We start from the raw sequence: 56,133 nt of genomic DNA on the forward strand, positions 1-56,133 counted from the left end.
GCGTCGATACCCATCATCTGCCCAGCTTAGAGACCCGCATGGACGACGTGCGCGCGGTGATGGACGCCGCCGGAAGCGGCCGCGCGGCGATCCTGGGCGCCTCGGAAGGCGCGCCGATGGCGATGCTGTTCGCCGCCACCTATCCGGAGCGGACGCGCGCGCTTGTCCTCTATGGCGCCTATGCGCATTTCCACAAATGGGTGATGCCGCCGGAACGGCTGGAAGCCTTCATCGAAACGGCGGAGACCTCCTGGGGCACCGGCGCCACCTTGCCCAATTTCGCGCCCGGCCGGGTCGACGATGCGCATTTTGCCCAGTGGTGGGCCCGGTTCGAGCGGCTGTCGGCGAGCCCGACGGCCGCGGCTGCCCTTGCGCGGATGAACGCCGGGATCGACGTGCGCGGCATCTTGGCGATGATCAGCGCGCCGACGCTGCTCATCCATCGCCGCAACGACGTCCGTGTCGATCCCGATGCCAGCCGCTTCCTCGCGAAGAAGATCCCGCATGCCCGGCTGGTCGAGATAGCCGGGCGCGATCATCCGATCTGGACCGGCGATGTCGATCGCGTGGCCGACCTGATCGAGGAATGCCTCACCGGCGAACCCGCGATGGCAGATACCGAGCGCGTGCTGGCGGCGCTGCTGGTGACGCGCATCTACGACACGGCCAAGCTTGGCGATCGCATGTGGGGCGAGCGCAGCCAACGCTTCCAGGAGACCTGGCGGCTTCTGGTCGGCCGTCATGGCGGCCGCACGGCCGGCACGCATGGCGAAATGATGATGTCGCGCTTCGATGGGCCGGCCCGAGCCGTACGCTGCGCCGCGGCATTGCGCGAGGCGGCGCAGCAGATCGGCGTGGCGAGCGCGCAAGGCGCGCATGTCGGCGAGATCGAAATGCGCGGCCAGCCGGTGGGCCTGACGGCGCGGGTGGCGATGCAGCTCGCCGCGCATGCCGGGCGCGGCGACATCCTCGCCTCCCGATTGGTCGCCGATCTCGCGGTCGGTTCCGGCCTGCATTTCGTCGATGCCGGCCGTGTCAGCCTTGATGAGCTGGACGAGCCCATGCCGGCGGTTCTGGCGACGTCGGAGCAGCATCTGGAGCCGGCCTGCCGGCCCAAGGCAAGGCCCGCCGAGCCGGCCGCGCTGACGGCGCGCGAGAGCGAGGTGGTGAGCCTGATCGCCGACGGCAAGAGCAATGCCGCGATCGCAGCCGAACTCGACCTCAGCGAGCACACGGTCAAGCGGCACGTCGCCAATATCCTGCTCAAGCTAGACCTGCCGTCGCGGGCGGCAGCGGCGGCCTTCTCAGCACGGCACGCTGGCCCGGACGGGCCATGAGAGCCATGGCGCTTTCGGGCGAAGCGGCGGAGGCCCTGTAAGCGGTATCAATTCTCCCCATGCAGGCCGGGCGATGTCGCCGGAAGGGCGCTGTGAAATGGAGGATGAAATGCTGAAACTCAGTCGCAAGATCGGATTGCTGGCATTCGCCGCGGGCGCATTGCTGGCCATCACCCCTGCGCATGCCGAAGACGCTTCGGCGACCGCCGCCTACAAGGACATCCAGGCCACCCTCGGCTCGGTGCCCGACATGTTCAAGACTTTGCCCGATGTGGCGGTCGCCGGCGCCTGGGCCGAGATCAAGGGCGTTCAGCTCAACCCCAAGACCGCGCTCGACGGCAAGACCAAGGAACTGTTGGGCCTTGCGGTCGCCGCGCAGATCCCCTGCCAGTACTGCATCTATTTCCACACCGAGGCCGCCAAGCTCAACGGCGCGAGCGACGAGGAGATCAAGGAGGCGGTGGCCATGGCGGCGATCGTGCGCCACTGGTCGACGATGCTCAACGGCAGCCAGGTCGACCTGGCGACCTTCAAGAAACAGACGGACGACGTGTTCGCGGCCGTCAAGGCCAAGTCGCAGTGAGAAATCCCTGCCCGGCAACGAGCCGGGCAGCATTTTCGAATATCAACCGCCCAGGACGATGGGCACATGGAGGATGACATGCTGACCAAGACAAAAACAGTGGACGGCGCCGCGATCAAGAAGGCGATCGAAGGCCGCGACGGCAAGTTGCTGTCGAGCTTCTACAATGACGATGCGGTGGTGCGGGTGATCGACCGCAACAACCCGCCGAGCAAGCCGCGCGAAATCCGCGGCCGCGCGGCGATCAGCACGTTCTGGGACGACATCTGCAGCAGGGCGATGACCCACAAGGTCGACACCACCGTCGCCGAGGGCGACAACCTCGCCTTCATGCAGGCCTGCGCCTATCCGGACGGCACAAAAGTGTACTGCGCGGCGATGCTGGAGCTGAAGAACGGTCGGATCGCAAAGCAGACCGTCGTGCAGGCCTGGGACGAATAGTTCAACCGCCGACAATCAACAGCGGCCCGGGCCGCAATCGTGAGGAGAACCAGCATGTTCAGCGCCAGATGGCAGATCGACGCCAAGTTCGGGCACAAGCAGACCGTGCTCGAGCTGTTGAAGAAGTGGGAACGCGAAATCGGCTCACAGGTTGGCCTCGCCGATCTGCAGTTCCAGATCATGACCGGCTCGATCGGCGCGCGCGAGGCGACGGTCGAGTCTCATCATCAGGTCAAGAGCCTGGCCCAGTTGGAGGAGTTCTTCGCCAAGATCGGCAAGATCGATGCGCATGCCAAATGGGGTAAGGAGATCGAGCCCTATGTGGTGTCGGGCACCAGCCTCTGGCAGATCTACCGTATCGTCGAATAGTTTTGATCGTCGAATAGCCGCGGCTGGGCATTGGCGGAGGCTGGCACGATGGATGGGTGGCCGCGACGGCGGCCGCCTTCCACCATGCCGTAGCCGTCGGACGCGGCTAGTCTCCACGGCAGCTACCGGCTGCGCGACCATGGCTCTCCCGGGCCATACCCCGCTGGTCCTTTCGGGCGAAGCGGCGAGCACCGGATTGGTGCAATGTGATCTTCCTGCACCATCCAACGCATCCGCCCGTCGAGGCGGCATAACAAAGCAACAAATGCGTCGCGCCGACGCCGCATGGCGGTGGGCGCAATCAAGGGAGCAAACCGATGACCGACGAAACCCATGCAAAACTGCGTGAAAGCCTGCGCGGAGAGGTGATCCTGCGTGACGATGCCGGCTATGACGAGGCCCGCAAGGTCTACAATGGCATGATCGAAAAGCGCCCGCTGCTGATTGCACGTTGCGCCGATGTCGCCGACGTGATCACCGCCGTGAAATACGCGCGCGCCAACGACCTGCTGATCGCCGTGCGCGGCGGCGGGCACAACGGCGCCGGGCTGGGGATTTGCGACAACGGCCTCGTCATCGACCTGTCGATGATGAAGGGGGTCCATGTGGATCCGAAAACACGCACCGTGAGGGTCGCGCCCGGCTGCACTTCGGGTGACGTGGACCATGCCACTCATCCTTTCGGGCTCGCTGTTCCGGCCGGCATCGTCTCGACCACGGGCGTTGCCGGTCTTACCCTCGGCGGCGGGACGGGCTATCTCACGCGCAGATACGGTCTCACCATCGACAATCTGGTCGAAGCCGATCTGGTGCTGGCCGACGGCAGCGTGGTGACAGCCAGCAAAGTCGAGAACCCCGACCTGTTCTGGGCGCTGCGGGGCGGCGGCGGCAATTTCGGCGTCGTGACGAGCTTCCTGTTCCAGGCCCATCCTGTAAACATGATCTTCGGCGGCCCGGTGTTCTGGGAGGCCAAGGACGCTCCGGCCGTCATGCGCGCCTATCGCGACTATCTGCCGGCGGCACCGGAAGATCTCGGCGCTTTTGTCGGCCTGAAGTCGGTTCCCTCGACCGACCCCTTCCCGCGCGAATATTGGGGCAAGCGCGCCTGCGCCATCATCTCCTGCTACAACGGCACGGAGGAGGACGGGCGCAAGGCCATGGCGCCGCTGCTCGACAATTTGCCGCCGCCGATCTTCAACTGGATGGGCGTGATGCCATTCCCGGCCTTGCAGGCGCTATTCGATCCGCTGCTTCCGAAGGGCCTGCAATGGTATTGGAAGGGCGATTTCGTCAAGTCGCTTCCCGACGAAGCCATCGCCACCCATGTCGCGCAGGCCGCCGAGGCGCCGAGCGAATTGTCGCTAATGCATCTTTACCCGATCGACGGCGCCGTCCGCCGTGTCGGCAAGAACGAGACGGCATGGAACGCGCGCGACGCGACCTGGTCAATGGTCATCGCCGCCATCGATCCCGATCCAGGCAAGGCCGCCGCCCTCACCAAGTGGGCCAAGGACTACTGGGCGAGCATCCACCCCCACAACGGCGAGGGCGGCTACGTCAATTTCATGATGGACGACGAAGGAGAAGCACGCGTGCGGGCGAGCTACGGCGCAAACTATGAGCGGCTGAGCCAGGTGAAGCGCGCTTACGACCCGTCCAACGTCTTCCGGGTCAACCAGAACATCAAGCCAGCCTTGTCGGCGGTGCAGGGCAGGACGGCGGCGTAGCTCATAGGCTCTGGCCGCCGGTGCGGGGGAGTAGCAGTAAGGCCAATTTCGGCCGTCAGTTGCGGCGGCCGAAATAGCACGTGTTTTCCTGCGCAATTGCGGACGGAAGACGGCGGCAAAGCCGCCGAACTCAACCCGCGCGCACTTTTCCTGGGACTGCTTTACCCGTGCGCCACCATCACGTGGCGAACGGCGGTGTAATCCTCCAGCGCGTAGAGCGACATGTCCTTGCCGTAGCCGGACTGCTTCAACCCGCCATGCGGCATCTCGTTGGTCAGCATGAAGTGGGTGTTGATCCAGGTGCAGCCATATTGCAGGCGCGCGGCCGTCGCCATGGCGCGCGAGACGTCCTTCGTCCACACCGACGAGGCAAGGCCGTAGTCGCTGTCGTTCGCCCAGTTCACCGCTTCGTCGACATCCGAGAAGCGGGTGACCGAGACGACCGGGCCGAACACCTCGCGGCGCACGATCTCGTCTTCCTGCAGCGCGCCCGCGACGACGGTCGGCTGGTAATAGAAGCCGGAGCCCTCGCCCGGCTTGCCGCCGGTGGTGATCTCGATGTGCTTCAGCTCCGATGCGCGCTCGACGAAGCTCGAGACGCGGTCGCGCTGGCGGCGCGAGATCAAGGGTCCGATCTCGTTCTCGGTGTCGTCCGGCTGGTTGTATCTGATGGTCGAGACGGCGGAAGAGAGGTCGGCGACAAGCTTGTCGTAGACCTTCTTGCCGGCATAGATGCGGCAGGCGGCGGTGCAGTCCTGGCCGGCATTGTAATAGCCGAAGGCGCGCAGGCCATTGACCACAGCGCCGAGGTCGGCATCGTCGAAGACGATGACCGGCGCCTTGCCGCCGAGCTCCAGATGCGTGCGCTTGACCGACTTGGCGGCCGCCTGCAGCACCTTCTTGCCGGTGGCGACGTCGCCGGTGATCGAGATCATGTTGACCTTTGGGTGGTTGATCAGCGTGTTGCCGACGCTGTCGCCACGGCCGAGCACGACGTTGACGACGCCCTCGGGCAACACCTCGGCGAGGATCTTCGCCAGCTTCAGGGCGGTGAGCGGCGTCTGTTCCGACGGCTTGAAGACGACCGTGTTGCCGCCGCCGATCGCCGGCGCCAGCTTCCAGGCCATCATCATCAGCGGATAGTTCCACGGCGCGATGGAAGCGACGATGCCGACCGGATCGCGCCGCACCATCGAGGTGTGGCCTGGAATATATTCGCCGGCCACCTGGCCGGGCATCGAACGGACCGCTCCGGCGAAGAAGCGATAGCAGTCGACGATCGCGGGGATCTCGTCATTGAGCACCGCGTTGATCGGCTTGCCGCAATTCAGCGCCTCGAGGGCGGCGAACTCCTTCGCTTCGGCCTGGATGCGATCGGCGATCTTGAGCAGATAGCCGGAGCGCTGTGCGGGCGTCGTGCGCGACCAACCGACGAACGCTTGTTCGGCTGCACTGACTGCAGCCTCGATCTGCGCCGGGCTCGCCTCCGGCAGGTTGAGGATCGTCGCGCCGGTCTTCGGATTGAGGATCGGCTCCTCGGTTTCGGTGCCCTTCTCGAATTTCGAGCCGATGAGCATTTGGGTGTCCATGGGGTTTCTCCTTAAGAGAAGTGAATGGTGAATAGTGAATGGTGAGTAGTCATTAGTGAGTAGTGACGATCTCCATCGCGCATTTTCTATTCACTATTCACTATTCACTATTCACTATTCGCTGCTTTCATTTTCCACTGCCGGCGATCTGGTCGCCGTCGCGGGTCAGGTAATAGGCAAAGAGGATGGGCAGCAGCGTCACCAGCACGACGACCATGGCCACGACATTGGTGACCGGGCGCTGGCGCGGGCGGATCAGCTCCTCCAGCATCCAGATCGGCACGGTCTGCTGCTGGCCGGCGGTGAAGGTGGTGACGATGACCTCGTCGAAGGAGAGCGCGAAGGCGAGCATGCCGCCGGCAAGCAGCGCCGTGGCGATGTTCGGCAGCACGACATGCCTGAACGTCTGGAAACCGTCGGCGCCGAGGTCCATCGAGGCCTCGATCATCGAGCCGGAGGTGCGGCGGAAACGGGCGACGGCGTTGTTGTAGACGACGACCACGCAGAAGGTGGCGTGGCCGAGCACGATCGTCCAGAACGAGAACGGGATGTCGGCAAGCGCGAAGGCCGAGCGCAACGCAATGCCGGTGATGATGCCGGGCAGCGCGATCGGCAGGATGACCAGCAGCGAAATGGTCTCGCGACCGAAGAAGCGCGTCTGCGAGACGGCGGCGGCGCAAAGCGTGCCGAGCACCAGCGCGATCGTCGTCGAGATGGCGGCGACGCGGACCGACAGCGACAGCGCATCCCATACGTCCAGGCGGTTCCAGGTGACGGCGAACCATTGCGTGGTAAGCCCCGGCGGCGGCCACACAAAACTCTTCTCTTCCGTCGTGAAGGCATAGACGAAGATCAGGAGGATCGGCAGATGCAGGAAGAGCAGGCCGCAGGCGGCGGCGATCTTCAGGCCGAGCGGAGCGGATTGGCCGCGGTCAGAGCGCATCGAAAGCCCCCATGCGCTTGGCGCCCCAGAGGTAGAAGCCCATGATGACGATGGGCACCACGGTGAAGGCGGCGGCCAAGGGAATGTTGCCGGCGGTGCCCTGCTGCGAATAGACGGCCTGGCCGATGAAGAGCCGCGAGGTGCCGATGATCTGCGGGATGATGTAGTCGCCCAATGTCAGCGAGAAGGTGAAGATCGAGCCGGCGACGATGCCGGGCAGCGCCAGCGGGAACAGCACGTTGCGAAAAGTCTGGCCGGGCGAGGCGCCGAGATCCGACGAGGCCTCGACCAGATTGCCGGGCACGCGCTCGAGCGCGGCCTGCACCGGCAGGATCATGAAAGGCAGCCAGACATAGACGAAGACGATGAAGGTGCCGGTGAAGGAGACCGACAGCGAGTTGCCGCCGACGATGGGCAGCGAAAGCCAGGCATCGAGCAGCCACAGAAGGTTCAGCTTGGCGAGCAGCCAGGTGAGGATCCCTTCCTTGGCCAGGATCAGCTTCCAGGCGTAGATCTTGACCAGATAGCTCGACCACAGCGGCAGCATGACGCCGAGATAGAACAGCGCCTTCCAGCGGCCACGCGCATAGCGCGCCGCGTAATAGGCGATGGGGAAGGCGACGATCGCGGAGGCCAGCGTGACCAGCGCCGCCATCGTCACCGTGCGCAGGATGATGTCGAGATTGGCGGCCTGGAACAGGTCGCCATAGGTCTTCAGCGTAAACTGGCGATTGATGAGACCGGAGAACTCGTCGATGGAGAAGAAGCTTTGGGCGAGCAGCGCGAACAGCGAGCCGATGTAGACGATGCCCAGCCACAGCACCGGCGGCAGAAGCATCAGGAGCAGCAGAAGCCTGGGCCGGTGCCAGAAGAGGTCGGAGACCGCGCCACGGATGCCGCCGCTACCGGGCAGAATGGCGGGGGTGGGGTTGGATTGGACAGCGGCGATGGTCATGGCGCCACCGCGTGTTGATGGGGATTACCTGAGAGGCCGAGATCCTTCGCCCCCCTCTCTGTCCTGCCGGACATCTCCCCCTCAAGGGGGGAGATCAGCAGTTTCTCGGCCCCGCCCATTCTGCCACGTTGGAGATTGGCGAAACCCGAAGGGACAGCCAATCTCCCCCCTAGAGGGGGAGATGTCCGGCAGGACAGAGGGGGGCGCCTCGCGCAAACCTTCATCATGCCGGCTCGTCCATCAGATGCAGGCTATCGCGGTTGAAGGTGAGCATGACCGCCCCGCCCTCAGCCGGCAGCGCTGTTCCGGCCGGCACCACCGCATGCAGCCTCAACCCATCGGCATCGAGCGCCAGCCTCGTGGTGGCGCCAAGGTAGTTGGTGCCGACGAGGCGCGCGGCGACGCCGTCGCCGCTGGTTGCGCTTGAAACGCGTATGGATTCCGGGCGCAGGCTTCCCCAGCGATGCTGGCCGGAGTAGCGCTGGACAAAATCCGGCGGCAGCACGTTGGACGAGCCAACGAAATCGGCGACGAAGCGTGTGTTCGGGCGCTGGTAGATGTCTTCCGGCGTGCCGATCTGCATGATCCTGCCGTCATTGAACACGGCGACGCGATCGGCCATGGAAAGCGCCTCGCCCTGGTCGTGGGTAACGAAGACGAAGGTGATGCCGAGCGCCTTCTGCAGCGACTTCAACTCCTCCTGCATGTTCTCGCGCAGCTTGAGGTCAAGCGCGCCGAGTGGCTCGTCGAGCAAAAGCACCTTGGGCTGGTTGACGAGCGCACGGGCAAGCGCGACGCGCTGGCGCTGGCCGCCGGAAAGCTGGCCGGGGCGGCGCACGCCATAGCCCGGCAGCCGCACCAGCGACAGCGCCTCTTCCGCCGCCTTCAGCCGCTCGGCCTTGCCGACGCCCTTGACCATCAGGCCGTAGGCGACATTGTCGAGCACGTTCAGATGCGGGAACAGCGCGTAGTCCTGGAAGACGGTGTTGACATTGCGGCGGTAGGGCGGAACGCCTTCGGCGCGCTCGCCGAAGATGGAGATCGAGCCTGCCGTCGGCTGCTCGAAGCCGGCGATCAGCCTGAGGCAGGTCGTCTTGCCGGACCCGGAAGGCCCGAGCATGGCGAAGAACTCGCCCGGCGCGATCTCCAGATCCACCGCGTCGACGGCGCGCACGCTGCCGAAATGGCGCGAGACTTGTTTGAAGGAAACGGCGGAGGTCATGGGTCGGTTTGTTTCGTTGCCGGTTTAGAAGGGATGCACGGCGCCCTACCTTCCCCTCGATGGGGGAGGTCGCGGCGAAGCCGCGGGTGGGGGTGATAGCGCGAACCTATCAGACTGCCCCCACCCCGACGCTTTGCGTCGACCCTCCCCCACAAAGGGGGAGGGTAAGAGCGCTAACGCCCGCCGATGACGCCGATATAGTCCGACACCCAGCGGTAATAGGGCACGCACTGGTCGTTCTGGCTGGCGCATTTCGACACCGGCGTCTTCCAGAACTTGATCTTGTCGAAATTCTCGTAGCCGTTGGTCTTGCAGCCTTCGTCGCCGAGCAGCTCGTTGCCCTTGCAGGCGGCGGGCACGACCGGCAGCGAGCCGAACCAGGCCGAGACGTCGCCCTGGACCTTCGGCGACAGCGAATGCTCGAGCCACATATAGGCGCAGTTCGGATGGGCGGCGTCGGCTTCCATCATGGTGGTGTCGGCCCAACCGGTGACGCCCTCTTCCGGCACGGTCGAGGCGACCGGCTTCTTGGCGGCGACCAGTGTGTTGACCTGATAGGGCCAGGAGCCGGAAGCGACCACGCCCTCGTTCTGGAAGTCGTCGACCTGGATCGCAGCGTCATGCCAGTAGCGGCCGACCAGCGTGCGCTGGGTGCGCAGGAGAGCGAGCGCCGCCTTGTACTGGTCCTCGTTGAGCTCGTAGGGGTCCTTGATGCCGAGTTCCGGCTTGTGGAACATCAGATAGTTGGCGGCGTCGGCGATGTGTATCGGGCCGTCATAGGCCTGGACGCGGCCCTTGTTCGACTTGCCGTCGGGCAGCTTCATTTCCTCGAAGACGACATTCCAGCTCTTGGGCGCTTCCTTGAAGACTTCGGTGTTGTACATCAGGATGTTCGGACCCCATTGGTAGGGAACGCCGTAATGCACCTTGTCGACGGTGAACCATGGCGCGTCCTTCAGCCGGTCGTCGACACTCTTCCAGCTCGGGATCAGGTCGGTGTTGATCGGCTGGACGCGCTTGCCGGCGACGAGGCGCAGCGAAGCATCGCCTGAAGCGGTGACCAGATCGAAGCCGCCCTCGTTCATCAGCGAGACCATCTCGTCCGAGGTGTTGGCGGTCTTGACGTTGACCTTGCAGCCGCTCTCCTTCTCGAAAGCCGTCACCCAATCATAGCCCTTGTCGGTCTCGCCGCGCTCGATATAGCCCGGCCAGGCAACGATGTTGACCTCGCCCTCGCCCTTGCCGAGTTCCTTGACCTGGGCGATGGCCTGACCGGAAAAAGTCAGCGCGACAGTCAGCGCCGTGCACGACTTCAGGAATGCATTCATCATCGATCTCCCATTTTGGCGCATGACCCCGAAAACCAGTTCGGTTTTCGGAAAGGATCATGCGCAACCTACAAAGGGTCGGCGCTTCATGCTCCGACGGCAGCGCTCTCAGGACGCGGCTTTGTTCCCTGAGCGAAAAGTGCTGTGAAAAATCCGGTTTCGCAAATTCATTTATCAGAAAGCCGATATCGGTTTTTCCGATGGCAAACCGCTCTTCAAGCCAGCGCCGTCGCCAGCCAGCAGGCGGCATTGAAGCGAGCCTCACCGGCCACCACGAAAGGCGCGAATGCGGCGGGCAAGACCGTGATGATTTTTTCGGCCGTTGCCTGGTCGACCTCGCGGAGCGCGGCGCCTACCGGCCCTAGCCGCGTGGCATATTTCATCAGATTGGCTTCGGTGATCCGGCACTGGACGTCCACCTGCTCGACTTTGATCGATGACCAGCCGCTTGCTTCAAGGATCCGCTTCACCCTGGCGCCGTCGGCAAAGGCAAACTGCCCCGGGGCTTCGGGGTCGGGCGCGGGTGCGGGCGGCAGGAAAGGCGCGGCCGCTCGCGCCGCGGTCGTCATGAAATCATTCTCGACCGGACTGCGCCAAGCGACAAAGGCGAGTTTGCCACCGCGCCTTGCAGCCTGCCTTATGTTGGTGAACGCGGCCACCGGATCCTCGAAGAACATCACACCGAAGCGCGAGACAACAGCATCGAAGTGGCCAGATTCGAACGCATATGCCTGGGCATCACCCACTTCAAAACTTGCGTTTGCCACCTTGTCCGCCCGTGCGCGCTCCGCCGCCAGCGTGACAAGAGGCTGCGAGATGTCGAGCCCGACGCAACGTCCGCCGTCCCCGATTCGGCGCGCCATCGCCAGCGTCGTAGCGCCGGCGCCGCAGCCGATGTCCAGGACATTACTCCCTTCCCCGGGATAGCCGGCATCCACTACGAGGCGCTCGAAGGGCGCCAGTACCCCGTCGAGGATCGGCTGCATCTCGACCCAGGCCTTTCCGCTGGCGTCGTTCCATAGAGCGGCTTGCTGTGTGTTTGGCTGCGCGGATTGCGGCATAACGGACCTCGCTTTCTGTTGCTCGCGCCGATCGTCGCGAGCACTCTACGAGTTCAAGCCGACTTGAGGTCAAGTATGAAAGATATGGACATTGCCGAAGTGTCGCGCCGTACTGGCGTGCCCGCCTCGACACTTCGCTACTACGAGGAGAAGGGCCTCATCGCCTCGATCGGTCGTCGCGGCCTGCGACGGTTGTTCGACCCGGCCGTCCTGGAACGGCTCGCCTTGATCGCGCTTGGACGCGCAGGTGGATTCGCGCTGGACGAGATTTCCTCGATGCTGACGCCCGACGGTCTAACGAAAATGGATCGACGGCGGCTGGATGCCAAAGCCGACGAACTGGACCGGTCCATCCAGCGCCTGACCGCGACGCGAGAGGCTTTGCGGCACGCTGCCCGATGTCCGGCCGCCCGACCCATGGAGTGTCCGACCTTCCGGCGCGCCGTCAGGCTGGCCGGCGCCGGCCGCTTCGAGGTTACTCCGATCGGTCCGTTCAAGGCGGAGGCGGTTCCCGCAACAAGGCGCAAGCGCAAGACTGGCTAGGTCAGCCTGGAGTAGGCCCCATTAACGGCGGACCATACGCTGCGACTGCGCGAGGCCGATGAAATCGCGCGCGGCCTGCGGCAGGCCGGAGCCGCGACGCCAGACCGTGCCGACCTGAACCACCGGCAGCGAGCCGGAAACGTCGCGCGATTCGATGCGGTCGCCTTCCAGCGACCACGGCCGGTAGACGAGGTCGGGCAGCAGCGCCACGCCGGCGCCGGTGGCGACCAGGCTGCGCACCGCTTCCACCGATCGCGTGCGGAAGGCGACATGGGGTCTCGCACCGATCGCCGACAGCAGCTTGCCGGTGTTCTCCTCGATCTCGTCGACAGTGAGCATGATCAGCGGCTCGGACGCGATGTCGCCGATCGAGATGATGTCGGCGCTGGCGAGCCTGTGGCTGAGCGGGATCCATAACCTGTAGGCAGAGACTTCGAGGATTTCCGACTGCAGCGCGGTGCGGTCGCGCAGGTTGGAGGTCACCATGACGGCGATATCGAGCTTGCCGCCGACCAGAAGGTGCTCGAGATAGTCGCCATTGTCCTCGATGGCCGAAACCTCGACGCCCGGATAGGCGCGGCGGTAGCGGGCGAGCAGGTCGGACAGGACATAACCGGCGACCAGCGAAGTGACGCCGAGCTGAAGCCGGCCGCCCGCCGCGGCCTGCTCGCTCGAAAAGGAACGGCGTGCATCGGAGACATCGGCCAGGATCTTGGTCGCGTGGCGCAGGAACTGGTGGCCCTTGTGGGTGATGTTCAACCCGCGCGGATGGCGCTCGAAGAGTTCGACCCCGAGATCGCTCTCCAATTCCTTGATCGCCTCGGTGACCGAGGATTGCGAAATCGACAGGTTCTGCGCGGCGCCCGAGACGGTGCCCTGCTCGGCGACAGCGACGAAGAACTGCAATTGGCGGATGGTGAAAGCCATGGCCGGACTAAACACCGGCGCGCGCGGGAAAGAAAGCCGGCGCAGCCGGCTTGTTCACGCCGGCAATTTCTAGCCCCTCGCGGCTACGACGCGTCGCCAGTGGGAGCGCAGCGCAATGAGGAACGCGACTTCCAGCGCGAGCACGACGGCCATGATGCGAAACGCCACCGTGGGCAGATCGTGGACGCTGTCGCGCATCGCATAGCCGGCAAGAAGGAAGCCGGCATTCCACAGCATCGCGCCAAGCAAGGTGGCCAAAGCGAAGGGCAAGGCCGGCAGGCGCAGCGCGCCGGCGGCGATCGGCAGATAATTCCGCACCGTCGGCACGAACTGCGCCAGCAGCGAGGCCCGCATGTGGTTGCGGCGGTAGGCGCCGGAGAAACGCAGATAGGTTTCCTGGCGCAGGAACATGTAGCGGCCGAAGCGCCCGACCAGGGCGTCGGCGCGCGCCGGCCCGAGCCGGGCGCCCAGAGCGAACCAGAACAGGCAACCAGCCGTCGAAGCCAGCGTCGTCACCGCCAGCAGGGCGCCGAGCGCCGCAAGATCAGGCGCCCTGGTCATGCCGAGAAAGAGCAGCAGCACATGCGACGGCGGCGCGGGCAGGATCTTTTCGGTGAAAGCGAGGCAGGCGGCGCCGAGCAGGCCTAGCCCCAACACCGCCGACAGGAGATCGGTCATGCGAAGCGCCAGTCATAGGTGCTCAGGCTCTTGATCCTGGAAACGCGATAGACCGTCGCCGGCGGAAAGTTGCGGAAGGTGCCGCCGATCCGAACCGCCTCGAGGTCGAGCCTTTCGAGGACCGACTGATCGAAAGGGCAGCGGCGGCCAAAGGTAAACTGGTAAAGTGCGGCACCCGGCCGAAGACTGGCAAAGACGCCTTCCAGGATCGCGGACGACTTGCGCGGCGATATCAGGCGAAACGGCAATCCGCTGACCACCGCGCCGACAACAGGGCCATCGAACAGCGGCAGATGGCGCAGGCCGACCGCATCCATCTCGATGATGCGCGCCGCCGGGAAGCGGCGATTAAGCAGCGAGGCGAAATCCGGATCGGACTCGACCAGTGTCAGGTCGCTCTCGCGGACGCCGCGCTGCAGCAAGGCACGCGTGAAGGGTCCGGTGCCCGGCCCGAGTTCCAGCACCGGACCTATGTCGGGACCGATCTCGCGCGTCATCAGCGCCGCCAGGCTCGGGCTGGAGGGCGTGACCGAACCCATGCGGAACGGCGCCAGCGTCCAGGCCATCAGGAAAGACAAAGCATCACTTGCAGGCATGTTGACCTCATTGCTTGCGCGGGCGATTCGGGACTGCCCGGCATTCGACGAGGCGCTGTTTGCGGGTAGCGGATTGCATGGACATTGCGCATGGCGGAGCTTCACGAAAGAAAAGGCTGGCGCCGTCGGCGAGAACTGGCGCCATGTTTGCGCAATCTTGGCGCGATAGCCGGCCGGCGATGGATTGTAAGAAGTGGGACTGCAAGAGGTCTTGAATGCGTATCCTGCTGGTCGAGGACGAGCCGGAAATGGTTTCGGCGCTGCGGGCGGCGCTGAAGCGGCACGACATGGTCGTCGACCATGCCGGCTCGCTGCTTGAAGCGGAAGGGTTCGTCGCCGTCGACGGCTACGACGCGATCCTGCTCGACCGGCAACTGCCCGACGGCGACGGGCTGACGCTGGTGCCTAAGCTTCGTGCCGCAAGGAACATGACGCCAGTGCTGATGCTGACGGCCCGGGGCGACACCGGCGACAAGGTCGACGGGCTCGACATGGGCGCCGACGACTACCTGGCCAAGCCCTTCGCCTTCGAGGAATTGCTGGCGCGGCTCAGGGCATTGCTGAGGCGCCCGGCGGCGATCGAGACGCAGACCATCCGCGCAGGCCATCTTTCGCTCGATGTCGGCCATCGCGAGGCCTCGATCCGCGGTGAGCCGCTTACCCTGCCGCGCCGCGAACTGCTGGTGCTGGAAGCGCTGATGCGGCGAACGGGGCGCATGGTGCAGCGCGAGGCCCTGATGGAGGCCGTCTTCGGGCTGGACGACGAGATCCAGTCCAACGCGCTCGATACCCATGTCTCGCGGCTGCGCCGCAAGCTTGCCGAGGCCGATGGCGGAGTCGTCATCAACGGCATTCGCGGCGTCGGCTACCTGCTGCGCGAGATCACATGAGTCTCAGCCGGCCGCGTTCGCTGAAATGGAGCCTGGTGCTGCGCATCGCCATCCTGCAATGCGTGATGCTGACGCTGCTCATCGCCGGCATCATCGGCGCAATGCTCGCCACCGGCATCATTCCGCACGACTATGAGGACGGCACGATGGACGTGCTGGCGGATGCAGTGGCGCGCGACGCCAATGGCGCGCTGGTGCTGAAGGAAAATTCCGGTCTGGCTAGGCTGCGTTCGGATGTCCCGGACCTCTGGTTCATCATCCGAGACAAGCAAGGGCACCGGCTTCAGGAAGGCACCGTGCCGGTTGCCTACCAGCCTTTCGTCGGGCTGCTGGACAATATCAGCGATGCCCGCATCGACCTTGCGATGGGCGAGGCCGCCCCGCCCGGCGGAAAGATACGCTGGACCGACACCGCGGCCGGCAATGTCCAGATCATGAGCGGCACCAAGGGCGGGCTCTCGCTGCTGCGCGTTCTCGGGCAGGCGCCAGCGCTCTTCCTGCAAGGGATCTTGCCGCTGGCCGGGCTGATGGCGCTGGCGACGCTGTTTGCGACTCCCTGGGTGGTGCGCGGCGCGCTTTCCGGCCTCGGGCGCGCGGCCACCGCGGCAGGCCAGATCGACATCGACAAGCGCGGCGTGCAACTGCCGCTGGATGGCGTGCCGAAGGAAGTCACGCCGCTGGTCGACGCCGTGAACGCGGCGCTGTCCAGACTCGACGCTGGCTATGAGCGGCACAAGCGCTTCCTGACCGACGCCGCGCATGAGCTCAGAACGCCGGTCGCCATTCTCAACACGCGGCTTGCGTCGTTGCCGGCAACGCCGGAGCGCGCCAGGCTGCTGCAGGATGCCGCAAGGCTGTCGACCCTTGCCGACCAGTTGCTCGACCTGCAACGGCTCGACCGCCAGGCCGAGCATTTCGGGCCGGTCGACCTCGTCACCCTTGCACGCACCGTCGTGGTCGACCTCGCGCCGATGGCTTTCGCCGCCGGCTACGAAATGTCGTTTGAGCCAGCCAGGGAAAAGCTCATCGTGCGCGGCGACCGCACGGCGATCGAACGCGCCGTGACCAATCTCGTCCAGAATGCGATCGACCACGGCGGCAAGGCCGGCCACATCACCATCCGCATACGCCCGCCCGCGATAATCGAAGTGCTCGACGAAGGCGGCGGTGTGCCGACATCCGAACGCGAGCGCATCTTCGAGCCCTTCTACCGCTTGCATCCGCAGGACCATGGCGCCGGCCTCGGCCTCAACCTGGTCCGCGACCTGATGCAGCTGCATGGCGGCAAGGTCGAGGTGCTCGACGGCAAGGCGGGCGGCGCCTGTTTCCGGATGATCTTCCCGGCCTGATATCCGGCCGATTGCCTTGGAGTCGAACGGGATTTGACAGCGGAATGATTCGTAACTAACTAAGTTACATGAAACGCAACAGCCGACTGTCCTCGACCCTGCACATCCTCGTCCATATGGCCGATGCGCCCGACCGGGCGCTGACCTCCGAAGAGCTTGCCGGCTTCATCCACACCAACCCGGTGGTCGTGCGCCGCACCATCGCCGGGCTGCGCGAGGCTGGCATCGTCACCTCGTCGCGCGGCCATGGCGGCGGCTGGCAGCTCGGCCGCGCGCCGGACAAGATCTCGCTGGCCGAGATCAGCGCGGCGCTTGGCGAAACGCTGTTGCCGTTCAGCACCGAGCCGGAAAGTCCCGGATGCCTGGTCGAGCAGGCGGTGATCGCCGTGCTCGACGACTTTCGCCTAGAGGCGGAAAGGCTGCTCACTGAGCGGCTCAGCCATATCACGCTGGCCGATCTGACGGCCGACTTCCGCCGCCGTTATGACCTGATTGGAGTATCCAGCCATGCAGTATGATGTGATCATCGTCGGCGGCAGCTTTGCCGGCCTGTCCGCCGCCATGTATGCGGCGCGGGGGCGCCGCAAGGTGCTGGTGATCGATGCCGGACAGCCGCGGAACCGCTTCGCCGAACACTCCCATGGCTTTTTCGGTCAGGACGGGCGGGCGCCGTCGGACATTCTCGACGAGGCCAGGGCACAGCTGCTTGCCTATCCCACCGTCAAGGTGATCGACGGCTGCGCCGAGCGGGCCGCCGTCACGGGCACCGGCTTCGAGGTCGAGATGGACAATGGCGAGGGTTTCGGCGCGACGCGGCTGGTGCTCGCCACCGGCGTCCGGGACATCCTGCCGGACGTCCCCGGACTGGTCGGGCAGTGGGGCAAGACGGTACTGCATTGCCCCTATTGCCACGGTTACGAGGTGGCCGGCGGGCCGCTCGGCGTGCTGGCGACCGGACCGATGTCGCTGCACCAGGCCGAACTGATTTCCGACTGGGGCGACGTCACGCTGTTCGCCGACGGCTTGTTCGAACCGGACGCGGACCAGGCGCGGGCCCTGGAGAAGCGCAACATACGGTTCGAGCCTGACAAGGTGAGCGAAGTGCTGGACGACGGCTCCGACGGCCTGCTCATCAGGTTCGAGGGTAATCGCAGCGCGAGCGTGCGGGCGCTGTTCACCGCGCCGCGCAACGAAATGGCAAGTCCGCTCGCCGAGCAGCTGGGCTGCGCCTTCAACGAAGGCCCGCTCGGCCGGGCGATCGTCGTGGACGACAAACAGCAGACATCGGTGCCAGGTGTGTTCGCAGCCGGCGATGCCGCGCGCATGACGCACAACATCGCCTTCGCGGTGTCCGGCGGTGCGATGGCCGGGGTTGCGGCGCATCAGTCGCTGGTGTTCGGTTAGGGTGTGTTGACATTCAGGTGATGCCGGCCTGCAAATGGCGGCTTCCTGCGCTTCCGGTGCTCACGTACTTAAAAGTACGCTCCGCTCCGGCCTTCGCCGGCCGAAGCCCTCATAAGGGTCTTCGCTCCATGAAGGCTACGGCCGGCGTAGGCCGGTTCTCGGAACCCACCATTTTCGACTCGGCCTGACCCGAATCTCAATACACCTAGTCCGGGCGAGATCAGGCCGTCGCAATGGTCAAACGCGCGCCGGCCTGGCTCAGCGCGGCGGTTATGTCGGGCGGCGGCGACTGGTCGGTGGCGAGCTCGGAAAAGCCGTCGAAGCCGCAGACCCGGACCAGCCCCTGGCGGCCGAACTTGGTATGGTCGGTGACGACCAGCGAACGCTGGCCGCGCGACAGCACCATGCGGGCGAACTCCGCCTCCTCCAGCTCGTAGTCGGTGAGGCCGGCAGAGGCATCGACCGCGCCGATCGAGATCACCGCATGATCGACCGAAAAGCGGCTGACGAACTCGATCGCCGTAATGCCGAAAGCGGCGCCGGAATCGCTGCGCAGCTCGCCGCCGGCCATATAGACCTTGTTGCCGTTCACCGTCGCCAGCGTGCGGGCAATGTCGGAGGAATTGGTGACCACCGTCAGCCGGCGATGGCCGAGCAGCTCGCGCGCGAGGAAGGATGTGGTCGTGCCGGTATCGAGCATGATCGCCTCGCCATCGCGGATGGTGGCCGCGACCATCCTGGCGATCAGGCGCTTGGCTTCGGCATTCTCGCGCATGCGCCGCTCGAACGGCGCCTCGCCCACCATCGAGGCAAGGCCCACGGCGCCATGCATCTTCAGCACCGACCCGTCATCGGCGAGCGGCTTGACGTCGCGCCGCACCGTTTCCAGCGAGACTCCGAGACGTTCGGCAAGGCTGGCTATGGTGATCGTGCCCTCCTCGTTGAGGAGCCGCAGGATCTCGCCATGCCGTTTCGAGTGGATCATGTGGATGTCCGGGGTTTTGCCCGAATTTAAAGCTTTGACAACGCTTTGAAAGGAGTTGCTTATATTTTCGGGCAAAACACCCAAAAAAGGTCACAGCTTTTGATTGACAGTTCCGCCACACCGGCATGAGAGTGGCTGCAAGTGACAGGCTCGGAACTGCTAACGGGAGGGTGATGGCAGAGCCGCAACCTAGTGACCATGTCGCCTGGAAACAGCCAGGCGCGAGCTTTTATCGAATCCGCGGGGGCGGATGCCGGGATACCATGCCTGGCCAAGGGGCTCGTCGGTGCGGTGCGGGATACCGATCCTGGCGTCTCGCACCGACGAGGCTTTTTCATATTTTCCCATCCTCGTTTTCCGCGGGACCGGCTGAGGCTGGAGCGAAGCCGTGAGCGCCGAAGACCGCATCCGCGCCCTGCCGTGCTGGAACGGCAGCATCGAGATCGAGCCGCTGCCGGGCGGCCTCAGCAACGCCAATTTTGTCGTCACGGATGCAGCCGGGCGGCATGTCGTGCGCTTCGGCCAGGACTTCCCGTTCCACCACGTCTTTCGCGAGCGCGAGGTGATGACGGCGCGGGCGGCGTATGCGGCGGGCTTCGCGCCAGCCGTGCATTATTCCGAGCCCGGCATCCTGGTGACGGAATTTCTCGGCGCCAAGACTTTCCTGGGAGAGGATGTGCGCGCCAATCTCGGCCGCGTGGCGGCGCTGCTGCGCGGCTTTCATCGCGAGATGCCGAACCACGTCTCCGGCGCCGGCTTCATGTTCTGGGTGTTCCACGTCATCCGCGACTATGCGCGCACGCTGGAGGAAGGCGGCAGCCGCAAGAAGAGCGAGCTGCCGCGCTATCTGTCCCTGGCCGACGAGCTCGAGCGGGCGCAGAAACTGTTGCCGATCGTCTTCGGTCACAACGATCTTTTGCCGGCCAATATTCTCGACGACGGCAAGCGGCTGTGGCTGATCGACTTCGAATATGCCGGCTTCAACACGGCGATGTTCGACCTCGCCGGCGTCGCGTCCAATGCCGGCATGAGTGACGACGAATCCTTCGCCTTCATGACCGCCTATTTCATGAAGGAGCCGGACGGCGAAATCCGCCGCTCGCATGCCGCCATGCAATGCGCCTCGCTGCTGCGCGAAGCGATGTGGAGCATGGTGTCCGAGCTCTATCTCGACGCGCCCGGTATCGACTATGTCGCCTATACCGAGGAGAACCTCGTCCGGCTCGACGCGGCGCTGGAGAACTACCGGACGAAATACGGGACCAAACCATGACCTTGCCCAGCCATGCCGAAATCGTCGTCATCGGCGGCGGTATCATCGGCTGCTCCACCGCCTATCACCTGGCGCGCGACCACAAGGCGGACGTGGTGCTGCTCGAGCAGGGCAAGCTGACCTCGGGCTCGACCTGGCACGCCGCCGGCCTGGTCGGGCAGTTGCGCTCCTCGGCCTCGATCACGCGCGTGCTCAAATATTCGGTCGAGCTCTATAAGGGGCTGGAGGCCGAGACGGGCCTGGCGACCGGTTGGAAGATGACCGGCTGTCTGCGGCTGGCGACCAACGCCGACCGCTGGACCGAGTTCAAGCGGCTGGCGACGACAGCCAAAAGCTTCGGCATGGATATGCAGCTTTTGTCGCCGGCGGAAGTGAAGCGCATGTGGCCGCTGATGGATACCGGCGACCTGGTCGGCGCCTCGTGGCTGCCCACCGACGGGCAGGCAAGCCCCTCCGACATCGCCCAGTCGCTCGCCAAGGGCGCGCGCATGCATGGCGCGAAACTGTTCGAGGACGTGCGCGTCACCGGCTTCACGATGAACGACGGCCGCATCGCGGCGGTGAAGACTTCGAAAGGCGACATCGCCTGCGACAAGGTGGTGAACTGCGCCGGACAATGGGCAAGGCAGGTCGGCGCGATGGCCGGCATCAACGTGCCGCTGCAGCCGGTCAAGCACCAGTACATCATCACCGAGAAGATCGAGGGGCTGGCCAACGACGCGCCGACGATCCGCGACCCCGACCGCCGCACCTATTTCAAGGAAGAGGTCGGCGGGCTGGTGATGGGCGGCTATGAGCCCAACCCGCAGGCCTGGGCAACCGGGCTTCCCGGGGGCGATGTCCCCAACGACTGGGAATTCCGCCTGTTCGATGACGATTACGATCATTTCGAACAGCATATGGCCCAGGCGATCGCACGTGTTCCGGCTCTGCAAACCGCCGGCGTCAAGCAGATGATCAACGGGTCGGAAAGTTTCACGCCGGACGGCAATTTCATCCTCGGCGTCGCGCCGGAATGCGCCAACATGTTCGTCGGCGCCGGCTTCAACGCCTTCGGCATCGCGTCGGGCGGCGGCGCCGGCTGGGTGCTGGCGCAATGGGTGGTCGACGGCGAGGCGCCGCTCGACCTGTGGGTGGTCGACATCAGGCGCTTCTCGGGTCTCCACCGCGACCGCGACTGGGTCCGCGACCGCACGCTGGAAGCCTATGGCAAGCACTACACGATCGGCTTCCCGCATGAGGAATATCTATCCGGGCGGCCGCGCATCGTCTCGCCGCTCTACGAGCGGCTGAAGACGCACCGCGCCGTGTTCGGCTCCAAGCTCGGCTGGGAACGGCCGAACTGGTTCGCGCCGGACGGCGCGGCCGCCGAGGACGTCTATTCGATGGGCCGCCAGAACTGGTTCGGCCCGGTCGGCGACGAGCACCGGCATGTGCGCGAGAAGGTCGGCATCTTCGACCAGTCCTCCTTCGCCAAATACGAGCTGGCCGGCGCCGACGCGCTGAAGGCGCTCGACTGGATCTGCGCCAACGACGTCAACAAGCCGGTTGGGCGGCTGACCTACACGCAGCTTCTCAACACGCGCGGCGGCATCGAGGCCGACCTCACCGTGTCGCGGCTCGGCGAGGACCGGTTCTACATCGTCACCGGCACCGGCTTCCGCACGCATGACCTGTCCTGGATAAGCGATCATATCGGCTCCGGCCTCGACACGAGGCTGAAGGACGTCACGGAGAAGTACGGCACGCTGTCGCTGATGGGACCCCTCGCCCGAGAGGTGCTGGCTGCGGTGATGGATGCCGACGTCTCGAACGCCGCCTTCCCCTTCGGCCATGCGCGTGAAATCCAGATTGCCGGCCATACCGTCAAGGCGTTGCGCGTCACCTATGTCGGCGAGCTCGGCTGGGAACTGCATGTGCCGATCGCCGCCACCGGCGAGGTTTTCGATGCGCTGATGGCGGCGGGCAAGGCGCATGACATTCGCCCGGTCGGCTACCGGGCGCTGGAATCGCTGCGACTGGAGAAAGGCTATCGCGCCTGGGGCTCCGACATCACGCCGAACGACACGCCACTGGAGGCGGGGCTCGGCTGGGCGGTGAAGCTTCGCAAGAACACCGATTTCGTCGGCCGCAGGGCGCTGGAGACAGCAGCCGGCAAGCCGCCGACGAAACGCTTTGCCGGCTTCACGGTGGACGACCCGGCGATCGTGCTGGTCGGGCGCGAGACGATCCTGCGCAATGGCGAGCCGGTCGGCTACCTCACCAGCGGCGGCTACGGCTACACGGTGGAGAAGAACATCGGCTACGGCTATGTGCGCAACGCCGACGGCATCAGTGACGATTTTCTTGCCTCGGGCGACTATGAGCTGGTGGTGGCGATGGAGCGCGCGCCGGCAAAAATCCATATCGAGCCGATGTATGACCCGGCCGGAGCAAGGATAAAGGGCTGATCCGCGCAGAGCGGATCAGCTGACGCGCAACACAAGCCCCCTGCTCGGCACGGTATCGGTTTCGCCCGGCATCGAGGCATAGGGCGCCGTTTCCTCGACGCGCTTCAACCTGCCCTGGGTTTCGAGCCCGGCGATGCGCTCGGCGAAGCCGGCCTGCCACAGCGTGTTCTTGACGGTCAGAACGATGACGCCGCCTGGACGGCAGATGCGGATCAGTTCGTCCAGTCCCTCGACCCCGACATGGCCCGAGGTGAAGACGCCCGCCGAAATAATGCCGGCATAGGCGCCGTCGGCGAAGGGCAAAGCGTCGCCCATCGCCAGGCGATGCAGCGCCGCGTAGACGCCCTTGGCGCCTGCCTTGTCCAGCATGCCTTGCGAGATGTCGAGCGCCTCCACCCTCGGATAGCCGGTGATGGCCAGCCATTCGCCGATCAGGCCGGTGCCGGCGCCGGCATCGAGCAAGGGTTCGGCGCCGCGCGGCAGATGCCGGGCCAGCAGCGCCAGGCAGATCGTCGGGTGACGATAGCCGGCGGCCGACATGTCGGCGTCATAGGTCTCTGACCAGCTGTCATAGATCGCAGCCACTTCCTCTGGTCGCTTCGCCGCATAGGCCGCGCTTAGCGAGCCGCTGTGCTTGCCGTCCGTCATTGTCGCTCCCGAAGCCGATTCATGTGCGGAGGATCATAGCCAAGCCCTTAAAACTGTGGAACCGTCCGAACAGAACAATGGCGTGAAGGGGGCGCGACATGACCGACGAGCTGCGCGCGGCGCTGGCGACGATTCCGGCGCTGGCGGGCTATGACGGACCGCTGCAGCGTTTGGGTGGCCTGACCAACATGGTCTACAGGGCCGGCGAAGCGTGCCTGCGCATTCCCGGCAAAGGCACGCAAGAATATATCAACCGCGCCAACGAGGCAGTGGCGGCGCGCGAGGCGGCCAGGGCCGGCGTCAGTCCCGAAGTGCTCTATGCCGATCCGGCATCCGGCCTGATGGCGACGCGCTTTATCGCCGGCGCCGAGACGATGTCGCCCGAGACGTTCAGAACGCGCAAAGGGAGCCCCGCCCGCGCGGGCGAGGCTTTCCGCAAGCTGCATGCTTCCGGCGCGGTGTTTCCCTTCCGCTTCGAGCTGTTTGCAATGATCGACGACTATCTCAAGGTTTTGTCGACCAAGGATGTGGCGCTGCCCGCCGGCTATCACGACGTGGTGCGCGAGGCAGGCGGGGTGCGCGCGGCGCTTGCCGCGCACGCCATCCCGCTCGCCGCCTGCCATTGCGATCCGCTGTGCGAGAATTTCCTCGATACCGGCGATCGGATGTGGATCGTCGACTGGGAGTATTCCGGGATGAACGATCCGCTGTGGGATCTCGGCGACCTTTCGGTCGAGGGCAAGTTCGACGCGGGCCAGGACGAGGAGTTGATGCACGCCTATTTCGGCGGCGAGGCGCGGCCGGCCGAGCGTGGGCGGATCGTCATCTACAAGGCGATGTGCGACCTCTTATGGACGCTCTGGGGGCTGATACAGCTCGCCAACGACAATCCGGCCGACGATTTCCGCGCCTATGCCGACGGCCGCTTCGCGCGCTGCAAGGCGCTGATGGAGACGGCGGAATTTTCGCGTCATCTCGCGGCTGTGCGCCTGGGCTAGTGCTTAATTCACGCCCTTCGGCACGTTCTCAGGCGGCACCACGGTTTCCACCACCTTCTGGCGATGGAAGATGAATATGCCGGCAAGCACGACGATGGCCGCGCCCACCAGAATACGTGGCCCCGGGACATCGCCGAAGAACACGAAGCCGAAGACCACAGCCCACAGAAGCAGGGTGTAGTGGAGCGGCGCCAGCGTCGAGGCCGGCGCCAGTTTCAGCGCCCTTGTGATCATCAGATGGGCGGCGCAAGAGACGACGCCGAGCAACAGCATGGCCCCGAAATCGAGCGCCGACGGCGTATTCCAGGCGCCGATGGTGAGCAGGCCGCCGACAACCAGCGTGCCGATCGTCTGCCAGGTAACCAGTGTGGTGTCGCTGGTGCCGCGCAGGAGACGGCCGAGGATGATGGCGAAGCCGAAGGCGATGCTGCCGACCAGCGCGAAGGCCGAAGACAGCGAGAAAGCCGCCGAGGACGGCTTCAGGATGATCAGCACGCCGCAGAAGCCGACCAGGATCGCCAGCCAACGGCGCCAGCCGACCTTTTCGCCAAGCAGGAGGTGGGACAGCGCCGCGACATAGATCGGCCCGGCCATGTAGAAGCTCATCACGTCGGCCAGCGGCAAATAGACGACCGCAGCGTAGAAAAGCCCGGTATCGGTGGTGGTGGCCACGACGCGCAGGAACTGCAAGAGCGGCCGGTCCATATGAAACAGCCTAGCCGTGCCCTGGTTGGCGATCATCGGACCCAGCACGATGAAGGCGCCGATCGAGCGGATGAGCACCACCTGTCCGACGGAGAAGGAAGCGACCAGCCATTTGCCCATGGCGTCGTTCAACGCGAACATGAAGTCGCCGGCCAGCATCAACAGAATGCCGGCGAGCAACATGTTCCTGATCGTGAAATTGCGGGCGATGGTCTGAGCCATGCCGCTCCGTAGCCGCAAGCGGCCAGTTTGACGAGGGAAAATCATAAGACCAGCGCCGGGCGCCGGAACTTCGTCATCCACGGGCGGAGCGGAAGCGAAGCGGACGCGCAGACCCGAGGATCCATGTCGTGACCTCGCGCGAAGGGCAGAGGCGGCGCAGGGCTTTTCTGCACCGCTGCGACGCTTGGAGGTAATGGCATGGATTCTATGGTCTGCGCTGCGTCGCTTCGCTCCTTGCTCCGCCATAGAATGACGAAGTCACGAGCGTTCCGCCGCTAGTGCGACGGGTCAAACCGGACGCAGAGACCTACGCTGTTTTATGCCTGCGGTTGACGCTCTCCGGCCGGCCGGCGATCGACAGCCGCGTTTCCTGCCTGGTCCGCTCAGCCACGACCTTGCCCCTGGCGATGACGCAGAGGCGTTCGGGGCGCAGGCGAACGGCTTCGATCGCATTGCCGGCATCGAGCACGACGAGGCTCGCCCGCTTGCCGACGGCGAGACCCAGATGATCCAGGCCCATGATGGCGGCGTTGACGTTGGTCACCATGTCGAAGCAGCGCGCCATGTCGGCCGGGCTCGACATCTGCGCGACATGCAGGCCCATGAAGGCGACGTCGAGCATGTCGGCCGTGCCCAGCGAATACCAGGGGTCGAGCACGCAATCCTGGCCCCAGCCGACGCGGATGCCGAGCGCCTGCATCTCCTTGACCCGGGTCAGGCCGCGCCGCTTCGGGAAAGTGTCGTGGCGCCCCTGCAGCATGATGTTGATCAGCGGATTGGGGATCGCCGACACGCCGGCCTCGGCGATGAGCGGCAAAAGCTTCGAGACGTAGTAATTGTCCATCGAATGCATGGAGGTGAGATGCGAGCCGGCCACCCTGCCCTGCAACCCGAGGCGCTGCGTTTCATAGGCCAGTTGCTCGATATGGCGCGACAGCGGATCGTCGGTCTCGTCGCAATGCATGTCGACCATCAGGCCGCGCTTGGCGGCGATCTCGCAAAGCTCCGTGACCGAGCGCGTGCCGTCGGCCATGGTGCGCTCGAAATGCGGGATGCCGCCGACGATGTCGACGCCCATGTCGAGCGCGCGGATGGTGTTCTTCAGCGCTGTCGGCGAGCGATAGAGGCCGTCCTGCGGAAACGCGACAAGTTGCAGGTCGATATAGGGCGCGACGGTTTTCTTCACGTCGAGCAGCGCTTCCGCCGCGAGCAGCCGGTCGTCGCAGACGTCGACATGGCTGCGGATGGCGAGCAGGCCCATAGACACCGCCCAGTCGCAATAGGCGAGCGCGCGCTCGCGCACCGCTTCATGCGTCAGAAGCGGCTTCAACTCGCCCCAGAGCGCAATGCCTTCGAGCAGTGTGCCTGACGCGTTGATGCGCGGGATGCCGTAGGAGAGCGTGGCGTCCATGTGGAAATGCGGATCGACGAAGGGCGGCGCGACCAGATTGCCGCGGGCGTCGACCTCGGTCGACGCGGTGCCCGGCAGTTTCTGCTCGATCGCCCGGATGGTTTCGCCGGCAATGCCGATATCGGCAATCCTGCCGTCCGGCAGCGTGCCGCCGCGCACGATGAGGTCGAAATCCATCCGTCGTCACCCTTTCCCAAGAATCGGCAAATCATCGTGGCCGAAAAGACAGGCTGGCGCAGCCTTTTCTTTCCTCGGCAGCCGAAAGGTTCCATCGCGCCGCAACTCGCTCTATAAGCCGCCTCTCGCCCTCGTGGCGAATCCGAATTTCTCGCAGCCAGACACAGGATCGGCCGTTGTTTCGCTTCTTCCGCTCGACGGAAAACCAGCGCCTCATCGCAAGGCTGGTGAGGGAGTCCTTCCATGAGCACAAGTTCGGCTATGCCGCCGCCATAGCTTCGATGCTCGTGGTGGCCGCCATGACCGGCGCCAGCGCCTGGATCCTGCGCGAGATCACCAACGAATTCGTCGTCTTCAAGAGGCTCGACCGCGTCAACATGATCGCGGCGGGCGTCGCGGGGATCTTCCTGCTCAAGGGCTTCGCAACGTTCGTGCAGGCCTATTGCATGAGCCGTGTCGGCAACGCCATCATCGCCGACCGGCAACGCAAGATCTACGATCGCATCCTGGCGCAAGGCATCGAATTCTATCATTCGACCTCATCGGCCGACCTGATCGCCCGCATGACCAACAACGCGCAGGCCGCGCGCGGCGTGCTCGATCTTGTCGTCACGTCCTATGTGCGCGACCTGGTGACGCTGGTCGTCCTGGTCGGGGTCATGATCTGGCAACAGCCGGCGCTGTCGCTGATCTGCTTCGTCGTCGGGCCGGTGGCGATCTACGGCGTCAACCGCATCCTGAAGCGGGTCCGCAGCATCGCTGCCATGGAGTTCCGCTCGCTTGGGCAGATCGTTCATGTCATGCAGGAAACGGCGATCGGTGTACGCGTTGTCAAATCCTTCAACCTTGAAGGCGCGATGCGCAAACGCATGTACCAGGCCGTCTCCGACGTCGAGAACCGCGCCAACAACATCGCCACGCTGGAGGCGGCCACCAGCCCGGTGATGGAAACCATTGCCGGCCTGGCAATCGCCGGCGCGGTCTTTGTCAGCGGGTTCCTGGTGCTGCAGGGCGGGCAGATGCCGGGCAATATCATGGCCTTCATCGCGTCGCTGCTGCTCGCTTATGAGCCGGCAAAGCGGCTCGCCCGGGTACGCATCTCGCTCGAGACCGGCATCGTCGGCGTGCGCATGATGTTCCAACTCGCCGACCGGCCGCTGACACTCGCCGAGAAGCCCGGCGCCACGCCGCTGCAACCCGGCCCGGGCGAAATCCGCTTCGACGATGTCAGCTTCGCCTATCCGGAAAGCGCGCCGGTGTTCGAAGGGTTCGACCTGACGCTCGAGGCCGGCAAGATGACGGCGCTGGTCGGGCCGTCGGGCAGCGGCAAGTCGACGATCCTCAACCTGATCATGCGCATGTACGACCCGCAGACCGGCAAGGTGATGTTCGACGACCAGGACATCTCGTACGCGACGCTCGATTCGCTCAGGCAGAAGATCGCCTATGTCAGCCAGGATACGTTCCTGTTTGCCGGCACGGTCATGCACAATATCCGCCTCGGCCGCGAGGGCGCGACGGATGAGGAGGTGATCGCCGCCGCCAAGGCCGCCAACGCGCATGAGTTCATCAGCGCCATGGCCAAGGGCTACGACACGGAGGTCGGCGAGAACGGCTCGCTTTTGTCCGGCGGCCAGCGCCAGCGCATCTCGATCGCGCGCGCCATGCTGCGCAGCGCCGAGATCCTGCTGCTCGACGAGGCGACCAGCGCGCTCGACGCGGAATCTGAAGCGTTGTTCCGCGACGCGCTGCAGCAGCTTACCGTCGGGCGCACGACCATCGTGATCGCACACCGGCTTTCCACCGTGCACCAGGCCGACACCATCGTAGTGCTGGAAAAGGGCAAGGTGGTGGAAAGCGGCCCGCACAAGACCTTGCTCAAGCAGGGCGGGCTCTACCAGAAGCTTTACGAATATCAGCTGATGCCGTGACGGCGGCGGCTCTCCTTCTCCCCTTGTGGGAGAAGGTGTCGCCGAAGGCGACGGATGAGGGGTGTTCGAGGGAATGCCGGCGCCTCGCTCCGCTGGAGCACCCCTCATCCGTCTCGGCGCTATCGCGCCGATCCACCTTCTCCCACAAGGGGAGAAGGGAAGATCTCTCACTCCGGCACTTTCCTGACCGCGCCCTTGTCGGCGCTGGTGGCGAAGGCAGCGTAGGCGCGCAGCGCCGTCGTCACCCTGCGCTTGCGCTTTTCGGCCGGCTTCCAGGCGTCGGCGCCCTTGGCGTTCATCGCAGCCCGGCGAGCTTCGAGCTCGGCGTCGCTGACCGCCAGGCGGATCGTGCGGTTGGGGATGTCGATCTCGATCGTGTCGCCTTCCTGGACCAGGCCGATCGCGCCGCCTTCGGCGGCTTCGGGCGAGGCATGTCCGATCGACAGGCCGGAGGTGCCGCCCGAGAAGCGGCCGTCGGTGATCAGGGCGCAGGCTTTGCCGAGGCCCTTCGACTTCAGATAGCTGGTCGGGTAGAGCATCTCCTGCATGCCGGGGCCGCCGCGCGGGCCCTCATAGCGGATGACGACGATGTCGCCGGCCTTGATCTCGTTGCCGAGGATCGCCTTGACGGATGCGTCCTGGCTTTCGAAGACGCGGGCCGGGCCGGTGAATTTCAGGATCGACTCGTCGACGCCGGCGGTCTTCACGATGCAGCCGTCGAGCGCCAGATTGCCCTTGAGCACCGCGAGGCCGCCATCCTTGGAGAACGGCGTCTTGGCCGAGCGGATGACGCCCTTCTCCCGGTCGGTGTCGAGATCATCCCAGCGGCGGTCCTGGCTGAAGGCAACCTGCGTCGGCACGCCGCCGGGAGCGGCGCGGAAGAAGTCACGGACGTTCTCGGCGGAGGTGCGCGAAATATCCCAATGGTCGAGCGCTTCGCCGAGCGTGGCGGTATGCACCGTCGGCAGGTCGCGGTTGATCAGGCCGGCATGGTCGAGCTGGCCGAGGATCGCCATGATGCCGCCGGCGCGATGGACATCCTCCATGTGGACGTCAGACTTGGCCGGCGCCACCTTGCACAGCACCGGCACTTTGCGCGACAGCCTGTCGATGTCCTCCATGGTGAAATCGACCTCGCCCTCGTGCGCGGCGGCAAGGATGTGCAGCACCGTGTTGGTCGAGCCGCCCATGGCGATGTCGAGCGCCATGGCGTTCTCGAAGGCGCCCTTGGAGGCGATGCTGCGCGGCAGCGCCGTTTCGTCGTCCTGCTCGTAATAGCGCTGGGCGAGATCGACGACGAGATGGCCGGCCTCGACGAACAGGCGCTTGCGGTCGGCATGGGTGGCAAGTGTCGAGCCGTTGCCGGGCAGCGACAGGCCCAGCGCTTCCGTGAGGCAGTTCATCGAATTGGCGGTGAACATGCCGGAGCAGGAGCCGCAGGTCGGGCAAGCCGAGCGCTCGATGACCTTGACGTCCTCGTCGGAGATCTTGTCGTCGGCTGCCGCGACCATGGCGTCGACCAGGTCGAGCGCCTGCGACTTGCCGGCCAGCACCACCTTACCGGCCTCCATCGGTCCGCCGGAGACGAAGACGGTCGGGATGTTGAGACGTAAGCTGGCCATCAGCATGCCGGGGGTGATCTTGTCGCAGTTGGAGATGCAGACCATGGCGTCGGCGCAATGGGCATTGACCATGTATTCGACGGAATCGGCGATCAGCTCGCGCGACGGCAGCGAATAGAGCATGCCGTCGTGACCCATGGCGATGCCGTCGTCGACGGCGATGGTGTTGAACTCCTTGGCAACGCCGCCGGCCTTCTCGATCTCGCGCGCCACGAGCTGGCCGAGGTCCTTCAGATGCACGTGGCCCGGCACGAACTGGGTGAAGGAATTGACCACCGCGATGATCGGCTTGCCGAAATCACTGTCCTTCATGCCCGTGGCGCGCCACAGGCCGCGGGCGCCGGCCATGTTGCGGCCATGGGTGGTGGTGCGGGAACGATAGGCAGGCATTGGATTGTCCTTGGCTTGGCTGGCCGCGCCGATGCGCGGCGGGCGGCGCTTAAATTTTGGTCGGCAGCGGTTATAGCGATCACGGCCCGGCATGACCACCATTTTGCACTGCGCCAGATTCTTACGAAAAAACCGCAGGCCTGTGTCGGGTCGCGGGCCGCATAGCCGTCCTTGGGCAGACGGGACGGCACCATTTACGCAGTCAGCCGTTTGACCTTAACCGCAAAAAAGAAGCATTCGGAGGAAGACGCATGCAAAAGATCACCACCTGCCTGTGGTTCGACGGCCAGGCCGAAGAGGCGATGAACCATTACACCTCCATCTTCAAGAATTCGAGGGTACTGAGCGTCATGCGCTGGCCAAAAGGCCACGCTGACGAGGGTAAAGTGCTGGTGACCACGTTCGAGTTGGACGGCGTGCCGTTCCAGGCGCTGAACGGCGGGCCGCAGTACAAGTTCACCGAAGCGATCTCGCTGTCGATCGACTGCAAGGCGCAAGCCGAGGTCGATCATTTCTGGACACGGCTTACCGAAGGCGGCGGCGAGCCCGGACCGTGCGGCTGGCTGAAGGACAAATTCGGCGTTTCGTGGCAAGTGGTGCCGGAGCAGCTGCCCCGGCTGCTCCAGGATCCGGACCGGGCCAAGGCCGGGCGCGTGATGGACGCCATGATGAAGATGGGCAAGATCGAGATCGACAAGCTCGAGGCGGCGGCGAAGGGGTGAGCATAGGTAGTGAGTGGTGAGTAGCGAATGGTGAATGGTGAATGGTGAATGGTGAATGGTGAATGGTGGTGAAGATTAGCTGACCTTTCCCTACCAACTACCAACTACCTACTATTCACTATTCACTATTCACCAGAATCACGCAGCCTTATCACGCACCTGATAGTCCTTCACCGCGGTGAAGCGGATCGCTTTCCAGCGCTCGGCTTCGTAATTCAGCGAGAAGGCGTGCTGGGCGAGGAAGACCGGATCGTTGTCGAGGTCGCGGGCGATGTCGCCGCGATGCGCCTCGATGAAGCGTTGCACCTCCGCCTTGTCGTCGGCCGCGATCCAGCGGCAGACGGAAAAGCGCGACATCTCGAAATCCACCGGCAGCGTGTATTCGATGTTGAGCCGCTCCTTCAGCACGTCGAGCTGCAGCGCGCCGACGACGCCGACGATGGCCGGCGAGCCGTCTTCCGGCGAGAACAGCTGAACGACGCCTTCCTCGGCCATCTGGTGCAGCGCTTCCTTGAGCTTCTTGGCCTTCATGGCGTCGCCGAGGCGCACGCGGCGCAGGATTTCCGGGGCGAAGTTCGGCACGCCGCGGAACAGGATCTCCTCGCCCTCGGTCAACGTGTCGCCGATGCGCAGCGTGCCGTGGTTGGGGATGCCGACGACGTCGCCGGCGAAAGCCTCATCGGCGGTGACGCGGGTGCGGGCGAAGAAGAACTGCGGCGCCGACAGGCTCATCGGCTTGCCGGTGCGCACCAGCTTGGCCTTCATGCCGCGCTCGAGCTTGCCCGAACAAACGCGGACGAAAGCGATGCGGTCGCGATGGTTGGGGTCCATGTTGGCCTGGATCTTGAACACGAAGGAGGTCATTTTCTCCTCGGTCGCTTCCACCGTTCGCTCATCGGCTTCCTGGGCGCGCGGCGGCGGGCCGTAGGCGCCGAGCGCCTCGATCAGGTCGCGCACGCCGTAATTGCGCAGCGCCGAGCCGAAATAGACCGGCGTCAGGTGGCCCTCGCGAAACGCTTCCACGTCGAGCGGACGGCAGGCTTCCCGCGCGAGTTCCAGTTCCTCGATGAAGGCTTCGCGCTCGTTATCCGGCAAAAGCCCGGCGACGCGGTTGGAATCGGGGCCGTTGACCGGCGTGCGCTCCTTCTCGTCGTCGCCGCGGCGCACCGCGTTCTGGGCCAGGTGGTAGGTGCCCGAAAAGGTCCTGCCGCGGCCGATCGGCCAAGTGACGGGCGCGGTGTCCAGCGCCAGCTTCTGCTCGATCTCGTCGAGGATCTCGAACGGATCGCGGCTCTCGCGGTCCATCTTGTTGACGAAGGTGATGATCGGGATGTCGCGCAGGCGGCAGACCTCGAACAGTTTCAGCGTGCGCGGCTCGATGCCCTTGGCGGCGTCAATGACCATGACGGCAGAATCCACCGCCGACAGCGTGCGGTAGGTGTCGTCGGCGAAATCCTCGTGGCCGGGCGTGTCGAGCAGGTTGAAGACGTTGTCGCCATATTCGAAGGTCATCACCGAGGTGACGACCGAGATACCGCGTTCGCGCTCGATCTTCATCCAGTCGGACCGCGTCTGGATGCGGTCCTTCTTGGCCTTGACCTCGCCGGCGAGCTGAATGGCGCCGCCGAACAGCAGCAGCTTTTCGGTGAGCGTGGTCTTGCCGGCGTCAGGGTGCGCGATGATCGCGAAAGTGCGGCGGCGCGCAACCTCTTCAGGTATCGTTTCAGGCATTTCTATTAAGGCGTTCCGTGTGACAGGCGGCGCTTCTACCAGTGTGGCGCCGGCCTGTCGACATGGGTGGGCACGCCTCGTGCCTGCCGCTTCGGCTCAAGCGAGTTCGGCCGCGCTCTCCGCCACGGCAATCTGAGGCAGCCAGCCGGCAATGGCCTTGCCGATCGCATCGGGGTGGTCTTCCTGCAGATAATGGGCGCCCGGCCCCAGATCGATGAAGCGGCAGTTCTTCAGTCCCGCCGCGAATTCCATTGCCGCCTGGGCCGAAATCAGAGCGCCTGGATCGCCGGCGAAAAGCAGCTTTGGATATGAGGAGAGCCGCAGCGCCCGGTGGTCATGCGCGCTGATCGCGGCGACATCCGCTGGCTGGTTCTCGATCGGCAGTTCCCGCGGCAAGCGCAGGGCCGGCTTGCGCGACTGCGGGGTCGGGAACGGCGCCCGGTAAGCATCCATCTCCTCCTCGCTCATCTTGCGCAGGACGGAAGCAGGCAGGATCTTTTCGACAAAGACATTGTCCTCCAGCACCAGCTTCTCGCCGGCACCAGGGGTGCGCAACGCCTTGAACAGCTCGCGCGCCTGCGGACGCTGGTGGAAATCCTCCCAGCGCTCGAAGGGCCGGATGAATTCCATGAAGGCAAGGCCGAGGACACGCCGTGGCCGCCGCGCCGCAAAATGGAAGGCCAGCGCCGTGCCCCAGTCCTGGGCGACGATCACCAACTCCTTGAGGTCGAGTGCCTCGATGAAGGCGTCGAGATAGCGGACCTGATCGAAGAACCTATAGTCGATATCGGGCTTGCCCGACTGGCCATAACCGATCAGATCTGGCGCGATGCAGCGACCGAACGGCGCGACATGCGGTATGATGTTGCGCCATATGTAGGAGGAGGTCGGATTGCCGTGCAGGAACAGCACTGTCGGTCCGGTCGTCCCGGCCTCCAAATAAGACATGGTGGAATCGAGCACGGCGACTTCAGAGCGCCGCAGCGGTTGTTTATCAGTCGTCGAATTCATCCGTATCACTCCCTTCCGAACACAGTGCTGAAGATGATTTTCTTGAACCGCTCGAGCGGTTCCGGGCTGCGCTGGACCTTCATGCGCAGCATGGCGCCCTGCCAGGACGACAGCAGGAAATCGGCAAGGTCCTCCGCATCGAAGGCCGTGGTAATCTCGCCGGCCGCCTGACCCTCCGCGATGCAGGCCGCGAAGGGCCGGCGCCAGCGCTCGAAAATGTCGACCAGCCTGAGCCGGAGCGGTTCGCTGTGGACGGCCGTTTCCAGGCTGAGATTGCCGATCATGCAGCCGCGCGCCCAGTCATGCGCCTCGAGCTTCGAGGTGATGACGTCGAGATAGCGGCGCAGCCTGCCGACGGGCGGCGTGCCGTCACGCGCCAGCGCGCTTTCCACCAAGCCGCTGACATAGGCGAAGTAGCGTTCCAGCACCTCGCCGGCGAAGTCTTCCTTGGAGGCGAAATGGTTGGTGAACGAGCCCGGACGGGCGCCGGCCGCGGCTACGATGTCGCGGACGCCGGCTGCGGTGTAGCCGGAATTCCAGATGGTCTGGAAGCCGGCCTGGAGAAGGTTTTCGCGGAGTGATTGTCTAGCCATGGCGGTATAATACGTACGTACGTATTTGTGTCAAGCGCAGAAGTTTGCGTTGGCAAAAGCTCCCGCAAATGGCAGGTGGAAGACCTCACCGGGAAGAGAATGGAGAACAACTTGGCAAAAGAAATCATCGTCATCGGCGCCGGCATCATCGGCGCTTCGATCGCCTGGCATCTGACGAAGGCCGGCGCGCGGGTGACGGTCGTTTCCGAGAGTGGGGCCGGCGGAGTCGCCACACCCAATTCCTTCGCCTGGATCAATGCCAGTTGGGGTAACCCGGAAACCTATTTCCGGCTGCGCATCCGCGCGCTGGCCGAATGGAAGAGATTGGCAACCGATCTGCCGGAACTGCCGCTCACCTGGTGTGGCGGCCTGTGCTGGGACCTGCCGGCGGACAGGCTCGAAGCCTATGCGGCCGAGCATTCGTCCTGGGGCTACGGCATCGAGCGCGTCGACCGCGAACAGGCGGCGCGCATCGAGCCCAACCTTACAGAGCTTCCCGATTTCGCCCTCCATATCGCCGAGGAAGGCGTGGCCGAGCCGGTTGCGACCGCGGCGGCACTGCTGGCCGATGCCGAACTGCGCGGCGCGCGGATCGTCACGGAGACCGTCGATGCCTTGGCGCTGGTCAACGGCAAGGTCACGGGCGTCGTCGTTTCGGGCGCGAGCATCTCCGCCGACGAGGTGGTGATTGCAGCGGGCGCCGGTGCTCCGGCGATCGCCGCGACGGCCGGCGTCAAGCTGCCGATCGAGACGCCGCCGGGCCTGATCGTGCATTCGCGCCCCTACAAGAAGCTGCTCAACGGCCTGGTGCTGGCCGAAAGGCTGCATATGCGGCAGACTGCGGAGGGCCGGATCATCGCCGGCTCGGATTTCGGTGGCGGCGACCCGGGCGACAGCCCGGAGGGCACTGCGCGCGAGCTGTTCGCGGGGATGAAGGCGATGCTCCACGGCGCGGATGGACTGGAGTTCGACTTCCATACAGTCGGCTACCGCCCCACCCCTGTCGACGGCTTTCCAATCGTCAGCCGAGCCGATGGCGTCGGCGGTCTCTATATCGCCGTCACGCATTCGGGCATCACGCTGGCGCCGGCTATCGGATTGTTCGCCGCCCGCGAAATTCTCGACGGCGAGCGCGATGCGCTGCTTGCGCCTTACGCCTTGTCGCGCTTCGCTCAGTAGCCCGGCGGCCGGCGGAAGCCGCCGGTGAGCGGCGCGATCGCCGCCGCAATGCCAAGCAGCCGCGCTTCCGACCAGTGGCGGCCGACCAGTTGCAAACCGATCGGCAAGCCATTGCTGTCCTGCCCGCTGGGTATCGCGACTGAGGGATGGCCCGAATAATTGAACACTGCGCCATAGGCGGGCAGCATCCAGTAGCTCTCGTCCTTGCCGTCGATCTTGAGCGGGCTTCCCGGCTTGCAATGCGGGAAGGCGGTCGTCATGGCGACGGGACACAGCAAAGCGTCGCAACCTTCGAAGAAGCGCTCCCAGGCCAGGATAGACCGATCCCGGCGGGCGAGCGCAGCAAACCAGTGCGACACCGGTGTCGGTTGTTCGGGCGGCTCCGGCTGCGCGACCTCAAGCATCATGCCGATCAACTTGCCACCCTCGGCGAGGTCGTCATGCAAATCGAGCTTCGGCAATCTTGCTTCCTCGACTTTCGCTCCAGCGGACGCGAGTTGCTTGGCCAGCCTCTTCACCGCCGCGCTGATTTCGGAGGCAACCGGAAATCCGGGGAAAGCGTCAGCAAAGGCAATGCGAAGAGATTTCAGATCGAGCTTCGGCATCATCTCTACGGAAACCGGCGGCAAATCAGTGTCCGCTCCGTCCGGCCCGGCGATGATGCGATAAATCAGCGCCAGATCCTCGGCGCTGCGCGCCAGCGGGCCGACGCAAGACATCAGCCGGACGCTGCGTGGCGCACCGTCCGGATCGGGAAAAGCTCCGGCGAGCGAGACGCGATGCTCGGTCGGCTTCAGGCCATAGACGCCGCAGAAGGCGACGGGCAGGCGGATTGAATCCTGCATGTCGGTGCCGACCTCGAAAGGCGTCATCCCCGCCGCGACCGCCGCCGCGGCACCGCCGCTGGAGCCGCCTGCGGTGCGCGACAGGTCCCAGGGGTTGCCTGTGTGACCGAAGAGCGGATTGTCCGACTGCCAGTCGCCCAGCATCGTGGCGACGTTCGTTTTGCCGACCAGGATGGCGCCGGCTGCCTTCAATCGCGCGACGACCGGACTGTCCTGCCTAGCCGTATGGTCGGCGAAAGGCGGAAAACCGGCGGTTGTCCTCACGCCCGCCGTCTCGTGCGCGTCCTTCAGGGTGAAAGGCACGCCATGCAGCGGCCCGAGCGTGTCACCGCGAGCCTGCGCCGCATCGGCTTGCCTGGCCCGTTCGTGTGCTCCCTCCCGATCGAGGATGACGACGGCATTCAGCGCCTCGTTGTGCCGGTCGATCTGCGCCAGATGCGTATCGAGCGCCTCGACTGCCGATATTCTGCGCGCCGCGATCGCTGTGGCGATTTCGGCGATCGAAGAGAAGACAAGGTCCATGGCGAATGCTCCGGCTTCGGCCACTCGCTACCAAAATGGAGGATCGTGCGACGGCTTCAAGCCAAGTTCAGCATCGGCAAGACGGCGCCGCTTGATCGAAATTGCGGTTCAGCCGACCAACGCGAGCGAGGCCACTGCCGGCGCGAACGGCCGAATGCCGGTGCCGCCCCCCGTCATGGTGACGAAGCTCGCCGGAGGTATCGCCTGCCACTCGCCGCCGTTGCGGTCGAACGGCTCGGACACGATGCAGCGGCCGCCGTTGCGGAAGACAGAGGTGTAGAGCGTGGGCGCATGATCGTCGGTAGCATAGCGCACGGCGTATAGCGCCTCGCCATCCGAGAACGCGGCGGTGAGTTTCAAAGAGGGCTCGATACCGGCCCGGCGCGACGTCTCGATCACGCGGCTGGTCGCCCGCGACACCGCGCCCTGCGGATCGCCGGACAATCCTTCGTCGAGCATCAGCAGGAAAAAGAGCTCGGAATCCGTGGTGCCCTCGCGCTGGTCGAAGACCGCGTCGGACAGCGAATTTTCCAGCGCGCGGCGGATTTTTTCGAAACCGCCGATCTGGCCGTTATGCATGAACGACCAGCGGCCGGAGATGAAGGGATGGCAGTTCATGCGGCTGGTGGCGCCGCCGGTCGAGGCGCGCACATGGGCCAGAAACAAGCCGGATTTTATCTGCCGGCACAGGCTCTTCAGGTTGGGATCGGACCAGGCCGGCAGGATGTCGCGGTAAAGGCCGGGCTCGGGCCTGTCGCCATACCAGGCAAGGCCGAAGCCATCGCCATTGGTCGGCGACTTGGCTTCCTGCGCGCAGTGGCTTTGGGCGATCAGTGAGTGGCAGGGCGCGGTGATGATGTCTTCGAGGAAGACCGCTTCACCAAGATAGGCCGCCCACCGGCACATCGCATTCCACCTTTATCAGGCGCGATCCATCAGAGCTTGAGGCTCCTTGGCCGCGTGTGAGCCTCTGTTGTGCGTGCGTTCATAGAGCTCGCGAACGATTCGGCTCGCCGTAGTTTCGAACAGAAATGGCAAGAAAGCGTGAACAAGCGCAGCACCCGCGGCCATCGACAAGCGCGAACAGAACCAGGCGGCGAAGGCCATGTGGCCGAAATAGGTCTCGCCGACCTTCTCCGGGTGAGACGTGAAGAGCGCCGTAAACCGTGTCGTCATGGTGATCCCTCCTGCCGGGATGAGTCCCGATGATGAGTATCTTGCCACAAGGCTTTGGTTCATCGGTCCCAAATCGTCCTTGCTTTTTGCTATTTTGTGGGACATTCATCCCAATATGTCACCAGAAATTGATGAGATCGATCGAAGATTGCTGGCCGAACTGCAACGCGACGGCACGCTTTCGGTCGACCAGCTGTCGGAACGGGTGGCGCTGTCGCGCAATGCCTGCTGGCGGCGCGTCAAGCGGCTGGAGGTAGATGGCGTCATCACAGGCCGCGTCGCGCTGGTCGACGCCGAGAAGCTGGGCCTCGGCCTCTCTGTCTTCATCCTGATCCGCACCTCCAACCACGACCCGGACTGGCTGCAGAAATTCCGCGCCGCGGTCACCGGCTTTGCCGAGATCACCGGCGTCTACCGCATGTCGGGCGACCTCGACTATGTGCTGAGGGCCCGCGTCGCCGACGTGAGGGCCTATGACCGGCTCTACCAGCGGCTGATCGCCAAGGTGGCGCTGTCGGACGTATCGGCCTCCTTCGTCATGGAGGAGATCAAGGAGACGACCGTGGTTCCGGTGGAATTGCGGTAGGTAGCCAAGGCCTCTCAACTTCGTCATCCACGGGCGGAGCGGGAGCGAAGCGGACGCGGAGACCCGAGGATCCATTCCGTTACCTTGATCGAAGGGCGCAGTGGAGCAGAATTCTGCACCGTGGCGGTGCGTCGAAGTCACGGAATGGATCCTCGGGTCTACGCGCGTCGCTTTGCTCCTTGCTCCGCCCGTGGATGACGACGTGATTGGCGTTTCTCGCCAATCGCCAAAGTAGATGGCCAGGTCATAGTCACGCCAGAAAGAAAGCCGTTGATAGCATGGCGGGCGAGTTGACCGAATCGCCGCTCGCGCCGATAGGATCGATTTCATGCGCACCGCTGTCTATCCTTCTTCCGTCATCGGCCCCACCGTCGGTTTCGTCAGGCTTCCGCATGGCGAAGGCTTGCCTCTGCCGGCCTATGAGAGCGCCGGCGCCGCGGGCGTGGATTTGCGTGCCGCGGTGCCGGAAGACCGGCCGCTGCTCATCCTGCCTGGAAAGCGCGCCTTGGTGCCGACCGGGCTTGTCCTGGAAATCCCAGAAGGCATGGAAGGACAGGTAAGGCCGCGTTCCGGCCTCGCCTTCAAGCACGGGCTCACCGTCCTCAACACGCCCGGCACCGTCGACAGCGACTATCGCGGCGAGGTGAAGGTGCTGCTTATCAATCTCGGCGACGAGGATTTCGCGGTGACGCGCGGCATGCGCATTGCCCAGATCGTCTTCGCGGCCGTGACCCAGGTTTCGGTCGAGGAAAGAGCGCTGGCGGGCGGCACGGCTCGCGGCGCAGGCGGCTTCGGGTCGACCGGCACGGCGTAATGCAGGTTCCAAAGCTGATTATCTTCGATTGCGACGGGGTCCTGGTCGACACCGAGAACCTTGCCAACAGGCGCCTTGCCGAATGGCTGACCGCCGCCGGTTTTACCACCACATTCGAATATTGCCGCAAGAACTTCTCCGGCCGCAGCATGGCCTCGGTGCAAAAAGAGATCGAAGAGACGACCGAGATCAGGCTCGGCGCCGACTTCGTCGAGCGCTGGAATGCCGGCCTGCCGGACCTTTTCTCGCATGGTGTCGAGGCTATCCCCCATGTGCGCGAGTTCATCGAGACGGTGCGCAAAGCCGGCATCGCCTATTGCGTCGCCACTTCGGCGCGGGTCTCCAAGATGCACATCACGCTTGGGCAGACCGGGCTTTTGTCGCTGTTCGAGCACGCGATGTTCTCCTCGACCATGGTCGCGCGCGGCAAGCCGTTCCCGGACCTCTTCCTGCATGCGGCAAGGACGATGGGCGTCGCGCCGGCCGACTGCATCGTCATCGAGGACAGCGTCGCGGGCACCCAGGCCGGCATTGCCGCCGGCATGCGGGTGTTTTCCTATTACGCCGATCCGTTCTCCGACCGCGACGGCCTGGAGGCGGCCGACGGCATCCTGTTCGACGACATGCGCGAACTGGCAGGGCTGGTGCCTATCCGCTGACCGCACCCGGCTGCGCACCGCAAAACGACGTGCTAGCCTAAGCGCATCCGAGGGGCGCGGTCGATGATTTCCAAATTACGCCGGTTCACGCTTGCAGGCCTGCTGCTGCCTTTCATGTGGACGGCCGCGCTGGCCCAAGCGGTCAGTTTTCCGGAGCTGAACAGCGCCGTTCCCGGACATCAGGACGTTACCTATTTCGACCTCGCCAAAATGATCGTGCCTGATCTCAACGCCGGCGATGACGGTTTCTACAAGGGCAGCGCGCCGATCGAGATGCGCGACATCCTCGGCGGTGATGACGGTGGATCGCCACCCGAAACGATCAACCTGCCGAATGCGGCGGTGCTTGCCATCAGGGCCGGCGGCAAGGAGCGGCTGACGATGCTTCTCGACCTCGGCCAGGCGCAGGACAGCGCCGAAGGGTTTGCCGTGCTGGCGCTCTACGATCTCACCGGCAAGCCGAAGCTGCTCGACGCCGTCAATGTCGGAACCGACCGGAGCACCTATTTTCGCGATCCGGGCAAGCTCGCCTTGAGCGCCGACGACAACGCGCTCATAACCATGAGCACGCATTTCAATTCGAACCAGGGCTATGTCGGGACGATCCTGATCCTGGTCCGCAACGACCGTTTCGAGCCGATCGACCAGATCAACACGTTCGACGAGAATGTCTGCGCCTATAAGCGCACGCAGGATCTTTCTTTCCAAACGCGCGGCGGTGGGAAGCCCTACGCGGCGATCAAGGTGACGGTGACCGACGCCACAGTGCCGAGCGGCGAGAGTTGCGAGGAACCGGCGCCCAAAGCCGTCTCGCACGATATTTCCGTTACCTATCGCTGGGACGCCAAGGCGTCGCGCTACGTCAAGGATTCCGACGCCTTCGAGAAATTGTCAGCAGAAAACGCCGAACGCTTCTGAGCCGGACGCATTCGTTTGCCCGGTTCGAGCGGCCGCGATAAATTCCCCGCACGACCTCCACTCATGATCGAGGACCCGCCATGGACAAGGGCAAGATTTTTCGCGACCTGCATGCCTCTACCTTCGTCATGCCTAATCCCTGGGATATCGGCACGACCAAGCTTCTTTCATCCTTCGGTTTCAAGGCTCTGGCCACGACCAGCGCCGGCTTTGCCTTCTCGCGCGGCCTGCCGGACGGCGCCGTGACCTTCGACGCCATGATCCATCATTGCCGCGAGGTGACGGCCGCGACCGACCTGCCGGTTTCGGCCGATCTGGAGCGCGGCAAGGGCGACAGCCCCGAGCAGGCGGCCGAGACCATCTTCGCGGCCGAAGCCGCGGGCCTCGCCGGCTGCTCGATCGAGGACCACACCGGCGACGCCGCCAATCCGATCTACGATTTCGCGCTGGCGACCGAGCGCGTCGCCGCCGCCGTCGAGGCCGCCCGCGCGCTCAAGCACGATTTCGTCTTCACCGCGCGGGCCGAGAACTTCCTATGGGGCAAGAGCGACCTCGACGACACCATCAAGCGGCTGCAGGCCTTCGAGAAAGCCGGCGCCGACGTGCTCTACGCGCCGGGGATCAGCGACGTCGAAATGGTGCGCACGATCTGCTCGTCGGTGAGCCGGCCGGTCAATGTGATGGTGCGGCCCGGTTTCACCGTCGCCGACCTTACCATGGCCGGCGTCAAGCGCATCTCGCTCGGACCGTGGCTGACCAATTTCGCCTATGGCATGCTGGAGACGGCGGCGCGCGAAATCCAGCAGGACGGCACTTTCGGCTTCACCAGGGCGGCGATGCCGTTCGGCAAGCTGCAGGCGCTGTTCCGGGAGGACAAGGAGCAGGGCTAGACCGGCTCCCGCGCCGAAACCGCCTTGTGCAGATGCACCATCATGGCGGCCGCGAAAAGCGGCGTCAGCAGGTTGAGCAGCGGCACGGTGAGGAAAAGGGCAATGACCAGCCCGGCCAGGAACACCGTGCCGGCATATTTGCGGCGCAACGCCTTGGCCTCGGGTTCGGGGCGAAAACGCATGGCGGCGAACTCGAAGAATTCGCGGCCGAGCAGATAGCCGTTGACGATGAAGAAGGCGGCAATGTTGATGCCGGGCACCAGGAGCAGCAGCAGCGCGACGATGTTGCCGAAGACCACCACACCGAAGAATTTGATCGCCAGCACAAGCGAATGCAGCGCCGGCACTGGGCGGCCGGGCGGATCGTTGGGATAGTCGGTACGCTCGACCACTTCGGCAATATCGTCGAGGAAGAGACCGGCGACGATCGCCGTCACCGGCGCGATGAGCAAGGCCAGGCCCACGGCCAGAACGATGCCGGCGATGATGCCGCCCAGCCATCCGGCCCAGGACGGCAAGCCCGGCAGCAGCGTTTGCAGCCAAGGCCAGGCCAGCCATTCGAGCAGGCTCTCGAGGCCAAGCCAGAGCGCCACCAGGGTAAGCAGCGTCAGCCCCAGCGTCTTCAGGAAGACGGAGCGGAATTCAGGCGAGAACAGCCGGCTGGCGGCGGCGCGGGCGGCGTCTAGGATCACGGCGGGTCCAGGCTTTCATCGAGAAACGACGCTTCGCAGATAGGCGGGCTCTATCCCTCGCGCAACTATTGGGCGAGCCTGGCCTGCCTGGCCGGAATCGTCATTGCCGCGACGCCGGCGACGACGAAGGCCATGCCGAGCCAGGCGGCGGGCCCCAGGCTTTCGCCGAGGAAGACGGCGCCGATGCCGACGCCGATCGGCACGCGCAGATAGGCCTGCGAAGTGGTGCCGACCGAGCCCAGCGTGTGGATCAGGCGGAAATAGATGACGAAGGCCAGCGCCGTCGAAAAGATCGACAGGCCGAGCAGGGCCTGGATCGATGCCGTCGACGGCGCAAGCGTCCAGGGCCGGTCGACGATCAGGCTGAGCGGCACCAGTATCACGGCGCCGCAGAGCATCGAACCCGCCGCGGGTATCATCGGGTCGAGGCCCTTGAAGCCGCGGCCGAAGATCGCCGCTCCGGCATAGGAGATCGTCGCAATGACGATCGCAAGCTGCGCCCACAGCTCATGGCCAAGTCCGCCAAGCGCCTGCGTGCCGATGATGAGACAGATGCCGACAATGCCGGCGCCGACACCGACCAGCTTGCGCGCCGTGACGGGCTCATGGCGCGTGATCAATGCCGTCAGCAGGAAGGTGAAGATCGGCGATGTCGAGTTGAGGATGGTGGCAAGACCGGCATCGACCGAGCGCTCGGCGGCGGCGATCAGCGTGAACGGCACGACGCTGTTGAGGCAGGCCTGGAAGGCGAACCGGCGCCATGTCGCCGCGTCGGCGGGCATGGCGAGGCCGCGCCAGCGGATGATGGTGAGGAGAACAGCTCCGGCAATCAGCGTCCGGGCGGCGATGAAGGTCACGGGCGGGATCGTCTCCACGCCGATCTTGATGAAGGTGTAGGAAGCGCCCCACAGCACCGCCAGGACGCCAAGCAGCGCCAGGTCGGTGGGTATTTCAGTCTTCTCGGACATTTCTGCGCCTTCTGTTGCGGGGACGACCATTTCTAGCCCAGGCGGCGCGGAAATGTTTCGATCGCCATGAAACCATAGCGGCGAAGACCGCAGTCGATATGGGCCAGCTCGACACGAACGCTGCCGCAGCCGGCGAACAATCGGCGCCGAGGCCGGCGCCACAGAAGACAATGGCGATTTTCGGGGTAGGCAAAACAGTGCCAAGTCGCTAGACCCGCGCCCGGCCGGCATGCCAGATAGCCGGGTAGTGCTTGGCGGAGATTTTGATGCCGGAATATGACGTGCTTTGCATCGGCAATGCCATTGTCGACATCATCGCTCAGTGCGACGAGGCCTTTCTCGAGACCAACGGCATCATCAAGGGCGCGATGAACCTCATCGACGCCAGGCGTGCAGAGTTGCTCTACAGCCGCATGGGACCGGCGATCGAGGCTTCCGGCGGCAGCGCCGGCAACACGGCGGCAGGCGTCGCCAGCCTCGGCGGACGGGCAGCCTTCTTCGGCAAGGTGTCGAACGACGCGCTGGGCGACATCTACATCCACGACATTCACGCTCAGGGCGTTGCCTTCGACACCAGGCCGCTCGCGGGCGAACCGCCGACCGCGCGCTCGATGATCTTCGTCACGCCCGACGGCGAGCGTTCGATGAACACCTATCTCGGCGCCTGTGTCGAGCTTGGCCCCGAGGATGTCGAGGCCGACAAGGCCGCCGGCGCCAAGGTGACCTATTTCGAGGGTTATCTGTGGGATCCGCCGCGTGCCAAGGAGGCAATCCGGCAGACCGCCAAGCTGGCGCACGCGGCAGGCCGCGAAGTGTCGATGACGCTGTCGGATTCCTTCTGCGTCGACCGCTACCGCGACGAGTTTCTCGAGCTGATGCGTTCGGGCACCGTCGACATCGTCTTTGCCAACAGCCACGAGATCAAGTCGCTCTACCAGACCGCCTCCTTCGAGGAGGCGCTCGCCGCCATCCGCAAGGATTGCAGAATAGCCGCCGTCACCCGTTCGGAAAAAGGCTCGGTCATCGTGCGCGGCGACGAGACCGTCACCATCCAGGCGACGAAGATCAAGGAACTGGTCGACACGACCGGCGCCGGCGACCTCTATGCCGCCGGCTTCCTCTACGGCTACACGACCGGACGCAGCCTCAAGGAATGCGGCGACCTCGGCTCGCTGTCGGCCGGGCTGGTGATCCAGCAGATCGGCCCGCGCCCGCGCCAGAATCTGCGTCGCGAGGCCGAGCAGGTCGGGCTTCTCTAGGGCGATTGCAGGAACACCGGCCTACGGTCTGGCTCGGCGCCGTTGCGGTGGCCTTTCGGCTGAAAAGCATATCGAAACAAAAGGATAGAGCGGAGTCACCCTTCCCGTGAAGGATGCCGTTGCGTCATCGCCGGCAGCCTCCAAGCAAGGCCGGCTGTCGCGGACCTGTCACGTTGGACTTCTAAGATGCAAGATAAGGCGTTTCGTGACTGACATTTCGGCACGCCAAACCAGGGGTGTGAAGATGCAAGCCAGCAAGCTGCAGGGCCATGGCGTCCGCTGCCGTCGCGTATTTTACTTTCCGCTATAGAATTTCAGCAATCGCCGCCGCCTGGGGAGGAGCGCGGGCCGCAAGACAGATTCATGACCAGATTCCAGAACCCGTCCGAGGGGATTTCACAAGAGGCACTGGCAGGCCTTATAGCCGAAGCCGTGCAACATGCGCTGATGCAGCATGGCGTCATGCTGGACGCCGAGGCGCTGACGTCGGCAAGCAACATCGCCGGCCATGTGGCTGCCGCCCTCCCCTTCCTGCCGCCGGCGCAGCGCCTTGCCATCGGGTCCTTCAAGGGTGAGTGGACCAACCTTGCCTCCGACTTTCTTCGTGCGGTGACGGACAAGGTTGTGAGCGACGGTTCGGCCATATCCGACCGCGCCTTCGAGCGCTCGCCGCCGAGATCGGAGACAGGGGGGCCGACAGCCCAGCCACTCGCCGAGCGGGCCGCGGACCTGCAATCGATGCTGATCGAGGATTGGGCCGGCGAGGTCGCCGGCTCGACCTATCTGGAAGAGAAGCTCCGCATCCCGCGCTCCACGCTGCATCGCTGGCAACGACGCGGCGAGGTCGTCGCCCTGCGCAAGGGCGGCCGCAAGCATGTCTTCCCATTGGCACAGTTCATCGACGGCAGGCCGGTCCCAGGGATCAGCGAGGTGCTTTCGGCGATCACCAATCCGAGGCTAGCCTGGTTTTGGTTGAGCCGGGCCGCGCCTGAATTGGATGGTCGCGTCCCCATCGAGATGTTGAGGGATGACGTGGTCGAGCACGTGGTACGCGCCGCCCGCGGCCTATCCTGACCCGGAGCCTTTTTTCTACGCTCGCCCGCTCCTTTAGAAATTTATCTGGCAAACCTTTCGTCATAAAACTGTAATATTGGCACATTTGGCACATTCCCATGTCTTTCTGCGCGTTTCGATTGTATAGATTGTGCAATCTGTCCCATTTTTACAAATATATGACGTGATATTTGGGCAACAATAACTTCACAAGATTCGAAAAGCCGCCTTTACGACACAATCTCTGTTGTACGTGACGACCGATTAAGCCATGTCCAAGGCGAAGAAGCGGCGCCGGTGCGCGCACTTTTTCAAGATGGGGACGGGGGTGGCAAAAGCCGAACGGCATGTCAGGCCTGTCTTGAACCTTTGACTGGAGATTCAAGAAAATGAACATCAAGAGCCTTCTACTCGGCTCCGCTGCGGCCCTGATCGCAGTTTCGGGCGCCCGTGCCGCCGACGCGGTGACCGTCGCCGAGCCGGAACCGGCCGAATACGTGAAGATCTGCGACGTCTATGGCGCTGGCTATTTCTACATCCCCGGCACCGAGACCTGCCTGCGCATCGGCGGCTATATCCGCTACGACGCCGGCTTCGGCGATGTCGGCTCGATGGACGGCCGCAAGACCACCGACGTTCTGGACGGCGACTCGCAGAACAGCTGGAAGAAGAACGCCCGCTTCGCGCTGAAGACCTGGACCGGCCAGGAAACCGAGCTCGGCACGTTGAAGACTTATACCGAGACGCGCTTCAACTTCCCGAACGGCGGGCCGACGACCACGTCGCTGAACTTCGCGTGGATCCAACTCGGTGGCCTGCGCGTCGGCAAGGACGAGACACCTTATGACCAGTTCATCGGCTATGCCGGCAGTGTTGTACAGGACACCATCATCCCGTACGGCATCAAGGACACCAATGTCGTCAGCTACTACTTCGACGCGGGCAGTGGCTTCTCGGGCGTTGTTTCGCTTGAAGAAGGCGCGGACGACAAGGGCATTCACGGTACGATCGACAGCTATGTTCCGCATGTCGTCGGCGGCCTGAAGTACAAGGGCGACTGGGGTGCGATTACCGGCGTCGTTGCCTATGACAGCGCTTACGAAGAAGTGGCCGGCAAGGTTCGCCTGGACGTCAACGTCACCAAGGAACTGTCGCTGTTCATCATGGGCGGCTATGGCACCGACGACAATCTCAACGACCCCACCAATGCTCTTAACGCGCATGGTCGCGGCTTCTACAAACCTTGGGGCGGCAACTGGGCTGTCTGGGGTGGTGGCACCTATAAGTTCAACGCAAAGACCGCCTTCAACCTCCAGGTTTCGGCCGACGATGCCAAGAACGTCGCTGTCGCGGCAAACGTTGCTTATACGATCGTTCCCGGCTTCACGATCACAACCGAAGTTGACTATGCTCACGACGGCAAGTTTGGCGAAGCCGGCGATTTTAACTTCGCAAAGGCGGACAAGAAGAACAGCGTCGGCGGCATCGTCCGCTTCCAGCGCAATTTCTGATCTGGCCTTCAAACCTAAAGAAAGGGCCCGCGGCGATGCCGCGGGCCCTTTGCTTTTGGATTGGCGAAAGCCGGCGCGCCTTAGTTCCCCGCCGTATAGGCCGCGATCGCCGCCATGTTGACGATATCCGAGTCCTTGGCGTTCAACGACACGATCTGGACCGGCTTGTTGAGGCCGACCAGCAGCGGGCCGATGACGGTCGAGCCGCCGAGCTCCTGCAGCATCTTGGTCGAGATCGAGGCCGAGTGGAACGCTGGCATCACCAGCACATTGGCCGGGCCGGTCAGCCGGATGAAGGGATACTGCGCCATGGCGCGCGGGTTGAGCGCCACGTCGGCCGCCATCTCGCCGTCATACTCGAAATCGACGCGGCGCTTGTCGAGGATGCGCACCGCCTCCTGCACTCGCTCGGAGCGTTCGCCCTGCGGATGGCCGAAGGTGGAATACGCCAACATCGCGATTCTCGGCTCATAACCCATGCGGCGGGCAAAGCCTGCCGCCTCCTCGGCGATGTCCGCGATCTGTTCAGCGTTCGGCATGTCGTGCACGGCGGTGTCGGCGACCATCACGGTGCGGCCACGCGCGAGCACGATCGACACGCCGATGACGCGGTGGCCGGGCTTGGCGTCGATGATGCGGCGCACGTCGTCGAGCGCCGTCGAATAGTTGCGGGTCACACCCGTGACGATGCCGTCGGCATCGCCCAGCGCCACCATGCAGGCGGCGAAATGGTTGCGGTCGTTGTTGATCAGGCGCTGGCAATCGCGGAACAGGAAACCCTTCCGCTGCATGCGCTCGTAGAGATAGTCGGTGTAGATGCCGTTGCGGCGCGACAGCCTGGCGTTGATGATCTCCAGCCCCGGCTTGTTGAGGTCGATGCCGGCATTGCGGGCATTGTCCTTGATGACGTCGTCGCGGCCGAGCAGGATCGCCGTGCCGAGCTTCTGGTTCACATAGGAGACGGCGGCACGCATCACCTGCTCCTCCTCGCCCTCGGCAAAGACGATGCGCTTGGGCTGGCGGCGCACGCGGTCGTAAATGCGCTGCAGGGTCGAGGCGATCGGATCGCGGCGGGCCGACAGTTCCTGCGCGTAGCGGTCGAGATCGAGGATCGGCTTGCGGGCGACGCCGGATTCCATCGCCGCCTTCGCCACCGCCAGCGGGATCGCCGAGATCAGGCGCGGATCGAACGGCACCGGGATGATGTAGTTGGGGCCGAATTTCGGCCGGTTGCCCTGATAGGCGGCGGCGACGTCGTCCGGCACGTCCTGGCGCGCCAGCTCGGCCAGCGCCCTGGCGGCGGCGATCTTCATCTCGTCGTTGATGGTGGTGGCGCGCACATCCAGCGCGCCGCGGAAGATATAGGGGAAGCCAAGCACATTGTTGACCTGGTTGGGGTAGTCCGAGCGGCCGGTGGCCATGATGGCGTCAGTGCGGATCTCGGCCACTTCCTCCGGCGCGATCTCGGGATCGGGATTGGCCATCGCGAAGATGATCGGATTCTTCGCCATCGACTGCACCATGGCGGGGGTGAGCGCTCCCTTGGCGGACAGCCCGAGGAAGACGTCGGCGCCGTCCAGTGCGTCGGCCAGGCTGCGTGCCTCGGTCTTGACCGCATGCGCCGACTTCCACTGGTTCATGCCTTCGGTACGGCCCTGGAAGACCACGCCCTTGGTGTCGCACAGGGTGATGTTTTCCGGCGAAAAGCCCATCGCCTTCATCAGCTCGATGCAGGCGATGCCGGCGGCGCCCGCGCCGTTGCAGACCATCTTCGTGGTCTTCATGTCGCGACCGGTGACCTCCAGGGCGTTGATCAGGCCGGCGGCCGAGATGATCGCCGTGCCGTGCTGGTCGTCATGAAAGACGGGGATGTCCATCAACTCGCGCAGCCGCTGCTCGATGATGAAGCATTCCGGCGCCTTGATGTCCTCGAGATTGATGCCGCCGAAGGAGGGGCCAAGGAAGCGCACGCAATTGACGAACTCGTCGGCATCCTCGGTATCGACTTCAAGGTCGATCGAATCGACGTCGGCGAAGCGCTTGAACAGCACCGCCTTGCCTTCCATCACCGGCTTGGAGGCCAGCGCGCCGAGATTGCCGAGGCCGAGGATTGCGGTGCCGTTGGAGATGACGGCGACCATATTGCCGCGCACCGTATAGTCGAAAGCGCGGCTCGGATCCTCGGCGATGGCGCGCACGGGAACGGCGACGCCCGGCGAATAGGCAAGGCTCAGATCGCGTTGCGTCGCCATCGGCTTGGTGGCGACGATCTCCAGCTTCCCGGGCCGTCCCATGGCGTGGAATTCCAGCGCCTCCTCGGGACTGACGGAGGGGCCGCTGCTTTCGGTTTTCCTGGCCATGATGCTTTTGGTTTCCTCGCCTTCGCGCACCCTTGAGGCAGGTGCGTGTTATGTCTCTTCGGATTAAGGCTACACGGCAGCGCTGTAAACGGCCAAGCGGTCAGGCGCGGTCCGGCTCGCTGACGAGCGCGGCAATTTCCCGCACCGTGGCCCAGCGCATCAAGCCCTCGGTGCCGGAGAACGGCCATTTCTCCAGCGGGGGAGCGCTGCTGCCCTTGCGCCGCAGAAGCGCCGACAGGAACGCGGTGAGTTCCAGCCGCTGGGCGCGAACCTTTTCCAGTGTCCTGCCGCGGATTTCCTCGCGCGGTATGGCGCGATCGCGAAGCCGGTCGACGGCGCGGCGAATGGCCGTCGGCTCCGGCTCGACGATCAGGCAATAGTCCGGATCGAAATAGACGTCGCGCCCGCCGAGGCTCGGCGTGCTGACGATCGGCAGCCCGGCCATCAGATATTCCATGCTGGAATACATCGCCCCTTCGGCGGCGGACAGGCAAAGGCCGACGGCGGCCTGGTTGTAGACAAGGTTGACCTCGGCGGAGGTCAACCGGCCGGGCAGACCGTCCACGATCGGATTGGCGATGCGATGGCGTGGCGATTGTGCCTGGAGGCGGCGAATGAAGGCGCGGGCGGCCGGCGGCGTCAATTCGCCGATCGAATAGGTGACGTGAACCAGCCGGTCGATCTCGAAGGCGAGATAGTGGCGTTTCATCGGCGAGATGCGGCCATTGTAGACGGCATCGAATACGACCGGCACATCCGGCAGCGGCCGGAAGACATCTTCCGATATCATCAGGTTGTGATTGGAGAACATGGCATTGCCGCCGACGCCGACGATGAGCCGACGCTCCTCCTCGTTGTTGCAGAGGAAGATGACCTCATGACGAGGAAAGCGCGCCGCATACCAGGCGAGATCGCGGCCCATCTGGGCGACGATGGCCGGCCTCTCCATCGTCCACATCGGCATCAGCAGGAAGGTGGCGCGACGCGCGGCAAGGCGCCGGCCGACGGCCGCCAGCGGATGCAGCGGACGGGGTCCGCCCACCGGGATATACAGCACCAGCGGGTCGCGGCTGAATATGTGCGCCGACATCTCGATGCCGCCGTCGAGATCGGACAAGGGACCGCGCGCCGGCAGGATATAGGGAAAGCGCTTGCGCGCCGAAACCCTCAGCTTGTTCGCCGTTCGATGGGCGCGCCGCGTTGCCAGCAGCCAGAGGCGCTCGGCGGTCGAGCCGACCGGGCCGACCATCTCATCGAAAGTCTCCTGCTTGTCCTGATCCACCAAAGTCCCCGCCGCACTTTCCCCTCGGGAACCATAGAGTGCCAGGCTGGCCCGGCGCAACCGGCCCGTCACGGCAGGCCGCCGCCGGTCTTCCCCTGCTTTTCGCGCCGCCGGCATTAAACCGGGCTGCCACTTCTGCTAGCGTTCGGGCATGAACATGCATATGCCGACGGATACCGACGCCCAGGAGACGACGACGCCTGCGCCCGCCACGGGCGGCGTCACGCCGATGATGGAGCAATTCATCGAGATCAAGGCGGCAAACCCGGATTCGCTTTTGTTCTACCGTATGGGCGATTTCTACGAGCTGTTCTTCGACGACGCGGAGAAGGCAAGCCAGGCGCTGGGCATCGTTTTGACCAAGCGCGGCAAGCACCAGGGCCACGACATACCGATGTGCGGCGTGCCGGTGCATGCGGCGGACGACTATCTGCAGAAGCTGATCGCGCAGGGCTTTCGCGTTGCCGTCTGCGAGCAGATCGAGGACCCGGCCGAAGCCAAGAAACGCGGCTCCAAATCGGTGGTGCGGCGCGACGTGGTGCGGCTGGTCACGCCGGGCACCATCACCGAGGACAAGCTGCTCGCGCCTTCGGAATCGAGCTTCCTGATGGCGCTCGGTCGCGTGAAAGGCGGCGGCGCCGCGACCAGCCAGGCCGGCTTCGCGCTGGCCTGGATCGACATTTCGACCGGCGCCTTCCGCGTTGCCGAAACGAGCGCCGAGCGGCTGCTTGCCGACATCTTCCGCGTCGACCCGCGCGAACTGATCGTCGCCGAGCCGGTTTTCCACGATCCGGAGCTCCGGCCGGTCTTCGACGTGCTGGGCCGGGTCGCCAACCCGCAACCGCCGTCGCTGTTCGATTCGGCTTCGGCCACAAGCCGCATCGCCCGCTTCTTCGAGGTGGCGACACCGGACAGTTTCGGCACGTTTTCGCGCGCCGAGCTGTCGGCGATCTCCGGCGCCATCGCCTATGTCGAGAAGACGCAGAAGGCCGAGCGGCCGCCGCTGTCGCGCCCCGAGCGCGAGGAGCAGGGCTCGACGCTGTTCATCGACCCGGCGACACGCGCCAATCTGGAATTGCTGCGCACGCTGTCCGGCAGCCGCGACGGCTCGCTGTTCAAGGCGATCGACCGCACCGTGACCGGCGGCGGCGCGCGATTGCTGGCCGACCGGCTGATGGCGCCGCTGACCGATCCGGCCGCGATTTCCGCGAGGCTGGATTCGGTCTCCTTCTTCCGCTCCGAGACGCGGCTTTGCCAAGGGTTGCGGGCGAGCCTGAAAGGCGTCGCCGACATGCCGAGGGCGCTGTCCCGGCTGGCGCTCAACCGCGGCGGGCCGCGTGATCTTGGCGCGCTGCGCGCCGGCTTCGAAGCGGCGGGCGCGATCGCCGACTTGTTCGGGGCGGCGGCCCTGCCCGCCGAGCTCGCCGCCGCGCTTGCCGCGATCCGATCCTTGCCCGAGGCGCTCGCCCGCCACCTCAGCGAAGCGCTCGACGACGAGCTGCCGCTGATCAAGCGCGACGGCGGCTTCGTGCGGTCGAGCTACAATGCCGAGCTCGACGAGATGCGGGCGCTGCGCGACGAATCGCGAAAAGTGATCGCCGGGCTGGAGCGCTCGCTGATCGAGGAGACCGGCATCCGCTCGCTGAAGATCAGGCACAACAATGTGCTGGGCTACTACATCGAGGTCACCGCCAACCACCACTCGATCATGACCGGCAGCGACGCCGCCAAGGCGCGCTTCATCCATCGCCAGACCATGGCCAACGCCATGCGCTTCACCACGACCGAACTGGCGGAGCTGGAATCGAAGATCGCCAACGCCGCCGACCGGGCGCTCGGCATCGAACTCGCCGCCTTCGACCGGCTGACGGCGGAAGTGGTGGGTGAGGCCGAACGGATCCGCGCCGGCGCCGACGCGCTTTCGGCTCTGGATGTTTCATCGGCGCTGGCATTGCTGTCCGAAAGCGAGGGCTGGTGCCGGCCGCTGGTGGATTCGAGCCTCGCCTTCGACATTGCCGGCGGGCGCCACCCAGTGGTCGAACAGGCGCTCAGGCGGTCCGGCGAAGGGCCGTTCGTTGCCAATGATTGCGACCTGTCGCCCGAAGGCGGCGCCAAGGCCGGCGCGATCTGGCTGCTTACCGGCCCCAATATGGGCGGTAAATCGACGTTCCTCAGGCAGAACGCGCTGATCGCCATCCTTGCCCAGACCGGCTCCTTCGTGCCGGCGCAAAGCGCCCATATCGGCGTCGTCGACCGGTTGTTCTCGCGCGTCGGCGCCTCGGACGATCTGGCGCGCGGCCGCTCGACCTTCATGGTCGAGATGGTGGAGACGGCGGCGATCCTCAACCAGGCGGGCGAGCGGGCGCTGGTCATCCTCGACGAGATCGGCCGCGGCACCGCGACTTTCGACGGGTTGTCGATCGCCTGGGCGGCGGTCGAATATCTGCATGAGAAGAACCGCTGCCGGGCAGTCTTCGCCACACATTTCCATGAGATGACGGCGTTGGCCGGGAAATTGCCCCGGCTTCACAACGTCACCATGCGGGTCAAGGAGTGGGAAGGCGACGTCGTCTTCCTGCACGAGGTCGGCAAGGGAGCCGCCGACCGCTCCTACGGCGTGCAGGTGGCGCGGCTGGCCGGCTTGCCCGAGGCGGTCGTCGCCCGCGCCAAGGAAGTGCTGCACCAGCTCGAGGAAGGCGAAGTCTCGGGCAAGACCAACCGTCTCGTCGACGACCTGCCGCTGTTTTCGGTGGCGGTGAAGCGCGAAGCGCCGAAGCCGGCAAAGAGCGACGCGCTGGGCGACGCGCTCGGCGCGATCAATCCCGACGAGATGACGCCGCGCGAGGCGCTGGAGGCGCTCTACCGGCTGAAGGGGCTGGCGACAAAGCAATAACAGCTGTCTCGCCGGTCACTGCGGCCATTGACTCATTGTACCGATCGGTACAATGTCGGTTATCGACGATCGGAACCGACAGGAGATTTTCATGAGCCGCCCGCCCTTGCCGCCCTTCACCGCCGAGACAGCGGCGCAAAAAGCGCGCCTTGCCGAAGACGCCTGGAACAGCCGCGACCCGGAGCGGGTTTCGCTCGCCTATACCGAGGACAGCATCTGGCGGAACCGGGCCGAATTCATCTCGGGCCGCGGCGAGATCGTCGACTGCCTCAAGCGCAAATGGGCGCGCGAGCTGGACTATCGCCTGATCAAGGAGGTCTGGACCTGGAACGAAAATCGCATCGCGGTGCGCTTCGCCTATGAATGGTGCGACGACAGCGGGCATTGGTTCCGCTCCTACGGCAACGAGAACTGGGAATTCGACGAAGCCGGGCTGATGCGCCGGCGCGTGGCGAGCATCAACGACCTGCCGATCACCGAAAGCGAGCGGAAGTACCATTGGCCGCTCGGCCGCCGGCCGGACGACCATCCCTGCCTTTCGAAGCTCGGGCTATAGAGCATGATCCCAAAAAGTGTGTAGCGTTTTGTTGGAAAAGATCATGCTCGAACGAGAATACTAAGCATGCGACGGATCGCGCCCGACCGCGACCGGTTGCTGGGGATCGTTGCGGAAGTTTTCCGCGAGCATGGCTATGAGGGCGCCAGCCTGGCGTTGATCGGCGAGGCGACGGGGCTGGGCAAGGGAAGCCTCTACCACTTCTTTCCCGGCGGCAAGGAAGAGATGGCGAGAGCCGTCATTGCCCATATCGACGGCTGGTTCGAGGACAATGTCTTCGCGACCCTGCGCGACAGCGCCGATCCGCTGGCCGGGATCGAACAGATGCTCGCGGCGACGGACAGCTATTTCCGCTCGGGGCGTCGGGTCTGCCTGATCGGCGCCTTCGCGCTGGATGAATCGCGCGACCTCTTCGCCGGCCAGATAAGGGACTATTTCGGCCGCTGGGTCACACATCTCGCCGATGCGCTGGAGCGATCCGGGCACCGGCCGGGCGAGGCCAGCGAACTGGCCGAGGAAGCCGTCGCCGCCATCCAGGGCGCGCTCACGCTTGCCCGCGCCGCCAATGACCTCGATGTGTTTTCAAGGGCATTGCGGCGGCTGCGCATGCGGCTTGAGCTGCCGGCCAAGATGTAGCACCGGCGCGCCGTCGAAGAGCGGCACCTGCGAGAGGAGATCGTCGCCGAAAGGCTTGTCTCCTGGCTGGCGCAGCCGCCGGACCGGCATGTCGACATAACCGTCGCGCAGCGAGGTGACCTTGATGTCGCCGACTTTGTAGGTCGCGTGAAGGGACCCGTCTGAAACTCGTTCCACCGCTTGCCTTCCGTTCGGTCGCAGATCCGGATTGAAGTTTTCGGCTAGTGCGTTTCACCGTTTCACGGAAACAGTGAAACGCACTATCTCCTTGTTTTTACGCAATTCCGGACGGAAAACCGCTCTCACACTTTTCCTGGAATTGCTCTAGATCATCTCCAGCCCGCGCTTACGCGTCGGCGGCGGAAAGGCGCGGTCGAGCTCGGCAAGGTCTTCCGCCGTCAGCTCGATGTCGAGCGCGGCGGCGTTCTGGCGAACATGCTCCTGGCGACCAGCCTTCGGAATGGCGATGACGCCATCCTGCGCCATCACCCAGGCAAGCGCGATCTGCGCGGCGGTGGCGTTG

At 64.7% G+C, this 56,133-nt stretch carries 53 protein-coding genes (2 of these 53 running past the window's edge); 27 read left to right on the forward strand and 26 right to left on the reverse strand.

Translation table 11 applies throughout. The features are described from left to right. The 5 genes from RFM52_RS25985 to RFM52_RS26005 all read left to right on the forward strand — a co-directional run. Window positions 1-1,337, forward strand: partial view of an alpha/beta fold hydrolase gene (locus RFM52_RS25985; RefSeq protein ID WP_320294391.1) — the 3' portion only. 217 nt of this gene lie to the left of the window's left edge; 1,337 of the gene's 1,554 nt are visible here — the last part of the coding sequence; the start codon falls outside the window, past its left edge; the stop codon is at window positions 1,335-1,337. A gap of 109 nt (window positions 1,338-1,446) precedes the next feature. Next, on the forward strand, window positions 1,447-1,920 hold the full coding sequence (locus RFM52_RS25990) for a carboxymuconolactone decarboxylase family protein (protein ID WP_320294390.1): 474 nt from the start codon (window positions 1,447-1,449) through the stop codon (window positions 1,918-1,920). 78 nt (window positions 1,921-1,998) lie between these two features. Beyond that, window positions 1,999-2,361, forward strand: coding sequence for a nuclear transport factor 2 family protein (locus tag RFM52_RS25995; protein ID WP_320294389.1), 363 nt, complete (start codon window positions 1,999-2,001; stop codon window positions 2,359-2,361). Window positions 2,362-2,415: 54 nt separating this feature from the next. Then, window positions 2,416-2,730, forward strand: a complete 315-nt coding sequence (locus RFM52_RS26000) for a hypothetical protein (RefSeq protein WP_320294388.1) — start codon at window positions 2,416-2,418, stop codon at window positions 2,728-2,730. A gap of 317 nt (window positions 2,731-3,047) precedes the next feature. Continuing rightward, a complete protein-coding gene (locus RFM52_RS26005; protein ID WP_320294387.1) occupies window positions 3,048-4,457 on the forward strand; it encodes an FAD-binding oxidoreductase in 1,410 nt (469 codons plus the stop codon). Window positions 4,458-4,618: 161 nt separating this feature from the next. On the opposite strand, the gene RFM52_RS26010 is transcribed toward RFM52_RS26005, so the two are convergent. The 6 genes from RFM52_RS26010 to RFM52_RS26035 all read right to left on the reverse strand — a co-directional run bounded on the left by RFM52_RS26010 (window position 4,619) and on the right by RFM52_RS26035 (window position 11,555). After that, window positions 4,619-6,046 carry a gamma-aminobutyraldehyde dehydrogenase gene (locus tag RFM52_RS26010; protein ID WP_320294386.1) on the reverse strand — a complete coding sequence of 476 codons (1,428 nt, stop codon included), beginning with the start codon at window positions 6,044-6,046 and terminating at the stop codon, window positions 4,619-4,621. A 127-nt stretch (window positions 6,047-6,173) separates the two neighbouring features. After that, entirely contained in the window at window positions 6,174-6,989 is an 816-nt protein-coding gene (locus RFM52_RS26015; RefSeq protein ID WP_320294385.1) for an ABC transporter permease, read from the reverse strand. Further along, window positions 6,979-7,944, reverse strand: a complete 966-nt coding sequence (locus RFM52_RS26020) for an ABC transporter permease (RefSeq protein ID WP_320294384.1) — start codon at window positions 7,942-7,944, stop codon at window positions 6,979-6,981. Before RFM52_RS26020 ends, RFM52_RS26015 begins: the two co-directional genes overlap by 11 nt. Window positions 7,945-8,167: 223 nt before the next feature. After that, window positions 8,168-9,166, reverse strand: a complete 999-nt coding sequence (locus tag RFM52_RS26025; protein ID WP_320294383.1) for an ABC transporter ATP-binding protein — start codon at window positions 9,164-9,166, stop codon at window positions 8,168-8,170. Window positions 9,167-9,339: 173 nt separating this feature from the next. Next, the gene (locus tag RFM52_RS26030; protein WP_320294474.1) at window positions 9,340-10,494 is read right to left on the reverse strand and encodes an ABC transporter substrate-binding protein; all 1,155 of its coding nucleotides are present in this window, start codon (window positions 10,492-10,494) and stop codon (window positions 9,340-9,342) included. A gap of 215 nt (window positions 10,495-10,709) precedes the next feature. Further along, window positions 10,710-11,555, reverse strand: a complete 846-nt coding sequence (locus RFM52_RS26035) for a class I SAM-dependent methyltransferase (protein ID WP_320294382.1) — start codon at window positions 11,553-11,555, stop codon at window positions 10,710-10,712. A 75-nt stretch (window positions 11,556-11,630) separates the two neighbouring features. Here RFM52_RS26035 and RFM52_RS26040 point away from each other — a divergent pair, with 75 nt between their 5' ends. Then, window positions 11,631-12,098 (forward strand): helix-turn-helix domain-containing protein, encoded by a 468-nt coding sequence (locus RFM52_RS26040; RefSeq protein ID WP_320294381.1) that lies wholly within the window; start codon window positions 11,631-11,633, stop codon window positions 12,096-12,098. A 21-nt stretch (window positions 12,099-12,119) separates the two neighbouring features. On the opposite strand, the gene RFM52_RS26045 is transcribed toward RFM52_RS26040, so the two are convergent. The 3 genes from RFM52_RS26045 to RFM52_RS26055 form a co-directional block, all read right to left on the reverse strand. Next, on the reverse strand, window positions 12,120-13,025 hold the full coding sequence (locus RFM52_RS26045; RefSeq protein ID WP_320294380.1) for a LysR family transcriptional regulator: 906 nt from the start codon (window positions 13,023-13,025) through the stop codon (window positions 12,120-12,122). Window positions 13,026-13,094: 69 nt separating this feature from the next. Continuing rightward, window positions 13,095-13,703 carry a DedA family protein gene (locus tag RFM52_RS26050; protein WP_320294379.1) on the reverse strand — a complete coding sequence of 203 codons (609 nt, stop codon included), beginning with the start codon at window positions 13,701-13,703 and terminating at the stop codon, window positions 13,095-13,097. Beyond that, window positions 13,700-14,299, reverse strand: coding sequence for a class I SAM-dependent methyltransferase (locus tag RFM52_RS26055; protein ID WP_320294378.1), 600 nt, complete (start codon window positions 14,297-14,299; stop codon window positions 13,700-13,702). The genes RFM52_RS26050 and RFM52_RS26055 overlap by 4 nt, the downstream gene beginning before the upstream one ends. A gap of 215 nt (window positions 14,300-14,514) precedes the next feature. Between RFM52_RS26055 and RFM52_RS26060 the strand changes: the two genes are divergently transcribed. The 4 genes from RFM52_RS26060 (at window position 14,515) to RFM52_RS26075 (ending at window position 17,942) form a co-directional block, all read left to right on the forward strand. Further along, on the forward strand, window positions 14,515-15,189 hold the full coding sequence (locus RFM52_RS26060) for a response regulator transcription factor (RefSeq protein WP_320294377.1): 675 nt from the start codon (window positions 14,515-14,517) through the stop codon (window positions 15,187-15,189). Beyond that, a complete protein-coding gene (locus RFM52_RS26065; protein ID WP_320294376.1) occupies window positions 15,186-16,538 on the forward strand; it encodes a sensor histidine kinase in 1,353 nt (450 codons plus the stop codon). Before RFM52_RS26060 ends, RFM52_RS26065 begins: the two co-directional genes overlap by 4 nt. 68 nt (window positions 16,539-16,606) lie before the next feature. Further along, window positions 16,607-17,056 (forward strand): RrF2 family transcriptional regulator, encoded by a 450-nt coding sequence (locus RFM52_RS26070; RefSeq protein ID WP_320294375.1) that lies wholly within the window; start codon window positions 16,607-16,609, stop codon window positions 17,054-17,056. Further along, window positions 17,046-17,942, forward strand: a complete 897-nt coding sequence (locus RFM52_RS26075) for an NAD(P)/FAD-dependent oxidoreductase (RefSeq protein WP_320294374.1) — start codon at window positions 17,046-17,048, stop codon at window positions 17,940-17,942. The genes RFM52_RS26070 and RFM52_RS26075 overlap by 11 nt, the downstream gene beginning before the upstream one ends. Before the next feature lie 220 nt (window positions 17,943-18,162). Here the strand turns inward: RFM52_RS26075 and RFM52_RS26080 are convergent, their stop codons facing one another. Then, window positions 18,163-18,927, reverse strand: a complete 765-nt coding sequence (locus tag RFM52_RS26080; RefSeq protein ID WP_320294373.1) for a DeoR/GlpR family DNA-binding transcription regulator — start codon at window positions 18,925-18,927, stop codon at window positions 18,163-18,165. 388 nt (window positions 18,928-19,315) lie between these two features. On the opposite strand from RFM52_RS26080, the gene RFM52_RS26085 reads away from it, so the two are divergent. Together RFM52_RS26085 and RFM52_RS26090 are read left to right on the forward strand one after the other, a co-directional pair. After that, window positions 19,316-20,200, forward strand: coding sequence for a phosphotransferase family protein (locus tag RFM52_RS26085; RefSeq protein ID WP_320294372.1), 885 nt, complete (start codon window positions 19,316-19,318; stop codon window positions 20,198-20,200). Beyond that, window positions 20,197-22,650 (forward strand): GcvT family protein, encoded by a 2,454-nt coding sequence (locus tag RFM52_RS26090; RefSeq protein WP_320294371.1) that lies wholly within the window; start codon window positions 20,197-20,199, stop codon window positions 22,648-22,650. The genes RFM52_RS26085 and RFM52_RS26090 overlap by 4 nt, the downstream gene beginning before the upstream one ends. Before the next feature lie 15 nt (window positions 22,651-22,665). Here RFM52_RS26090 and RFM52_RS26095 read toward each other — a convergent pair whose 3' ends face one another. Next, window positions 22,666-23,298, reverse strand: coding sequence for a class I SAM-dependent DNA methyltransferase (locus tag RFM52_RS26095; RefSeq protein WP_320294370.1), 633 nt, complete (start codon window positions 23,296-23,298; stop codon window positions 22,666-22,668). 98 nt (window positions 23,299-23,396) lie between these two features. Here RFM52_RS26095 and RFM52_RS26100 point away from each other — a divergent pair, with 98 nt between their 5' ends. After that, window positions 23,397-24,296, forward strand: coding sequence for a phosphotransferase family protein (locus tag RFM52_RS26100; protein ID WP_320294369.1), 900 nt, complete (start codon window positions 23,397-23,399; stop codon window positions 24,294-24,296). Window positions 24,297-24,299: 3 nt separating this feature from the next. Here RFM52_RS26100 and RFM52_RS26105 read toward each other — a convergent pair whose 3' ends face one another. Both RFM52_RS26105 and RFM52_RS26110 read right to left on the reverse strand, forming a co-directional pair. After that, window positions 24,300-25,223: a DMT family transporter gene (locus RFM52_RS26105; protein ID WP_320294368.1), complete on the reverse strand. Its 924-nt coding sequence runs from the start codon at window positions 25,221-25,223 to the stop codon at window positions 24,300-24,302. A 307-nt stretch (window positions 25,224-25,530) separates the two neighbouring features. Beyond that, window positions 25,531-26,811 carry an amidohydrolase family protein gene (locus RFM52_RS26110; protein WP_320294367.1) on the reverse strand — a complete coding sequence of 427 codons (1,281 nt, stop codon included), beginning with the start codon at window positions 26,809-26,811 and terminating at the stop codon, window positions 25,531-25,533. A gap of 176 nt (window positions 26,812-26,987) precedes the next feature. On the opposite strand from RFM52_RS26110, the gene RFM52_RS26115 reads away from it, so the two are divergent. Next, complete coding sequence (locus tag RFM52_RS26115) at window positions 26,988-28,742, forward strand: ABC transporter ATP-binding protein (protein ID WP_320294366.1); 1,755 nt, start codon at window positions 26,988-26,990, stop codon at window positions 28,740-28,742. A gap of 167 nt (window positions 28,743-28,909) precedes the next feature. Here the strand turns inward: RFM52_RS26115 and ilvD are convergent, their stop codons facing one another. Continuing rightward, window positions 28,910-30,754 (reverse strand): dihydroxy-acid dehydratase, encoded by a 1,845-nt coding sequence (gene ilvD / locus RFM52_RS26120; protein WP_320294365.1) that lies wholly within the window; start codon window positions 30,752-30,754, stop codon window positions 28,910-28,912. Window positions 30,755-31,005: 251 nt separating this feature from the next. Between ilvD and RFM52_RS26125 the strand changes: the two genes are divergently transcribed. Next, window positions 31,006-31,476, forward strand: coding sequence for a VOC family protein (locus RFM52_RS26125; protein WP_320294364.1), 471 nt, complete (start codon window positions 31,006-31,008; stop codon window positions 31,474-31,476). Window positions 31,477-31,614: 138 nt separating this feature from the next. Here the strand turns inward: RFM52_RS26125 and RFM52_RS26130 are convergent, their stop codons facing one another. The 3 genes from RFM52_RS26130 to RFM52_RS26140 all read right to left on the reverse strand — a co-directional run bounded on the left by RFM52_RS26130 (window position 31,615) and on the right by RFM52_RS26140 (window position 34,811). Further along, a complete protein-coding gene (locus tag RFM52_RS26130) occupies window positions 31,615-33,207 on the reverse strand; it encodes a peptide chain release factor 3 (protein WP_320294363.1) in 1,593 nt (530 codons plus the stop codon). A 96-nt stretch (window positions 33,208-33,303) separates the two neighbouring features. Next, a complete protein-coding gene (locus RFM52_RS26135; RefSeq protein WP_320294362.1) occupies window positions 33,304-34,218 on the reverse strand; it encodes a haloalkane dehalogenase in 915 nt (304 codons plus the stop codon). Window positions 34,219-34,223: 5 nt separating this feature from the next. Continuing rightward, window positions 34,224-34,811 (reverse strand): TetR/AcrR family transcriptional regulator, encoded by a 588-nt coding sequence (locus RFM52_RS26140; RefSeq protein WP_320294361.1) that lies wholly within the window; start codon window positions 34,809-34,811, stop codon window positions 34,224-34,226. 111 nt (window positions 34,812-34,922) lie between these two features. Here RFM52_RS26140 and RFM52_RS26145 point away from each other — a divergent pair, with 111 nt between their 5' ends. Then, window positions 34,923-35,990, forward strand: coding sequence for an NAD(P)/FAD-dependent oxidoreductase (locus RFM52_RS26145; protein ID WP_320294360.1), 1,068 nt, complete (start codon window positions 34,923-34,925; stop codon window positions 35,988-35,990). Here the strand turns inward: RFM52_RS26145 and RFM52_RS26150 are convergent. The 3 genes from RFM52_RS26150 to RFM52_RS26160 all read right to left on the reverse strand — a co-directional run bounded on the left by RFM52_RS26150 (window position 35,984) and on the right by RFM52_RS26160 (window position 38,533). Beyond that, on the reverse strand, window positions 35,984-37,357 hold the full coding sequence (locus RFM52_RS26150) for an amidase (protein WP_320294359.1): 1,374 nt from the start codon (window positions 37,355-37,357) through the stop codon (window positions 35,984-35,986). The two genes, RFM52_RS26145 and RFM52_RS26150, sit on opposite strands and share 7 nt — an antisense overlap. A gap of 108 nt (window positions 37,358-37,465) precedes the next feature. Further along, window positions 37,466-38,263 carry a class II glutamine amidotransferase gene (locus RFM52_RS26155; RefSeq protein WP_320294358.1) on the reverse strand — a complete coding sequence of 266 codons (798 nt, stop codon included), beginning with the start codon at window positions 38,261-38,263 and terminating at the stop codon, window positions 37,466-37,468. A 15-nt stretch (window positions 38,264-38,278) separates the two neighbouring features. Continuing rightward, window positions 38,279-38,533, reverse strand: a complete 255-nt coding sequence (locus RFM52_RS26160; protein ID WP_320294473.1) for a DUF6356 family protein — start codon at window positions 38,531-38,533, stop codon at window positions 38,279-38,281. Between the two features lie 115 nt (window positions 38,534-38,648). Here RFM52_RS26160 and RFM52_RS26165 point away from each other — a divergent pair, with 115 nt between their 5' ends. The 5 genes from RFM52_RS26165 (at window position 38,649) to RFM52_RS26185 (ending at window position 42,400) form a co-directional block, all read left to right on the forward strand. After that, window positions 38,649-39,119 (forward strand): Lrp/AsnC family transcriptional regulator, encoded by a 471-nt coding sequence (locus RFM52_RS26165; protein WP_320294357.1) that lies wholly within the window; start codon window positions 38,649-38,651, stop codon window positions 39,117-39,119. 328 nt (window positions 39,120-39,447) lie between these two features. Continuing rightward, complete coding sequence (gene dut / locus RFM52_RS26170; protein ID WP_320294356.1) at window positions 39,448-39,933, forward strand: dUTP diphosphatase; 486 nt, start codon at window positions 39,448-39,450, stop codon at window positions 39,931-39,933. Further along, the gene (locus RFM52_RS26175) at window positions 39,933-40,592 is read left to right on the forward strand and encodes an HAD family hydrolase (RefSeq protein WP_320294355.1); all 660 of its coding nucleotides are present in this window, start codon (window positions 39,933-39,935) and stop codon (window positions 40,590-40,592) included. Before dut ends, RFM52_RS26175 begins: the two co-directional genes overlap by 1 nt. Before the next feature lie 63 nt (window positions 40,593-40,655). Beyond that, entirely contained in the window at window positions 40,656-41,510 is an 855-nt protein-coding gene (locus RFM52_RS26180) for a hypothetical protein (RefSeq protein ID WP_320294354.1), read from the forward strand. Between the two features lie 80 nt (window positions 41,511-41,590). Next, entirely contained in the window at window positions 41,591-42,400 is an 810-nt protein-coding gene (locus tag RFM52_RS26185) for an isocitrate lyase/PEP mutase family protein (RefSeq protein ID WP_320294353.1), read from the forward strand. On the opposite strand, the gene RFM52_RS26190 is transcribed toward RFM52_RS26185, so the two are convergent. Further along, window positions 42,397-43,092: a sulfate transporter family protein gene (locus RFM52_RS26190; RefSeq protein ID WP_320294352.1), complete on the reverse strand. Its 696-nt coding sequence runs from the start codon at window positions 43,090-43,092 to the stop codon at window positions 42,397-42,399. The two genes, RFM52_RS26185 and RFM52_RS26190, sit on opposite strands and share 4 nt — an antisense overlap. A gap of 65 nt (window positions 43,093-43,157) precedes the next feature. Further along, on the reverse strand, window positions 43,158-44,060 hold the full coding sequence (locus RFM52_RS26195) for a DMT family transporter (RefSeq protein ID WP_320294351.1): 903 nt from the start codon (window positions 44,058-44,060) through the stop codon (window positions 43,158-43,160). A 266-nt stretch (window positions 44,061-44,326) separates the two neighbouring features. Between RFM52_RS26195 and RFM52_RS26200 the strand changes: the two genes are divergently transcribed. From RFM52_RS26200 to RFM52_RS26210, 3 genes are all read left to right on the forward strand, one after another. Next, window positions 44,327-45,319: an adenosine kinase gene (locus RFM52_RS26200; protein WP_320294350.1), complete on the forward strand. Its 993-nt coding sequence runs from the start codon at window positions 44,327-44,329 to the stop codon at window positions 45,317-45,319. 363 nt (window positions 45,320-45,682) lie between these two features. Then, complete coding sequence (locus tag RFM52_RS26205) at window positions 45,683-46,393, forward strand: antitoxin Xre/MbcA/ParS-like domain-containing protein (RefSeq protein ID WP_320294349.1); 711 nt, start codon at window positions 45,683-45,685, stop codon at window positions 46,391-46,393. Between the two features lie 368 nt (window positions 46,394-46,761). Further along, window positions 46,762-47,883, forward strand: coding sequence for a porin (locus tag RFM52_RS26210; protein WP_320294348.1), 1,122 nt, complete (start codon window positions 46,762-46,764; stop codon window positions 47,881-47,883). Window positions 47,884-47,963: 80 nt separating this feature from the next. Here RFM52_RS26210 and RFM52_RS26215 read toward each other — a convergent pair whose 3' ends face one another. Both RFM52_RS26215 and RFM52_RS26220 read right to left on the reverse strand, forming a co-directional pair. Then, a complete protein-coding gene (locus RFM52_RS26215; RefSeq protein ID WP_320294347.1) occupies window positions 47,964-50,243 on the reverse strand; it encodes an NADP-dependent malic enzyme in 2,280 nt (759 codons plus the stop codon). Between the two features lie 100 nt (window positions 50,244-50,343). Further along, window positions 50,344-51,525: a glycosyltransferase gene (locus RFM52_RS26220; RefSeq protein WP_320294346.1), complete on the reverse strand. Its 1,182-nt coding sequence runs from the start codon at window positions 51,523-51,525 to the stop codon at window positions 50,344-50,346. A gap of 151 nt (window positions 51,526-51,676) precedes the next feature. On the opposite strand from RFM52_RS26220, the gene mutS reads away from it, so the two are divergent. The 3 genes from mutS (at window position 51,677) to RFM52_RS26235 (ending at window position 55,610) form a co-directional block, all read left to right on the forward strand. Then, the gene (mutS, locus tag RFM52_RS26225) at window positions 51,677-54,418 is read left to right on the forward strand and encodes a DNA mismatch repair protein MutS (RefSeq protein WP_320294345.1); all 2,742 of its coding nucleotides are present in this window, start codon (window positions 51,677-51,679) and stop codon (window positions 54,416-54,418) included. A 91-nt stretch (window positions 54,419-54,509) separates the two neighbouring features. After that, window positions 54,510-54,974 (forward strand): nuclear transport factor 2 family protein, encoded by a 465-nt coding sequence (locus tag RFM52_RS26230; protein ID WP_320294344.1) that lies wholly within the window; start codon window positions 54,510-54,512, stop codon window positions 54,972-54,974. 66 nt (window positions 54,975-55,040) lie between these two features. After that, complete coding sequence (locus tag RFM52_RS26235; protein WP_320294343.1) at window positions 55,041-55,610, forward strand: TetR/AcrR family transcriptional regulator; 570 nt, start codon at window positions 55,041-55,043, stop codon at window positions 55,608-55,610. On the opposite strand, the gene RFM52_RS26240 is transcribed toward RFM52_RS26235, so the two are convergent. Further along, window positions 55,557-55,787: an MBL fold metallo-hydrolase gene (locus RFM52_RS26240; protein WP_320294342.1), complete on the reverse strand. Its 231-nt coding sequence runs from the start codon at window positions 55,785-55,787 to the stop codon at window positions 55,557-55,559. The genes RFM52_RS26235 and RFM52_RS26240 overlap by 54 nt on opposite strands. A 147-nt stretch (window positions 55,788-55,934) precedes the next feature. Then, window positions 55,935-56,133, reverse strand: the 3' end of a protein-coding gene (locus RFM52_RS26245; protein ID WP_320294341.1) for an aldo/keto reductase. It continues 647 nt past the right edge of the window; the window shows 199 of its 846 coding nt (coding positions 648-846); the start codon falls outside the window, past its right edge — the gene reads right to left on this strand; the stop codon is at window positions 55,935-55,937.

Source organism: Mesorhizobium humile, from assembly GCF_033977215.1.
Classification (GTDB): Bacteria; Pseudomonadota; Alphaproteobacteria; order Rhizobiales; family Rhizobiaceae; genus Mesorhizobium; species Mesorhizobium humile.

Excerpts from the sequence above, each read along its gene's own strand:
- RFM52_RS26030 (WP_320294474.1), bottom strand. The coding sequence starts at position 10,494 with ATGAATGCATTCCTGAAGTCGTGCACGGCGCTGACTGTCGCGCTGACT.
- RFM52_RS26210 (WP_320294348.1), top strand. The coding sequence starts at position 46,762 with ATGAACATCAAGAGCCTTCTACTCGGCTCCGCTGCGGCCCTGATCGCA.
- RFM52_RS26020 (WP_320294384.1), bottom strand. The coding sequence starts at position 7,944 with ATGACCATCGCCGCTGTCCAATCCAACCCCACCCCCGCCATTCTGCCC.
- RFM52_RS26195 (WP_320294351.1), bottom strand. The coding sequence starts at position 44,060 with ATGTCCGAGAAGACTGAAATACCCACCGACCTGGCGCTGCTTGGCGTC.
- RFM52_RS26160 (WP_320294473.1), bottom strand. The coding sequence starts at position 38,533 with ATGACGACACGGTTTACGGCGCTCTTCACGTCTCACCCGGAGAAGGTC.
- RFM52_RS25990 (WP_320294390.1), top strand. The coding sequence starts at position 1,447 with ATGCTGAAACTCAGTCGCAAGATCGGATTGCTGGCATTCGCCGCGGGC.
- RFM52_RS26050 (WP_320294379.1), bottom strand. The coding sequence starts at position 13,703 with ATGACCGATCTCCTGTCGGCGGTGTTGGGGCTAGGCCTGCTCGGCGCC.
- RFM52_RS26215 (WP_320294347.1), bottom strand. The coding sequence starts at position 50,243 with ATGGCCAGGAAAACCGAAAGCAGCGGCCCCTCCGTCAGTCCCGAGGAG.
- RFM52_RS26075 (WP_320294374.1), top strand. The coding sequence starts at position 17,046 with ATGCAGTATGATGTGATCATCGTCGGCGGCAGCTTTGCCGGCCTGTCC.
- RFM52_RS26015 (WP_320294385.1), bottom strand. The coding sequence starts at position 6,989 with ATGCGCTCTGACCGCGGCCAATCCGCTCCGCTCGGCCTGAAGATCGCC.
- RFM52_RS26235 (WP_320294343.1), top strand. The coding sequence starts at position 55,041 with ATGCGACGGATCGCGCCCGACCGCGACCGGTTGCTGGGGATCGTTGCG.
- RFM52_RS26005 (WP_320294387.1), top strand. The coding sequence starts at position 3,048 with ATGACCGACGAAACCCATGCAAAACTGCGTGAAAGCCTGCGCGGAGAG.
- RFM52_RS26180 (WP_320294354.1), top strand. The coding sequence starts at position 40,656 with ATGATTTCCAAATTACGCCGGTTCACGCTTGCAGGCCTGCTGCTGCCT.
- RFM52_RS26055 (WP_320294378.1), bottom strand. The coding sequence starts at position 14,299 with ATGCCTGCAAGTGATGCTTTGTCTTTCCTGATGGCCTGGACGCTGGCG.
- RFM52_RS26070 (WP_320294375.1), top strand. The coding sequence starts at position 16,607 with ATGAAACGCAACAGCCGACTGTCCTCGACCCTGCACATCCTCGTCCAT.
- RFM52_RS26175 (WP_320294355.1), top strand. The coding sequence starts at position 39,933 with ATGCAGGTTCCAAAGCTGATTATCTTCGATTGCGACGGGGTCCTGGTC.
- RFM52_RS26025 (WP_320294383.1), bottom strand. The coding sequence starts at position 9,166 with ATGACCTCCGCCGTTTCCTTCAAACAAGTCTCGCGCCATTTCGGCAGC.
- RFM52_RS26155 (WP_320294358.1), bottom strand. The coding sequence starts at position 38,263 with ATGTGCCGGTGGGCGGCCTATCTTGGTGAAGCGGTCTTCCTCGAAGAC.
- RFM52_RS26165 (WP_320294357.1), top strand. The coding sequence starts at position 38,649 with ATGTCACCAGAAATTGATGAGATCGATCGAAGATTGCTGGCCGAACTG.
- RFM52_RS26185 (WP_320294353.1), top strand. The coding sequence starts at position 41,591 with ATGGACAAGGGCAAGATTTTTCGCGACCTGCATGCCTCTACCTTCGTC.
- mutS (WP_320294345.1), top strand. The coding sequence starts at position 51,677 with ATGAACATGCATATGCCGACGGATACCGACGCCCAGGAGACGACGACG.
- RFM52_RS26205 (WP_320294349.1), top strand. The coding sequence starts at position 45,683 with ATGACCAGATTCCAGAACCCGTCCGAGGGGATTTCACAAGAGGCACTG.
- RFM52_RS26150 (WP_320294359.1), bottom strand. The coding sequence starts at position 37,357 with ATGGACCTTGTCTTCTCTTCGATCGCCGAAATCGCCACAGCGATCGCG.
- RFM52_RS26045 (WP_320294380.1), bottom strand. The coding sequence starts at position 13,025 with ATGGCTTTCACCATCCGCCAATTGCAGTTCTTCGTCGCTGTCGCCGAG.
- dut (WP_320294356.1), top strand. The coding sequence starts at position 39,448 with ATGCGCACCGCTGTCTATCCTTCTTCCGTCATCGGCCCCACCGTCGGT.
- RFM52_RS26080 (WP_320294373.1), bottom strand. The coding sequence starts at position 18,927 with ATGATCCACTCGAAACGGCATGGCGAGATCCTGCGGCTCCTCAACGAG.
- RFM52_RS26110 (WP_320294367.1), bottom strand. The coding sequence starts at position 26,811 with ATGGATTTCGACCTCATCGTGCGCGGCGGCACGCTGCCGGACGGCAGG.
- RFM52_RS26130 (WP_320294363.1), bottom strand. The coding sequence starts at position 33,207 with ATGCCTGAAACGATACCTGAAGAGGTTGCGCGCCGCCGCACTTTCGCG.
- RFM52_RS26105 (WP_320294368.1), bottom strand. The coding sequence starts at position 25,223 with ATGGCTCAGACCATCGCCCGCAATTTCACGATCAGGAACATGTTGCTC.
- RFM52_RS26200 (WP_320294350.1), top strand. The coding sequence starts at position 44,327 with ATGCCGGAATATGACGTGCTTTGCATCGGCAATGCCATTGTCGACATC.
- RFM52_RS26090 (WP_320294371.1), top strand. The coding sequence starts at position 20,197 with ATGACCTTGCCCAGCCATGCCGAAATCGTCGTCATCGGCGGCGGTATC.
- RFM52_RS26035 (WP_320294382.1), bottom strand. The coding sequence starts at position 11,555 with ATGCCGCAATCCGCGCAGCCAAACACACAGCAAGCCGCTCTATGGAAC.
- RFM52_RS26010 (WP_320294386.1), bottom strand. The coding sequence starts at position 6,046 with ATGGACACCCAAATGCTCATCGGCTCGAAATTCGAGAAGGGCACCGAA.
- RFM52_RS26065 (WP_320294376.1), top strand. The coding sequence starts at position 15,186 with ATGAGTCTCAGCCGGCCGCGTTCGCTGAAATGGAGCCTGGTGCTGCGC.
- ilvD (WP_320294365.1), bottom strand. The coding sequence starts at position 30,754 with ATGCCTGCCTATCGTTCCCGCACCACCACCCATGGCCGCAACATGGCC.
- RFM52_RS26095 (WP_320294370.1), bottom strand. The coding sequence starts at position 23,298 with ATGACGGACGGCAAGCACAGCGGCTCGCTAAGCGCGGCCTATGCGGCG.
- RFM52_RS26135 (WP_320294362.1), bottom strand. The coding sequence starts at position 34,218 with ATGAATTCGACGACTGATAAACAACCGCTGCGGCGCTCTGAAGTCGCC.
- RFM52_RS26040 (WP_320294381.1), top strand. The coding sequence starts at position 11,631 with ATGAAAGATATGGACATTGCCGAAGTGTCGCGCCGTACTGGCGTGCCC.
- RFM52_RS26060 (WP_320294377.1), top strand. The coding sequence starts at position 14,515 with ATGCGTATCCTGCTGGTCGAGGACGAGCCGGAAATGGTTTCGGCGCTG.
- RFM52_RS26000 (WP_320294388.1), top strand. The coding sequence starts at position 2,416 with ATGTTCAGCGCCAGATGGCAGATCGACGCCAAGTTCGGGCACAAGCAG.
- RFM52_RS26230 (WP_320294344.1), top strand. The coding sequence starts at position 54,510 with ATGAGCCGCCCGCCCTTGCCGCCCTTCACCGCCGAGACAGCGGCGCAA.
- RFM52_RS25995 (WP_320294389.1), top strand. The coding sequence starts at position 1,999 with ATGCTGACCAAGACAAAAACAGTGGACGGCGCCGCGATCAAGAAGGCG.
- RFM52_RS26100 (WP_320294369.1), top strand. The coding sequence starts at position 23,397 with ATGACCGACGAGCTGCGCGCGGCGCTGGCGACGATTCCGGCGCTGGCG.
- RFM52_RS26140 (WP_320294361.1), bottom strand. The coding sequence starts at position 34,811 with ATGGCTAGACAATCACTCCGCGAAAACCTTCTCCAGGCCGGCTTCCAG.
- RFM52_RS26125 (WP_320294364.1), top strand. The coding sequence starts at position 31,006 with ATGCAAAAGATCACCACCTGCCTGTGGTTCGACGGCCAGGCCGAAGAG.